The sequence below is a fragment of the Streptococcus sp. CCH8-H5 genome, from assembly GCF_001556505.1.
Taxonomy (GTDB): domain Bacteria; phylum Bacillota; class Bacilli; order Lactobacillales; family Streptococcaceae; genus Streptococcus.
In genome coordinates, this window is record NZ_LSIZ01000064.1 from 1 (window position 1) to 57,671 (window position 57,671).

51 protein-coding genes, 2 pseudogenes and 1 riboswitch (1 of these 54 running past the window's edge) are annotated in these 57,671 nt (G+C 39.0%); of the genes and pseudogenes, 42 read left to right on the forward strand and 11 right to left on the reverse strand.

The window, feature by feature from the left end:
* Positions 1-63: 63 nt before the first annotated feature.
* Positions 64-396 (forward strand): annotated as a pseudogene (gene tnpA / locus AX663_RS04315) (IS200/IS605 family transposase); the annotation flags it as partial.
* Positions 397-442: 46 nt separating this feature from the next.
* On the opposite strand, the gene AX663_RS04320 reads toward tnpA, so the two are convergent.
* Both AX663_RS04320 and AX663_RS04325 read right to left on the reverse strand, forming a co-directional pair.
* Positions 443-1,198, reverse strand: a complete 756-nt coding sequence (locus AX663_RS04320) for an ABC transporter permease (RefSeq protein WP_060972798.1) — start codon at positions 1,196-1,198, stop codon at positions 443-445.
* A gap of 4 nt (positions 1,199-1,202) precedes the next feature.
* Positions 1,203-2,123 (reverse strand): ABC transporter ATP-binding protein, encoded by a 921-nt coding sequence (locus AX663_RS04325; protein ID WP_060972799.1) that lies wholly within the window; start codon positions 2,121-2,123, stop codon positions 1,203-1,205.
* Between the two features lie 248 nt (positions 2,124-2,371).
* On the opposite strand from AX663_RS04325, the gene AX663_RS04330 reads away from it, so the two are divergent.
* The 13 genes from AX663_RS04330 (at position 2,372) to AX663_RS04390 (ending at position 13,017) form a co-directional block, all read left to right on the forward strand.
* Positions 2,372-3,664, forward strand: a complete 1,293-nt coding sequence (locus tag AX663_RS04330) for a PTS sugar transporter subunit IIC (RefSeq protein ID WP_060972800.1) — start codon at positions 2,372-2,374, stop codon at positions 3,662-3,664.
* Complete coding sequence (locus tag AX663_RS04335; protein WP_060972801.1) at positions 3,651-4,514, forward strand: alpha/beta hydrolase; 864 nt, start codon at positions 3,651-3,653, stop codon at positions 4,512-4,514. The genes AX663_RS04330 and AX663_RS04335 overlap by 14 nt, the downstream gene beginning before the upstream one ends.
* 180 nt (positions 4,515-4,694) lie before the next feature.
* A complete protein-coding gene (locus tag AX663_RS04340) occupies positions 4,695-5,144 on the forward strand; it encodes an Rrf2 family transcriptional regulator (RefSeq protein ID WP_060972847.1) in 450 nt (149 codons plus the stop codon).
* Positions 5,145-5,327: 183 nt separating this feature from the next.
* Entirely contained in the window at positions 5,328-6,131 is an 804-nt protein-coding gene (locus AX663_RS04345) for a VOC family protein (protein ID WP_231724207.1), read from the forward strand.
* Between the two features lie 136 nt (positions 6,132-6,267).
* The gene (locus AX663_RS04350) at positions 6,268-6,870 is read left to right on the forward strand and encodes a nitroreductase family protein (protein ID WP_060972802.1); all 603 of its coding nucleotides are present in this window, start codon (positions 6,268-6,270) and stop codon (positions 6,868-6,870) included.
* A 503-nt stretch (positions 6,871-7,373) separates the two neighbouring features.
* A complete protein-coding gene (locus AX663_RS04355) occupies positions 7,374-7,682 on the forward strand; it encodes a hypothetical protein (RefSeq protein WP_060972803.1) in 309 nt (102 codons plus the stop codon).
* Positions 7,683-7,695: 13 nt separating this feature from the next.
* Complete coding sequence (locus AX663_RS04360; protein WP_021143931.1) at positions 7,696-7,905, forward strand: helix-turn-helix transcriptional regulator; 210 nt, start codon at positions 7,696-7,698, stop codon at positions 7,903-7,905.
* Entirely contained in the window at positions 7,902-8,705 is an 804-nt protein-coding gene (locus tag AX663_RS04365; RefSeq protein WP_197414202.1) for a DUF3169 family protein, read from the forward strand. The genes AX663_RS04360 and AX663_RS04365 overlap by 4 nt, the downstream gene beginning before the upstream one ends.
* Positions 8,706-8,970: 265 nt before the next feature.
* Positions 8,971-9,894 (forward strand): aldo/keto reductase, encoded by a 924-nt coding sequence (locus AX663_RS04370; protein ID WP_060972804.1) that lies wholly within the window; start codon positions 8,971-8,973, stop codon positions 9,892-9,894.
* Positions 9,895-10,044: 150 nt separating this feature from the next.
* Positions 10,045-10,620: a TetR/AcrR family transcriptional regulator gene (locus AX663_RS04375; protein WP_060972805.1), complete on the forward strand. Its 576-nt coding sequence runs from the start codon at positions 10,045-10,047 to the stop codon at positions 10,618-10,620.
* Positions 10,617-11,297 carry an ABC transporter ATP-binding protein gene (locus AX663_RS04380; protein ID WP_060972806.1) on the forward strand — a complete coding sequence of 227 codons (681 nt, stop codon included), beginning with the start codon at positions 10,617-10,619 and terminating at the stop codon, positions 11,295-11,297. The genes AX663_RS04375 and AX663_RS04380 overlap by 4 nt, the downstream gene beginning before the upstream one ends.
* Before the next feature lie 3 nt (positions 11,298-11,300).
* The gene (locus AX663_RS04385; protein WP_060972807.1) at positions 11,301-12,446 is read left to right on the forward strand and encodes an FtsX-like permease family protein; all 1,146 of its coding nucleotides are present in this window, start codon (positions 11,301-11,303) and stop codon (positions 12,444-12,446) included.
* Positions 12,447-12,756: 310 nt separating this feature from the next.
* The gene (locus tag AX663_RS04390) at positions 12,757-13,017 is read left to right on the forward strand and encodes a SemiSWEET family transporter (protein WP_008534978.1); all 261 of its coding nucleotides are present in this window, start codon (positions 12,757-12,759) and stop codon (positions 13,015-13,017) included.
* A gap of 107 nt (positions 13,018-13,124) precedes the next feature.
* On the opposite strand, the gene AX663_RS04395 is transcribed toward AX663_RS04390, so the two are convergent.
* On the reverse strand, positions 13,125-13,607 hold the full coding sequence (locus tag AX663_RS04395) for a glutathione peroxidase (protein WP_060972808.1): 483 nt from the start codon (positions 13,605-13,607) through the stop codon (positions 13,125-13,127).
* Between the two features lie 382 nt (positions 13,608-13,989).
* Here AX663_RS04395 and AX663_RS04400 point away from each other — a divergent pair, with 382 nt between their 5' ends.
* From AX663_RS04400 to AX663_RS04420, 5 genes are all read left to right on the forward strand, one after another.
* On the forward strand, positions 13,990-14,988 hold the full coding sequence (locus AX663_RS04400; protein ID WP_060972809.1) for a uroporphyrinogen decarboxylase family protein: 999 nt from the start codon (positions 13,990-13,992) through the stop codon (positions 14,986-14,988).
* 18 nt (positions 14,989-15,006) lie between these two features.
* Positions 15,007-15,873, forward strand: a complete 867-nt coding sequence (locus AX663_RS04405) for a transporter substrate-binding domain-containing protein (protein ID WP_045768570.1) — start codon at positions 15,007-15,009, stop codon at positions 15,871-15,873.
* A 69-nt stretch (positions 15,874-15,942) separates the two neighbouring features.
* On the forward strand, positions 15,943-16,635 hold the full coding sequence (locus tag AX663_RS04410) for an amino acid ABC transporter permease (RefSeq protein WP_013990374.1): 693 nt from the start codon (positions 15,943-15,945) through the stop codon (positions 16,633-16,635).
* Positions 16,636-16,638: 3 nt separating this feature from the next.
* On the forward strand, positions 16,639-17,325 hold the full coding sequence (locus tag AX663_RS04415; RefSeq protein WP_060972810.1) for an amino acid ABC transporter permease: 687 nt from the start codon (positions 16,639-16,641) through the stop codon (positions 17,323-17,325).
* Between the two features lie 11 nt (positions 17,326-17,336).
* On the forward strand, positions 17,337-18,101 hold the full coding sequence (locus AX663_RS04420; RefSeq protein WP_060972811.1) for an amino acid ABC transporter ATP-binding protein: 765 nt from the start codon (positions 17,337-17,339) through the stop codon (positions 18,099-18,101).
* A 171-nt stretch (positions 18,102-18,272) separates the two neighbouring features.
* On the opposite strand, the gene AX663_RS04425 is transcribed toward AX663_RS04420, so the two are convergent.
* On the reverse strand, positions 18,273-21,422 hold the full coding sequence (locus AX663_RS04425) for a KxYKxGKxW signal peptide domain-containing protein (protein ID WP_060972812.1): 3,150 nt from the start codon (positions 21,420-21,422) through the stop codon (positions 18,273-18,275).
* 325 nt (positions 21,423-21,747) lie between these two features.
* On the opposite strand from AX663_RS04425, the gene AX663_RS04430 reads away from it, so the two are divergent.
* The 3 genes and pseudogenes from AX663_RS04430 to AX663_RS04440 all read left to right on the forward strand — a co-directional run bounded on the left by AX663_RS04430 (position 21,748) and on the right by AX663_RS04440 (position 26,410).
* Positions 21,748-23,133, forward strand: a complete 1,386-nt coding sequence (locus AX663_RS04430) for an amino acid permease (RefSeq protein WP_060972813.1) — start codon at positions 21,748-21,750, stop codon at positions 23,131-23,133.
* Between the two features lie 73 nt (positions 23,134-23,206).
* Positions 23,207-23,650 carry an ASCH domain-containing protein gene (locus AX663_RS04435; protein WP_060972814.1) on the forward strand — a complete coding sequence of 148 codons (444 nt, stop codon included), beginning with the start codon at positions 23,207-23,209 and terminating at the stop codon, positions 23,648-23,650.
* Positions 23,651-23,771: 121 nt separating this feature from the next.
* Positions 23,772-26,410 (forward strand): annotated as a pseudogene (locus AX663_RS04440) (carbohydrate-binding domain-containing protein).
* A 71-nt stretch (positions 26,411-26,481) separates the two neighbouring features.
* Here the strand turns inward: AX663_RS04440 and AX663_RS04445 are convergent.
* From AX663_RS04445 to AX663_RS04455, 3 genes are all read right to left on the reverse strand, one after another.
* Entirely contained in the window at positions 26,482-26,676 is a 195-nt protein-coding gene (locus tag AX663_RS04445) for a CsbD family protein (RefSeq protein ID WP_060972815.1), read from the reverse strand.
* A 66-nt stretch (positions 26,677-26,742) separates the two neighbouring features.
* Positions 26,743-27,375 carry a DUF421 domain-containing protein gene (locus AX663_RS04450; protein WP_060972816.1) on the reverse strand — a complete coding sequence of 211 codons (633 nt, stop codon included), beginning with the start codon at positions 27,373-27,375 and terminating at the stop codon, positions 26,743-26,745.
* Positions 27,372-27,824, reverse strand: coding sequence for a DUF3290 family protein (locus tag AX663_RS04455; protein ID WP_060972817.1), 453 nt, complete (start codon positions 27,822-27,824; stop codon positions 27,372-27,374). The genes AX663_RS04450 and AX663_RS04455 overlap by 4 nt, the downstream gene beginning before the upstream one ends.
* 371 nt (positions 27,825-28,195) lie before the next feature.
* On the opposite strand from AX663_RS04455, the gene manA reads away from it, so the two are divergent.
* The 7 genes from manA (at position 28,196) to msrB (ending at position 38,806) form a co-directional block, all read left to right on the forward strand.
* Entirely contained in the window at positions 28,196-29,137 is a 942-nt protein-coding gene (gene manA, locus AX663_RS04460) for a mannose-6-phosphate isomerase, class I (RefSeq protein WP_060972818.1), read from the forward strand.
* 215 nt (positions 29,138-29,352) lie between these two features.
* Positions 29,353-30,681 carry a branched-chain amino acid transport system II carrier protein gene (gene brnQ, locus AX663_RS04465; protein ID WP_060972819.1) on the forward strand — a complete coding sequence of 443 codons (1,329 nt, stop codon included), beginning with the start codon at positions 29,353-29,355 and terminating at the stop codon, positions 30,679-30,681.
* A gap of 164 nt (positions 30,682-30,845) precedes the next feature.
* Positions 30,846-33,320, forward strand: a complete 2,475-nt coding sequence (locus AX663_RS04470; RefSeq protein ID WP_060972820.1) for a dynamin family protein — start codon at positions 30,846-30,848, stop codon at positions 33,318-33,320.
* A gap of 19 nt (positions 33,321-33,339) precedes the next feature.
* The gene (locus tag AX663_RS04475; RefSeq protein ID WP_060972821.1) at positions 33,340-36,729 is read left to right on the forward strand and encodes an ATP-binding protein; all 3,390 of its coding nucleotides are present in this window, start codon (positions 33,340-33,342) and stop codon (positions 36,727-36,729) included.
* Positions 36,729-37,322, forward strand: a complete 594-nt coding sequence (locus AX663_RS04480) for an HNH endonuclease (RefSeq protein ID WP_060972822.1) — start codon at positions 36,729-36,731, stop codon at positions 37,320-37,322. The genes AX663_RS04475 and AX663_RS04480 overlap by 1 nt, the downstream gene beginning before the upstream one ends.
* Positions 37,319-37,696 (forward strand): hypothetical protein, encoded by a 378-nt coding sequence (locus AX663_RS04485; protein WP_060972823.1) that lies wholly within the window; start codon positions 37,319-37,321, stop codon positions 37,694-37,696. The genes AX663_RS04480 and AX663_RS04485 overlap by 4 nt, the downstream gene beginning before the upstream one ends.
* Before the next feature lie 159 nt (positions 37,697-37,855).
* The gene (msrB, locus tag AX663_RS04490; RefSeq protein ID WP_060972824.1) at positions 37,856-38,806 is read left to right on the forward strand and encodes a peptide-methionine (R)-S-oxide reductase MsrB; all 951 of its coding nucleotides are present in this window, start codon (positions 37,856-37,858) and stop codon (positions 38,804-38,806) included.
* 886 nt (positions 38,807-39,692) lie between these two features.
* On the opposite strand, the gene AX663_RS04500 is transcribed toward msrB, so the two are convergent.
* Positions 39,693-41,042, reverse strand: coding sequence for an MATE family efflux transporter (locus tag AX663_RS04500; protein ID WP_060972826.1), 1,350 nt, complete (start codon positions 41,040-41,042; stop codon positions 39,693-39,695).
* Positions 41,043-41,105: 63 nt separating this feature from the next.
* Entirely contained in the window at positions 41,106-41,939 is an 834-nt protein-coding gene (locus AX663_RS04505) for a helix-turn-helix domain-containing protein (protein WP_060972827.1), read from the reverse strand.
* A 129-nt stretch (positions 41,940-42,068) separates the two neighbouring features.
* Here AX663_RS04505 and AX663_RS04510 point away from each other — a divergent pair, with 129 nt between their 5' ends.
* Complete coding sequence (locus AX663_RS04510; RefSeq protein WP_156430761.1) at positions 42,069-43,637, forward strand: ATP-binding cassette domain-containing protein; 1,569 nt, start codon at positions 42,069-42,071, stop codon at positions 43,635-43,637.
* Between the two features lie 121 nt (positions 43,638-43,758).
* On the opposite strand, the gene AX663_RS04515 is transcribed toward AX663_RS04510, so the two are convergent.
* Positions 43,759-45,027, reverse strand: a complete 1,269-nt coding sequence (locus AX663_RS04515) for a nucleobase:cation symporter-2 family protein (RefSeq protein ID WP_060972828.1) — start codon at positions 45,025-45,027, stop codon at positions 43,759-43,761.
* A complete protein-coding gene (locus AX663_RS04520) occupies positions 45,027-45,608 on the reverse strand; it encodes a xanthine phosphoribosyltransferase (protein WP_004182304.1) in 582 nt (193 codons plus the stop codon). The genes AX663_RS04515 and AX663_RS04520 overlap by 1 nt, the downstream gene beginning before the upstream one ends.
* A gap of 147 nt (positions 45,609-45,755) precedes the next feature.
* Positions 45,756-45,851: riboswitch (purine riboswitch) on the reverse strand.
* 205 nt (positions 45,852-46,056) lie between these two features.
* Between AX663_RS04520 and AX663_RS04525 the strand changes: the two genes are divergently transcribed.
* The 12 genes from AX663_RS04525 to AX663_RS04580 all read left to right on the forward strand — a co-directional run.
* Entirely contained in the window at positions 46,057-46,737 is a 681-nt protein-coding gene (locus AX663_RS04525) for a response regulator transcription factor (RefSeq protein WP_060972829.1), read from the forward strand.
* Positions 46,727-47,701, forward strand: a complete 975-nt coding sequence (locus AX663_RS04530; RefSeq protein WP_060972830.1) for a sensor histidine kinase — start codon at positions 46,727-46,729, stop codon at positions 47,699-47,701. The genes AX663_RS04525 and AX663_RS04530 overlap by 11 nt, the downstream gene beginning before the upstream one ends.
* Before the next feature lie 144 nt (positions 47,702-47,845).
* Entirely contained in the window at positions 47,846-48,604 is a 759-nt protein-coding gene (locus AX663_RS04535; RefSeq protein ID WP_060972831.1) for an ABC transporter ATP-binding protein, read from the forward strand.
* A 1-nt stretch (position 48,605) separates the two neighbouring features.
* A complete protein-coding gene (locus tag AX663_RS04540) occupies positions 48,606-50,606 on the forward strand; it encodes an ABC transporter permease (RefSeq protein WP_060972832.1) in 2,001 nt (666 codons plus the stop codon).
* Between the two features lie 84 nt (positions 50,607-50,690).
* On the forward strand, positions 50,691-51,185 hold the full coding sequence (locus tag AX663_RS04545; RefSeq protein WP_002885314.1) for a YkgJ family cysteine cluster protein: 495 nt from the start codon (positions 50,691-50,693) through the stop codon (positions 51,183-51,185).
* 12 nt (positions 51,186-51,197) lie between these two features.
* Positions 51,198-51,863, forward strand: a complete 666-nt coding sequence (locus tag AX663_RS04550) for a hypothetical protein (RefSeq protein WP_060972833.1) — start codon at positions 51,198-51,200, stop codon at positions 51,861-51,863.
* Between the two features lie 136 nt (positions 51,864-51,999).
* On the forward strand, positions 52,000-52,677 hold the full coding sequence (locus AX663_RS04555; RefSeq protein WP_060972834.1) for a hypothetical protein: 678 nt from the start codon (positions 52,000-52,002) through the stop codon (positions 52,675-52,677).
* Positions 52,678-52,747: 70 nt separating this feature from the next.
* Positions 52,748-53,629 (forward strand): ABC transporter ATP-binding protein, encoded by an 882-nt coding sequence (locus tag AX663_RS04560; protein ID WP_037600980.1) that lies wholly within the window; start codon positions 52,748-52,750, stop codon positions 53,627-53,629.
* Positions 53,626-54,363 (forward strand): ABC transporter permease, encoded by a 738-nt coding sequence (locus AX663_RS04565; protein WP_004182313.1) that lies wholly within the window; start codon positions 53,626-53,628, stop codon positions 54,361-54,363. Before AX663_RS04560 ends, AX663_RS04565 begins: the two co-directional genes overlap by 4 nt.
* A 10-nt stretch (positions 54,364-54,373) precedes the next feature.
* Positions 54,374-54,823 carry a cytidine deaminase family protein gene (locus AX663_RS04570; protein WP_004182315.1) on the forward strand — a complete coding sequence of 150 codons (450 nt, stop codon included), beginning with the start codon at positions 54,374-54,376 and terminating at the stop codon, positions 54,821-54,823.
* 142 nt (positions 54,824-54,965) lie between these two features.
* Positions 54,966-55,901 carry a bile acid:sodium symporter family protein gene (locus AX663_RS04575; RefSeq protein WP_013990402.1) on the forward strand — a complete coding sequence of 312 codons (936 nt, stop codon included), beginning with the start codon at positions 54,966-54,968 and terminating at the stop codon, positions 55,899-55,901.
* A 351-nt stretch (positions 55,902-56,252) separates the two neighbouring features.
* Positions 56,253-57,671: the 5' portion of an Hsp70 family protein gene (locus AX663_RS04580; RefSeq protein ID WP_060972835.1), read on the forward strand. It continues 351 nt past the right edge of the window; only the first 1,419 of its 1,770 coding nucleotides appear in the window; the start codon lies at positions 56,253-56,255; the stop codon falls past the right edge of the window.

Here is a 57,671-nt window from a genome sequence, read left to right on the forward strand (position 1 = left end):
CTAAAGTGTTATATTAGATAAGGTTTCCCGACCACTAACTAATATACAAAAGGAGAACCCCTGATGAGACAGGATAATAATAGTTTAGTACATACTACATGGAATTGTAAGTATCATATTGTGTTCGCGCCCAAATATCGATGTCAGATAATTTATGGAAAATACAAAGCAAGTATAGGTCAAATCTTACGATTATTATGTGAAAGAAAAGGTGTTGAAATTCATGAAGCGGAAGCTTGCCCAGATCATATTCACATGTTAGTGAGTATACCACCGAAGCTAAGTATTTCCTCATTTATAGGATATTTAAAGGGCAAAATTAGCTTAATGATATTTGATCGACACGCTAATTTAAAGTATAAATATGGAAATCGCAAAATTTGGTGTCGAGGCTTTTAACCGATTTGTCAGTTCCTCGTCACATGGATAGTTTTGAATGTTCTCATAAATCTTGTTTTTCAAAGGTAATCAAGCCCAAAGCTGTAAATGCTAGGATAAATCCTACTGCCACGATTGCAGTATTTTGAATGATAGTTTTATCTGCAGTCATGCCGTAACTAAAGTTGAGTGTCAAGTATTTCAAAATTTCTATTTTAGGGAAGATTGCTGCTGGTACGGTTAAAGCTACTAAACCAAGGGTGTAAGTCACAAAGGTTGTCACGATAGAATGTGTGAGGTAGAGGGCAACCGTGGTCAGACTTACCCAAGCTAGATTACACAAGAATTGGAGAAGGAAAGTTAAGGCAAAGTTTCTAACAAAGTGATCAGGTACAGTTCCAAGACCGTGGCAAAGAGTACCTAGAACAAAGGCAAGGCCGTAAGACAGGAGGAGTTGTCCTAAAGTGATAGCTACAATGACGGTTGCCTTGGCGAAGAAGAACCCGCTCCGTGAAATGCCAGAGGTGAGATTATTCTTGTACAATTTTTGTGCTAAATCAACACCCAAAATGATAGAGACCACAATTAAAGTGAAGAGGACTGTCATGGAGATACTACTAGAGTAATTAATCAGTGATCCGACACCAGTCCACGAAGAGGCGCTTTTAACGGCTTGTTTTGCCCCAGTTTCTACGCCTACATGCCCTGTGCCTCCCAATAGGACACCAGAAATAATGTTTAGGGCTAGGATAATTTCAGAAATCCAAAATCCTTTAGAACGGAAGAGTCGATAGAAATCGGCGTGAATAGTGTGTAACATGGCTCTACCTCCTTTCTGAATCTACTAGTTGTGTGAAGTAGTTTTCTAAGTCTTGACGTTTGTAGTAAATTTCATCGATGTCAACTTCTTGTTTAACCAGCTCTTTGACAATTGCCTTTATAACATGGGATTTGTCAAAAATATGAATTTCATTGTCGCTGTTAACCACTTTGAAGTGTTGATGGAGTTGGTCTTGGAGAATGCGACTAGCTAGGGCTAATTGGTTAGTTTTAAGAACGATATAGTCTTCGCTGAGATGTTCGAATTCGTCCTTAGTGATTTCACGGATGATGTGACCGTGATCAATAATGCCAAAGCGGGTTGAAACTTGATAGAGTTCAGACAAGATATGGCTAGAGATGAGAACTGTCATACCTTGCTCTTCGCTCAATTTTTTAATCATTTGGCGGAATTCTTTGATAGCAACTGGGTCGAGACCATTAATCGGTTCATCTAAAATAAGTAGGTCTGGTTTTGCAATCAGTGCAATAGCGATACCTAGACGTTGCTTCATACCCAGTGAGAAACTACGAAATTTTTTCTTACCAGTGTGTCCAAGTCCAACTGTATCAAGAATTTCATCAATGACCTTGTCAGGATTTGGAACGTGATGAATCTTGCAGTAGTAACGTAGGTTTTGATGTGCATTGAGATGATTCAGGGCAACTGGTGTTTCAATCACAGAACCAACACGTTTCAGTGCGTGAGTCCACTCTGATTTGGAGGTAGAGTGGAAGAGGGAAACACTGCCTTGGCTAGGGCGGGTGAGTTTAGTGATGACTTTAATCAGTGTTGTCTTACCTGCCCCGTTTCTTCCGATAAGGCCATAGACCTCACCCTTTTCTAAGGTCAGGTTTACATTGTCGAGTGCTAGGTGTTGGCCGTAACGTTTAGTCAGATGTCGGACCTCAAGTACCTTTTTCATGATAAGCCTCCTTTCGCTTATTTGATACCGCTTTCTTTTCATCTTTATTGTAGTATAAAGTCATTAAATAAACATCAAGAAATTCTCAAATATTTCTTAAATTTTTCAAGAAATCATGAAAATGACGGGGATTAAAGTTTGATAGTGTGTGCTTTTACCCACGATTAAGGTAAGGCCTCTCTCTTTGTGCTATAATGAAGAAAAACGTTGAATGTAAAGTTTATTTTGCCTTTTACTAGGAGTCTTTTATGACAAACTATTTGGTCCAGAGGTTTCTCTGGTTTCGTGAGCGAGGCTTCGTCCAAATTACGCAGAAAACCTTGGTTTCGCTCTTTCCCTTTTTCCTATTTTCAGGAATTATTCGGGTGATTTCACTATCTGTCTTTTCGGAGCTTGGTTATATTAACCAATTGTTTTCAGTTTCTGACTGGTTACCGGCCATTAAGATAACTGGGCAGGTGCTCATTAATCTTTCCAACTTTCTTGGTGGCTTAGCCGGACCCTTATCAACCTACTTTGCAGGAAAATACACAGCCGGTCACTATGGTAGAAGTACTGGTACAGCTGGTGTGACATCCCTTTTGGTTAGCTTAATTATAGGATCGCAGGAGCTGTTGCTGTCACCGCTAAACGATGGTGTTTTGACTCGCATCAATTTACCGGCTTCATTCAACATTATGTTGGCTATCTTTGTTGGCTATCTGGTTGGCCAGATTTTTCGCTTTTCAAGAGCTAGTGATGATCAGATTGTGGACAAGGACTATATTTATCAACCAAAGACCGTCCGTCCCATTTTTTTGTCACTCATTTTAGCTATTGGACTTAACATTCTCTTTGTGATTGGAGACCAAGATAATGTTTTTCTTACGATTAGGCAGGTTACCTCTACCTTTACTGTAACTGATAATCACCTGTTCTCAACCTTTATGATGGGACTTTTGAACACTTTTTCTGCTTGGATTGGAAATAGTCAGGCTTTTGCCCTAAATTCAATTGCCGAGGATAGTTTTGCCTTGGAAAATTTGACCTATGCTGTTTCCCATCATACGACGACTGGGCTTCCCCACCTTTACACACTAACGAATCTTTATCATAGTTATGGCCTGGTTGCTGGCATTGGCTCAGGGCTAGCCCTCTTGGTGGCTCTGCTTTTAGCATCAACCAGTTATAAGGATAAGAAGGTGAGTCTTCTAAGTGTCTTTCCTAGTCTCTTTAACAATGGGGCTCCATTTATGGTGGGGATACCAGTCTTGCTTAATTTAGTTTATCTGGTTCCTTTCCTACTGGCACCTATGATCAATATGGGCATTGCTGCGGTGGCCTTGACTATTCATCTTATGCCAGCTGCGGTTTATCCGGTTCCAGATGGTACACCAAGTCTTCTTTTCGCCTTTATCGGAACTGGGGGTAGTTTACGAGCTCTTGCTGTTAGTCTGCTCTGTTTTTCAGTCGACATTGTTGTCTTTATTCCATTTGTGCGTCTGTCTAATAAAGTACAACACGGTCTAAAAGAGGAAGGAGAGAGCATTGAAACTAAATAAAAAAACTAAGTTGGTCTTTATCCTTGTTGCTTTCTTTCTCATTGGGTTAGCCGTCCCATCCTATAGTTGGACTAGGAAAAATGTCAAGGAAATAGAGACTTTCTATAATTCAAAATTATCTCCCATTATCATGATTCCAGGGAGCTCCGCTACGGAAAATAGATTCGACGGCCTAGTACGTAAACTCAATCAAGACCGTCGTGGTGTCAAGCATAGCCTTCTCAAAGTCAAGGTCTGGAACAATGGACGGATTACCTTTGAGGGTAAAATCAAGGATAAGGATAACGAGCCAGTCATTGTTATTGGATTTGAGAATAACAAAGATGGCTATTACAATATCAAGAAACAAACCAAGATGATGAATCAGGCATTTGAAGCCTTGCAGAATAAATACAATTTCAATAATTTTAAAGGGTTGGGGCATTCAAATGGTGGCTTGATTTATACGGCTTTTATTGAAAATTATCTTAGCGACTACGATGTCAAGATAAATTCTTTGATGACTATCGGAACGCCCTATAATTTCACTGAAACCAATATTAAAAATAAATCGGTCATGCTAGCAGATTTTATTGCTGCTAAGGAGAATATTCCGTCTACCCTACATGTCTATTCGGTAGCGGGAACCATCACCTATGATTCGGACGAATTGGTTCCCGATGCTAGTGTGTCCGCTGGGAAATATATCTATCAGAATCAGGCAAAAAGTTATACTGAAATCACTGTTACAGGTGAAGATGCCCAACACTCGGATTTACCAACCAATGATGAAGTAGTGGAACTAATCAAACAACATATCGAAGGACAAGGTGTTCGTAAGAAGCAAAAGACCAATCTAGAACCTCAATAGGCTAGAATACTATGTATTATTAGTCTAGTTAGTTATTATCAAATACAAAAGAATAGAGTCTACGATGGCTCTATTTTTTTAGTGTAAGACTAACTCTATAAGTTGTTGTAACTCCTTGTTTTACAACGTTGGTTTTGTTATAATTGATTTAAAAGAAAAAGATGAATGAGAGGTTCTGATATGCAAATACCAAGTCGCTTTACCATTGCTGTTCATATTTTGACCCTTATAGCACAAAATAAGGGAAATGAAACTAAGCTAACCAGTGATTTAATGGCAGGTAGTGTGGGGGTTAATCCAGTTATTATCCGCAAAACCTTGTCGCAACTGAAGAAAGCAGACTTGATTTCAGTTCAAAGGGGAAGCGGAGGAGCCACATTAGTCAAGGCACCAGAGGAGATTAACCTTTTGCAGGTTTATCGTGCGGTGGATAGCATCGGTCCAAGTGGCAAACTCTTTAGTTTTCATGACAATCCTAATCCAGCGTGTCCAGTAGGACGTAATATCCATGGGATTTTGGATCAGAGCCTAGAAGACGTTCAAATGGCAATGGAAAAGGAACTCGAAAAGAAAACTTTGACTGGTATTTTAAAGGATGCTAAGGCCAACTGGAAAGAAGCTGGAGCTTGATTTTTAGATTTTAAACTATAAGAAATCGAAAGTTTTTCGGTTTCTTTTTTAATTCCCAAGTTGTAATGATTGACGTGACAATATAAAAAGTTATAATGTAATTCATATAATTACAACACAGGAGAAAATCATATGACATACGACTACAATAGTAAGATTTACCTCGCTTAGGCGGTACTCAATGTGAAGGACTTGGCACGTCAGACAGCCTTTTATACACAGGTTATAGGACTTGAAATCCTATCTCAAACTGCAACAGAAGTTGTTTTGGGTGCTGGAAACAAGCCACTAGTTCACTTGATTGAAACCAATCGTGAGGAAGCGGTCAAGTCTAGTTATGGTCTCTACCATATGGCAATTTTGTTGCCATCTCGCGAGGATCTGGCTGATGTTTTCAAACATATTGCTGAGCTAGATTATCCATTTGTCGGTGCAGCTGACCACGGTTATAGTGAAGCCCTTTATTTGGAAGACCTTGAAGGTAATGGTATTGAGCTCTATAGAGACAAGCCTGTTGCTGAATGGGATATTCGTGAGGATGGTCGCATCGTTGGTGTAACAGAAGAACTATCAGCTCAAGAAATTTACGAGATGGGACGCAAGGTTGAGCCATTTGTGATAGCTAAGGATACTCGTATGGGGCATATTCATTTATCGGTCAAAGATAGTCAGCTAGCAACGGCTTTCTATCAGGATGTTTTGGAGCTGGTAGATAAGTTTACCATTTCAAGTGCTAGTTGGATTGCTTCAGGTGATTACCATCACCACTTGGCTGTCAATGAATGGGGTGGCAAAAACTTAGCCAAACGTGAAAAAGGGATGATTGGTCTTGCCTACTACGTCCTTGAAGTAGAAGACAAAGAAGATTTGATTACCATAGCAGAACGTGCTAAGAATCGTGGAGCAGAGGTCAAATGGTTATCTTCTAATGCGTTAATCTTCGAGGATAATGATGGTATTTTGACACGAGTGAGAAAAAAATATTAATAATTAGTGATTTTTAAGTCGTAACTATTGACATTACATTTGAAAGGTCTATAATGGTTATTGTAATCAAAGTTATTACAAATAAACTTAACAATTTTAACAATTAACATTCATCACAAAGAAAGAGGGAATAACTATGACCTACTTTACAGACTTACAAACAAAGCGCCGTTCTATCTACGCATTAGGAAAAGACCTTGAGCTCTCTAACCAAGAATTGATTGAAACCGTTCAAGGGGCTGTTCTTAACACACCGACAGCCTTTAACTCACAAACATCACGTGTGGTGATTTTGCTGGATGAAGAATCAGATGCTTTCTGGAATGAAATCGCTTATTCAGAGCTTGAAAAAGTAACGCCAGCAGAAGCTTTTGAGGCAACAAAAGAACGTTTGGCAGGTTTTGCCCAAGCTAAGGGAACAATCCTCTTCTACGAAGATCAAGATGTAGTGAAAGGCCTTCAAGAGCAATTCCTACTTTACGCTGAAAACTTCCCAATTTGGTCAGAGCAAGGTCATGGAATCGCCCTTTATGCGACATGGTTGGCTTTGGCTGAGAAGAATATCGGTATGAACGTACAACACTACAACCCACTTGTTGATGCTCAATTGGCTGAAAAATATGACATTCCAGCTAACTGGAAACTCCGTGCCCAAGCACCATTTGGTCAAATCGTTGCACCAGCAGGAGATAAAGACATCCAAACAGAAGGTCGTTTCAAAGTTTTTGGCGACAAATAATCACTTTAATTTAGTCAGTCAGCTTGCAAGTAGGCTACATACTGACTGAACAAAATCATAATGATAAGACAAAAAAATTAGCAAGATTGAGAAATCTTGTTATTTTTTTATCTTAAAAATAGTAATACCCAAGGAAAGTTATTTCTTGAATTTTAAAACTTCCCTTAGGTGATAGCAAATGTCAGCGGCCTTCTAAGAAATTCCATGAGTAAAGTTTGAATCCTCGATTTTTAATTTTTAGGCTCGGGCTAAGACAATTTTCCCAATTTCCGAGTATCTGAAACTATTTGGTTTCGGGCGCTTGCGTAACGGCATCTTGCATATCAATTTTTCCAAGTCATTTTTTTGAAGGAGAAGTGCTATAAGATGTTAGAAAAGTTGTGTTATTTATATCATATTTCCAATGATTTTGACAATATCCTTTTTATTTTTGACAAAGATGCTTGTCAAAAATAAAAAGAAGCGTTACAATAGTTTTAGACGAAAGAAGGAGAGGTATTCTTATGGGAGCCATATGGATTCTTTTTATCCCTTTTATAGTTATATTTTATGCAAGCTCAGAAAAGAAGATAAAAGGATTGAACAGACGTATCAGACGATTAGAAAAACAAGTGAAAGGAAATAAAGAAATGTCTAGACTTTTAGAAGAATTGAAAGGCCAAACGGTCACGGTTACAGTAAATGGATTTGGGGCCGAGTATGAGATTATGGATATCGATGAAGATTGGGTCAAATTGAGTCGTGTGAATCATAAACAACAGAGGGAAACCAAATTAGTCCGCATCGAAGATATTCAAGGTATTCAACTATAAGGGGGCGAAAGCCATGATTTTAAAAAATCGACTGAAAGAGCTGAGGGCGCGTGATGGGCTCAACCAATCCGAGCTAGCTAAGCTAGCAGGGGTTTCGCGCCAGTCCATCAGTCTTTTGGAGCGAGGGGAATATACCCCTTCTGTAATTATTGCCATCACCATCGCCCAGGTTTTTAAAGAGCCTGTGGAAAATGTTTTTAGTCTTGTAGAGGAAGAGGAATGATTATGAAAAAGCAACAACAAGAACGATCTCCACGTTACCGTTTTTGGAGAAATGTAGGGATCATTACAGTTTCTGGTTTGATTGGAGGAGTCATCGGAGTTTTGACAGGCATGTTTGGATCAGAAAAGCCACTTGAAATCCAAACCTTCTTTAGTAAAGAAGTACTCTTTTTGGACTCAGCAGTTTTATTTCTGATCCTATTTATACTCACGATGGCCTTGTTGATTCACGCGAGAAAAGTCCATCAAAAAATGCTCCAAATAGATGACGAAGATGAGGCCTATCACTATGACATTCAAAAGAATAAACTGTATGGTTTAGCGACCATTTTTAAAGGCATCATGATCTTGTCATACTTTTTAGTCATCATCTTTTATTGTCAATTGATGTCTATGGATAGACCTGGCACAGGGAACTTGGCTTTTATCTTTGGAGACTTTACCATGCTCTATCTTTTTCTTGCCTTGATTGTCCTATTTTTCCTAGTGGATTCCTTCTATCGAAAGACCTTTCATCAGCTTTATGGAAAACCAATTCCCCGCAATGCCAATGCCAAGGAAGTGCGTAAATTCATGATGAGTATGATGGATGAAGCAGAAAAGCAGATTAGCTACGAGGAAAATTTCGAAGTGGTTGTCAAGTTAAGCAATTATATCTTGCCGAGCCTTCTCCTTGGTCTCTTAATTATTGGAATTGCCTTCCAGACGGATATCCTTTTAGCTTTGATTGTTGTATCCATCATCTATATTTATATCCTTATTTCACAATACAAGATTACCAAACGTTATTATAAAGAGTAAAGGAGTCATCCATGTTAGAAATCTGTAAAAGCTTTTGGAAGTGCTGGAGATCTCTTCTTATTGAAAATTTTATCTTACATTTATTTACATACAATCAGTGGGTATGCTATCGGTCTTGAATCATAGGGATTCTGAGAGACCATCAAACGTGCTCTCAGTTATCGCTAATCAAACAAGCTCTCAGTTACAGCTGAGGTTTTTTTGATTCCCAATTGATTTTTGCAACCCTTTTCACTACAATAGAGATACAGAAAAGGAGGCAGAGATGAAGTATATTGATTTTGCTGAAAATGAGCGTCTGTCCACGATTGTCCTTGGGATGATGCGAATCAGTCAGATGAGTGAAGATGAGGTGGAGGCCTTGGTGGAGGCGGCCTTGTCGATTGGGATCAACACTTTTGATCTGGCAGATATCTATGGCGATGGCCAGTGTGAGGTCTTGCTTGGGAAGGTCCTCAAGCGTCGTCCGGAACTTCGGGACCAGATGTGGATCCAGTCCAAGTGTGGGATTCGCAAAGATGGCTTTACCTATTTTGACTTCTCTAAGGACTATATTTTGGACTCTGTTGATGGCATCCTCGAGCGCCTCCAGATTGAGCGCTTAGATAGTCTCCTCCTTCACCGACCGGATGCTCTCATGGAGCCTGAAGAAGTGGCGGAAGCTTTTGATCACTTGGAGCAAGCGGGCAAGGTCCGTCATTTTGGGGTGTCCAATCAAAATCCTATGATGATGGAATTGCTCAAAACAGCTGTCAAACAACCACTCAAGGTCAACCAGTTGCAGTTGAGTGCCGCCTTTACGCCTAGCTTTGAAGCTGGTTTTCATGTCAACATGGAAGGGCCAAAAGCAGCCGTGCGAGATGGCAGTGTCTTTGAGTATTGTCGCTTAACCGATACGGTGATTCAAGCCTGGTCTGTCCTTCAGCATGGCTATTTCAAAGGGAACTTTGTCGGCAAGGAAGAGTTTGTAGCCCTCAATCAGGTCCTCAATGACTTGGCGAAGAAATACCAAGTCACTCCGACAGCCATTGCCCTAGCTTGGGTCCTCCGTTATCCAGGTAAGATGCAGGCCGTCATCGGAACGACCAAACCCCAGCATGTCCTTGAAGCGGGGAAAGCAGTAACCGTTACCCTAACGCGCAAGGAATGGTACCAAATCTACTTGGCTGCAGGTAATGATTTGCCTTAGAATCTTGTTAGTAGACCAGCTCTCACTTGTATTAGTGGGCTGGTTTTTTTGTTTTATGCTTTATAGATTTTTCTTGACAAGTCTTTCTTTATTATGGTACTATTTTAGGAAACAACTGTTACGCAACAATCGTTGCGCGAAAGGAGTCTTATGCCACCAAAGGTTAAATTTAGTAAAGAGACTATGATTGGGACGGCTTTACAATTGGTGAGAGAAGAGGGCCTGGCTAGTTTGACGGCTCGAGCATTAGCAGAGAAACTGGGAGCCACGCCAAGGGTCATTTTTGGACAATTTGCAAATATGTCTGAGTTACAAGCAGAGGTTATTGTTGCTGCGGAAATGGTCGTGGTGGAGTATATACGAAAGGCTTTAGAAGATGAGAAGCCCTTCCGTTCTGTCGGGGTTGCTTATATCCTGTTCGCCTCAAAAGAGCCCCAACTCTTTCAGTTGCTTTTCCAAAATCCTAGCAAAGATCCGATTCGTCGCTTTCAAGATTTTCTTCCCATGAAGGATCATAGCTACCAATTGGTTCTAGAATCGATTGTCGCAGACTATCCGTTGACGTTAGAGGAGGCTAGTCGCTTGTACCAGCATTTATTTATCTACTCACACGGAATGGCCTCTATGGTTGCTTCTGGCATTTATCAGTTCAGCATGGAAGAAGTGATTGGTTTATTGACAGAAGTTTGTCAATCTCTCATCAAAGAAATGGTAGGAAAGAAATGATTCAACTAGAAAATGTTCACAAAAGTTACGGCCAAACCAAGGTTTTAAAAGGGATTGATTTGCAGATTCAAGACCAAGATGATGTGGTTATCCTGGGACCTTCTGGATCGGGCAAGTCAACTCTCTTAAATGTGTTATCCGGATTAGAAAAGGTAGACGAGGGGCATATCCTCATTCAAGGACAGGATTTGTCTCAACTCACGGATGCTCAATTGACAGCTTTCAGACGTGAGAAGATTGCCTTTATTTTTCAGCAGTATTATTTATTACCGAATCTCACGGTCAGACAGAATGTTAAGATGGGAGCTGATCTGGCAAACAATCATGATTTTTTGCAGATTATCGAGGATTTGGGACTTGGTGATAAGCTGGACAAGTATCCAAGTGAATTGTCTGGTGGGGAACAGCAGAGAGTCTCCATTGCTCGGGCCTTAGCCAAAAAGCCAGAGATTCTTTTCTTAGATGAGCCGACGGGGGCCCTGGATGAAGAAACAGGGCGCAAGATTCTAGACTATATCTGGAAGTTGAAGGAAAAGCTGGGCTTTACCTTCATTATGGTGACGCACAACCAAAATATTGCGGATATGGCCAGAACCATCATTCGCGTCAATAGTGGCAAGATTACCCAAGTTGTGATCAACGATCAGCCTCAGACTGCCTATGAGATTGGATGGTAAGCCATGTTTTCAGTAAAAGATATTCGAAAATTAGTTGTCGTCAGTATCATTGGAGCCTGTGCGGTCTTTGTGGCCAATCTCTTCCTGAATTTTTACCTGGATATCGAGCAGTTGGAGATTTCTAAAACCAATCCCATGATTCAGACTTACTATGATGCCCAGGTCTCGCTTTCCTGGATGGTGGCCATGGTCAGTGGGGTCGTCTTGTCCTTGACGTCGATCCTTCTCATGTGTTTTTATATCAAACAATTTGTCGATGACCACAAGGAACAATTAGGGATTTTAAAGGCTTTGGGCTATAGCAATGGCCAGTTGGCTAAACGATTTTGGGCTTTTGGACTCAGTTTTGGAGTTGGAGCACTTCTTGGCTATTTCGCTTCTTTTCTTATGATGGGTCATTTTTATGACTTTCGCAATGAGAAGGGGATTTTGCCAGACATTACCATTCATTTTCATTGGCAACTCTTAGTTGCTTTGGTGATGCTGCCAACGACTTTCTTTATGGTCCTTGCGATTGGCTATGCTAGAAGACAACTACAAACGCCGGCCCTTCGCTTATTGAAAAAATCTCCAACACCGATTAAGGTCAAAAGGAGAAAGAAGGCCCCCAAGAAAGACAAATCCTTCCTAAAAGAGCTGTCTTCGTCGCTGATTTGGGGGAGAAAATCGATCTTGTTTTTTGTAGTCTTTGGTTCCATGTGTTTCGCGGCCATGGTTCAATTGTCCTTTGGCCTAAGGGACTACACAGATGACATCATCCAAACGATGATGATTATGATTGGTTTGATTCTTTCTTTCTCGATTCTCTTTTTGTCATTGGGAATTGTGGTCTCAGAAAGTCGCGAAACCTTGGCTCTTATGAAGGCTTTTGGCTACACCAATCGTGAATGCCAAAGTCATATTCTCGCTCCCTATCGTTTCTGGGCCTATTTAGGATTTGCCCTTGGGACTGCTTATCAATATGGCATCATGGAAATCTTGATTGGTGTGATCAAAGACACGGTACCTGAAAAGATTGAGCACAACTTTGACTGGAATGTGTGCTTTTGGACCTTGCTCGGTTTTGCGATGGTTTATGAAAGCCTCTTTTATCTATCCAACAGAAAACTCCAAAAACAAACCATCAAAGAAGTGCTCTTAGCTGAATGATTTCGTTACAATCAATCATAAAGAGTCTATTATTCTAAGGATCAAAAGATAATATTATGAAAAATTGACCTCTTAAAGAGGTCTTTTTTCTTATGAAAATGCTACATAAGAGACTAAATTCACTATCACAAGACTGAGACCAATCACAATCTTGTGATAGTTTACATGTTTTTAACATTGCTCCAAAATTCTTGAATTCTCTATTGAAAAAGCGTAAGATAGACACTGTTTTAATTCTAGTGCATTAAAACATGCCTTGTAATATTTTTTAAGATGTACAAGGAAAAAATTTATAAAAGAGGAGTCTCGAATGTCAGATAAACAAATGAAAACCCTTGGTTGGGTAGCAACCTTTATGTCAGTAATGATGTACGTATCTTACGTACCACAAATCATGGACAATCTGTCTGGTCATAAAGGAAACTTTATCCAACCTTTGGTAGCTGCAATCAACTGTAGCCTTTGGGTTTACTATGGTCTCTTTAAAAAAGAACGTGACCTTCCCCTTGCTGCTGCAAATGCGCCAGGTATCGTCTTTGGTTTAATTACAGCATTGACAGCTTTGTTCTAAAATAAAGCGAAATTTCTTTCTATACTATTTTTCTTAACGCAGAAAACGAGAGCAGAACTAGCGACAGTCAGAGATTGTCGTTCTAGTTTCACTCTCGTTTTTTATTTTTAGTTATTAAGAAGAGCTTTGATAGCATCTTCCATTTTTAGTGGATCAGTTTTGGAAGAAAAGCGTTCTACGACTTTACCTTCACGGTTAATCAGAAACTTAGCAAAGTTCCATTCAATTCTAGCCCCAAGGGGTCCGGATTTTTCTTTTTTAAGCCACTCAAAAAGTGGCTCTGCTTCCTTACCATTGACCTTGATTTTGGCAAAACGAGGGAAGGTCGTATGGTAATTGAGGGTGCAAAAGCTATTGATTTCTTCAGCACTACCAGGTGCCTGTCCCATAAACTGATTACAAGGAAAATCAAGAATCTCGAATCCTTGGTCTTTGTATTTGTCATAAAGTTCCTGCAAGCCCTGATATTGTGGCGTCAAACCACATCCTGTTGCTGTATTGACGATTAAGACGACCTTGCCCTTATAGTCCTGGAGAGACACGGGTTGGTCAGCTTGATCTGAAACTGTAAAATCGTATAAGGATGTCATAGAAAATCTCCTTTTATTTGTTTGAGACTATTATAGCAAAGTTAGTCAGAGAAGTGATTCTCCAGGAAGACTAGAGACTAAATTATGTTTGTGATAGTAATTCTCTATCTTGGTGTTAAGAATTACTTATAGCTGATGGTAATAATACTATGTAGGTATATATGCTTAAAAGAAGTAACAATAGGATTTAACGTAATTTAGATTACTATATCATAAATTATATTTATGGCTAGGGATAACATTTCTTTATTTTTCGGATGTGATAATCTCTGATAAGATAATGTCATTCAGTTTTGAAGCAACCAATGATAATAAGAGATTATAGTATTTTAGGTGAATTCATTGAGTTGTTGATTTTAGGATAAAAGAAAAGGAGTTTCGTATGTCAGAAAAAAGAGAGTTAGTTTTGAAAGCATTTCGTGGAGAAAGTGTTGATCGTGTCCCAGTAGGATTTTGGCATCATTTTACTACTGAAGACGAGTGGTTACATGGTTTTGAAAATCCAGAAATTATTGATAAAAATAAAGCTGGTCATAAAAAATTTATTGAAGAAGTCAAACCTGATTTTGTTAAATTGATGAGTGATGGTTTCTTCGCATACCCACAACCTGCTTTTAAAGATTTTAAGTCAATCAGTGATTTGCAAACGATTGAACCTTTAGGTGCAAATCATCCTTGGATTTCTGCACAAGTCGAACTTGTAAAAAGTCTGATTGCTGATTTTCCTGAAGATATTGTTGCAATTTACAATATCTTCGCTCCGGTTACTTATTTAAAATGGTTAGTTGGAAAAGTTTCAGGTGGCGATGATCTTATCGCAGATTACATTGTGGAAAACCGAAAAGCTTTGAAGCATGTTTTAGATGTTATTGGCGAAGACATTGCGAGTCTTAGTCAGAGGGTGATTGAAGAAGCAGGTGCTGATGGTATTTACCTAAGTGTTCAAAGTATTCAAGATGAGCGAGTTAGCGCTGAAATTTATAAAGAAATCATTGCTCCAAGTGAATTAAAGGTTTTAGAAGCAGCTAATGGAGCCAAAGGACATAATATTCTACATATTTGCGGATACGAAGGAGCCCGTAATAACATCGAACTCTTTAAAGATTATCCTGCTCAGGTAGTTAATTGGGCGGTCGGTCCTGAAGGAATTAGTTTGGCAAAAGGTCTTAACATTTTTAGAGGTCGCACAGTTCTTGGAGGATTTGAAAATGGAAAAGACGGTCTTCTATATACTGGAACTAAAAAAGCTATTCAAGAAAAGGTTAGGGAGATTATTGCTGATACTGGAACCCATGGATTAATCATTGGTGCTGATTGCACGATTCCAAGTGATATTAACCATGAGCGTATTGAATGGGTACGTGAAGCAGCAATTTTGTAAGAAAAAGGAGAGATTAATATGAGTAAAAAGACATGGATTATTGGTGGAGCTGTTGTTGTAGCACTTATTGGGGCTACAGTTATTGGACGTAGCTTAACAGGAGATAAAAAAGCAAAATCAGATTCTGGAAAGGTAACAACATTAAAAGTTGCCCATACTCAAAACTATGTTCCTTATGATTTTGTTGATAAGGATGGTAATTCTGATGGCTATGAGGTAGCTGTATTAAAGGAAATTGATAAAAAGCTTCCACAGTACAAATTTGAATATACCGGAACAAGTGATGATGATCTTTTGATTGGTTTAGAGTCAGGTAAATATGACATCGGTACGAAGGGCGCGTGGTACACAGATGAACGTGCTAAAAAGTTTATTATTCCGAAAGATCCAATTGGAGCAAGTATTATTGGATTTACCATTCGTAAGGATGATAAAGATAAATATAAAAATATCTCTGACTTTGCAAAACAAAATGGTCGATTGGTGCCAATCTCACCACAAAATGCTCAGTGGAATGTTATCAAAGACTACAACGATAAGCATAAAGATCAACCAATTGAGTTAACATCTGCGGAATCTTTCCAAGTTTCAGATGCCTATGCATGGGTTTTGGAAAATCGTTATGATGCTTACTTTGATATTAAATTATCTTTTGAAAAGGCTGTAACTGATAAAGATGGTGCGTATCATCAATATGCAGATAAATTGACTTGGTTCCCTTATAAAGGAATTCCAACCTATCCACTCTTCCATCGAGATAGTAAGAACGAAGAGTTTTCAAAAGAATATACTAAGGCTATCAAGGAACTAAAAGAAGACGGTACACTTGAAAAGTTATCTAAAAAATACTTTGGTGAGGATGTCTTCTCATACGTAGACAAATAAGTAAATTGTAACGTTGTAAAAGTATGATGTTTTGATAAGCTTATGAAGTGAGTTTAGTTAGGAGAAAATATGGTCAATTATGACATTTCAAAAGTTTTTGGAGCATTACCTGAAGTCATAAAGGGCTTACCAATGACATTATTGGTTATCATATTAACGACTTTACTTGGGTCGTTATTAGGAGGATTAATTGCTTGGGCAAGCCTTTCCAAGGATAAAGCTTTGGAGAATTTAGCTAAGGGATATGTTTTTATCTTACGCTGTACCCCACCTATTGTGCTATTATTCTTGGTATTTTACGGAGTTCCAGAATTTCTTAATTGGTGGTTGGGATTAGATATTAATGATTGGTCCAAATTGATATTCGTTCTAGTGACCATGGTTCTCCTATTCTCAGCAATGATATCAGAAGTGTTTAAAGCGGCTTATCAAGCAATTCCTAAAGGACAATTAGAAGCTGGGCTTAGTATTGGGCTTACTTCTGAACAAACCTTTGTAAGAATTATTGCCCCTCAAGCATTTAAGGTTGCTTTACCAAATATTACAACAGCTATACTTAATCTTATGCGCGATGCAGCTTTGGCTTATACAATTGGTTTTATTGATGTTATGGGCAAAGGGAATCTTTTGATTAGTCGCCATTTAGGAAATTATTCTTTGGAGACTTATACAGCTGTTGCCCTTGTTTATTGGGGAATAGCGTTAATTCTATCGTTGATTTCTAGGATAACAGAACAACAATTGAGTGTAAAAGAGAGGTAAATAATGAATATTACTTTTATAATAGATACCTTTATCAAGGCTTTATATGGTGTTCCGGTAACTCTGGGAATCATGGTTGTGGCAATTTTATTGAGTTTTCTACCTGCTTTATTTCTCGCTTTAGGGCAGATTTATAAGTTGAGAGGTGTCAAGACTTTTTCAATTGTTTATCTTGCATTTATTCGTGCAACACCTCCAATTCTGTTAATTTTATTTTTTTATAGTTTGTTCCCTAGTTTGTTAAATCAATTTTTTAAAGAAATTGGGAGTCACATAGATGTCTTCAAAGTTAATCCGCTTTACTATGCTTTTATCATCTATAGCTTGATGACGACAGGAAGTTTATCGGAAATCATTCGATCAGCATTACAAACTGTTGATAAAGGTCAACTAGAAGCTGCACAAGCCATAGGTTTAACAACAAGACAAGCTTATCTGAGAATCGTTTTTCCTCAGGCACTTAAGTCTGCTCTTCCCAATTTGTGTAACTTAGTTATCAATATTGTGAAAGGAACGTCACTTGTCTTTGTTATGACGATAAAAGATATTACCGCAATTGCACGAGTTGAAGCAGCATATGGATATCAATATTTTGAATCTTATTTTGTCATCTTCATTTTATATTTAATCATTTGTGGTATCATTCAAGTTCTCTTTAACCTTGGAGAAAGAAAATTGCAATTTACATAGAGGGAGTCACTATGCTAGAAGCTAAACATATATCAAAAACATTTGGAGATCGTCAGGTTCTTGTTGATGTTAATCTACAAGTGAAACAGGGAGATGTGGTTGTCATCTTGGGACCATCAGGTTCAGGAAAAACAACTTTCTTACGTTGCCTTAATCACTTGGAGAAAGCAGATGGAGGTCAATTAACAATTTCCGGTAAGGACTACTCTTTGGATAAGTTATCAAAGAAAGATATTTTAGATATCCGAAAGAAGACAGCTTTTGTATTCCAACACTACAATTTATTTGCAAACAAGACTGCCATCGAGAATATCTTGGAAGGTTTAGTGATTGCTAGGAAAGTTCCTAAAAGTGAAGCGCGACAGATTGCTGAAGAAGCACTTAAAAAAGTTGGTCTTCTGGATTTTAAAGATTACTACCCATCACAACTTTCAGGTGGACAACAACAACGTATTGGTTTAGCCAGGGCTATAGCAGTTAAGCCGGAGGTTATCTTGTTAGATGAACCAACATCGGCACTTGATCCAGAACTAGTTGGGGATGTTCTGGATGTCATGAAACAACTTGCTCATGAAGGAACAACAATGGTAGTTGTGACTCATGAAATGGGGTTTGCACGAGATGTAGCTAATCATGTCGTTTTCATGGATGGTGGTCATGTCATCGAAGAGGGGAGTCCAAAAGACATTTTTTACAGACCAAAAGAAAAACGTACACAACAATTTTTGGCACGTATTCTTTCTGATGCTAGTTATGATTTGGAATATATGATTTGATTCATCATTGATAAGTTATAATTAGAGTATATAATTCTTGTATAAATAAAATAGGCTGAGGTTATTTCTCAGCCTATTTTTAGTTTCCTAAATGTAATGTTAGTTTATATGGTACTTAACTCCCACCAAAAAAACCAAGACTTTCGTCTCGGTTTCAGGTTTCATCTCATCTTAAGACACCACATGTCCATCTTTATCGAAGGTATAGAGTTTACCGTCGATGAGGACAGAGCGGTTAGTGTATCTTTCACCTGTTTTAGGGTCGAAATAGTAGGTGTAATTATCAACTGTGATAAAGCGTCCTAGGACTTGTTTGCCTTCAGCGTCGAAGTAGAGGACCTTGCCATCAACTTCTTGGAAGCCGGTCACTTTCTCACCTTTGTCATTGTAATAGTAGTTATCTCCTTTATCGTAGACGATACGATTGCGGTAGGCAGGTTCACCCTTGCGGTCAGCAACTACGCCATTGTCATCAGCGTTATAGGCTCTATCTCCAATGACAAAACGTCCTGTTTCAAGGTTTCCGCTAGCTCGGAAGTAGTAGTCCTTGCCGTCGATGGTTTGCCAACCTGTCAGAGCAGCTCCGTCATTGCCATAGTAGCGTGTTGGGTAGTATGGAAAACGTGGAGAACCTTCGTAGTTGTATGATTTTGAAAAGGCGTTGCGTGTCATGATACCAGTCAATTGGTCAAATTGGTATGTCTTACCGTTGATTGTAACCTCTATGCCTTTGGCTTGACGGCCATCTTCATAGAAATAGTAACTGACGCCATCAAAGGTCTTCAAACCAGTGACTTTTTGGCCATTTTCATAGAGATAACTTGTACCGTTACGATCCGTCTTCAATTGGTCAAAGTGGATGGCTTTTTCTTTTGTCTCGTCAATACCCTTGGCATCAAAATTAAAGGTTACACCACGATAGGTAAGGGCCTTGTTAGTTGTTGCAATGGCAACGTTTGTGGTCACTTTTTGACCATTTGGTGCTGTGAAGGTCATTGGTGTTGAGTCGAAATGGTAGAGGTGCCCATTCAGAATGTCCCATTCGTCAAAAGTTGACCATTGTGATTGGCGAACACTACTATATTTTGATCCAAGAATCTTGCCATCATATTGATAAGGACCTTCTTTGATTTTACCATCAGCATCTGTGATATAGACGCCTTTAAGTTCATAATCATTTTCACCAGTACGCTTGAATTCAGGATAGAGACCGTTTGTCAAGAGTTTTCCATCTGGACTAAAGAGCTGAGAGTTGACGACTCCTGTGTAGAGACTTCCTTTAAAGGCATCATTATCAGAATAGTCGCTACCATAGTAACGGTTGCCATCAACTTCAAACCAACCTGTCTTGAAGGCACCATCACTTCCTGCGTAGTAGATAGTTTCAGAGAAGACACCGTAATGGTCAGTGGATGTATCATGATAAAAGGCGTTGCGAAGAACAGCACCAGTTTCGCTGTTAGCGAAATACTGGTTATCACCTAGAGTAAAGAAAGCACCTCGGACTTGTTGGCCCTTATCGTTAAAGTAGTAGAGGTCCTTGTTAATAGTTTGGAAACCAGTGACCTTTTTGCCGTTAGCATCATAGTAGTACCATTCTTGATCGCTACCTTGAACAAATTGGTTTCGATTTGAGGTTTGAGCAGTTTTAAGAGTCGCCACACCATTGCTATCAAAGTTATAGACCGTACCGTTTAAGGTAAGTGAGCGATTAACCCACTTGTCACCTGTATTTGGATCGAAGTAGTAGGTTTTGCCGTCAATGGTAACCAGTTGTCCCTTGGCTTGGACACCATATTCGTGGAAATAAAGGTTCTGACCGTTAATGGTTTGGAAACCAGACACGGCTTTACCATCAGATCCGAAGTAGTACCAAGAGTTATCTCTATTAACGAATTGGTTAGTTACTGGATTTCCATTATCTTTATCTAGATAGTAGATATCGTTATCGTAGTAAAGGAAGTCACCTTTGACTTGTTGTCCACTATTATGGAAGTAGTGAAGGTTACCGTCCACCGTTTGAAAACCGTGAAGCGCTTTACCATCTTTACCAAAGTAATACCAATTCCCTTTATCATCAGAAACATAACGATTGGTTACCATAATACCAGTCTTAGGATCAAAGTAATACTGTTGTCCGTTTAGGTTTTGAACGCTTGTCTTATAGTCGGATTGGCTACGGTCTAGGAATTCGGTTTGGAAACCAAATGGGACTGAGAAGCCTTTAGTTGCCTTGTAATTGTCGAAGTAGTACCAGTTACCCGATTTATCTGAGACAAAGACAGAATCAGGTTGATTACCAGTAGCATCAAAGTAGTAAAGATTACCATTCTCGGTAACAAAGTCATCTTTTACCATCTTGCCATCTTTATCGAAGTAGTAGTAACCAAAGTATTTATGGTTTGCATAATCAAGATATTGGCGACCTGTCACACGACGTCCATTGTCTTTATCGAAATAGTAGCTATCACCATTAATAGTAACGTTTTCGTTTTTAGCTTGTCGACCGTCTTCGTGGAAGTAGAGGTTAAATGTATCAATAGTCTGAGCACCAGTGACGGGTTTCCCATCTTTGCCGAGGTAATACCAGTTGTGGTTATTATCTTCGATAAACTGGTTGCGTTTGTTCGTTTCAGGGAGAACTGCTGTCAAACGACCTTGGGCATCAGCATTGTAGGCTTGACCATCGATGTTGATAGAGGTATTGGTTACCTTACGTCCATTGGCTTTGTCATAGTAGAAAGATTGTCCATTTACAGTGATAATCTCACCTTTGGCTTGCTTTCCATCCTCGTGGAAATAAAGGTCGAAATGGTCAACGTTTTGAGCACCTGTTAGATTTTTCCCATCTTTGAGGTAGTACCAGTTGCCTTCAGCATCACTCTTGAATTGACCGCCAGAAACGACAGTAGTTTCAACAGATTCTGGTGCTTGACTGTTTACTTCAGTGACTGTGCTAGCTGTTTCTGAAGTTGAAGTTGCCGTTCTCGTTTCGCCACTAGCCAAATTGTAAGTGCTACTTGCTTGATCTTCTTTAAGGACTGGCTGCTTTTCCGTTGTAACAGTAGCAGTTGTATCAGCTGCATTATTGGTTGCGACTTGATCAGCTTTTGTCGTAGCTACAGTTGTTTCTGTGACGACAAAATCAGGATTTTGGCTGACGCTCTCAGGTGTGCTTGCTGAGGTGACTTGATTCGCAGCTTGTTCGTCGGCAGAGACATCAACTCCAATCAATGAGGCACCAAGTGCCAAACCAGATACGGCAATGGTAACCCATTGTTTTTTCACTTTATGAAGTTTAAAATGAACTTTATTTTCCATAAAAGTTCCCCTTTTCCTTTTTAATGCCCCCATTCTAACATCTTTCATTAGAAGAATCAAACGCATTCATAAGATTTTCATATTTTTTCTAAAAATTGAAAATTCTTTCGAGATAAGGATTTTAGAAACAAAAATGAATGCTAAAGAACCACTTTAGCAAGTTTCTTTTGATAGAGATGTATGTAAAATTAAAAAGCAAGCACTGGGAGTCCCCATTTTTGGCATAGCATTCAACAATAAAAGTATAAAAATACAGAAAGGGGCCCTTTTAGGCCAAGAAATATGGTATAATAGTTCGGTATTTCGCAAAAAATGGAGTATAAAAATGAGTATTTTTCGTAAAAAGGATGTTGGTCTCGCTCAGACTGAGATGAAACGACATCTGACCCTTAGGGATGTAGTCCTTCTGGGAATCGGTGCCATGGTTGGGACAGGAATCTTTACGATTACTGGTACCGCGGCATCGACTCTAGCTGGTCCTGCCCTGATTATTTCGGTCTTGATTTCAGCCGTGTGTGTTGGGATGTCAGCTATTTTCTTTGCTGAGTTTGCCTCACGTTACCCATCGGCTGGTGGTGTTTATGGTTATCTCTATGCTGTCTGGGGGGAGTATCCTGCTTGGATGGGTGGCTGGTTGACCATGATTGTCTTTATGAATGCCGTATCCAGTGTTGCCTCTGGTTGGGGTGCCTACCTCAAGGGGCTACTGGCTAGCTTTGGTCTTAAGTTGCCTCAAGCTATCAGTGGACCTTTCAATCCCAGTCAAGGCACTTACATAGACCTCTTGCCAGTCTTGGTCTTGGTCTTGGTGACGGCTCTTCTTCTCATGAATTCTAAAAAGGCTTTACGTTTGAACTCCCTCTTGGTAGTACTCAAATTTTCAGCCTTAGCGGTCTTTGTCTTAGTGGGTCTCTTCCATTTGAATCCTAGCAACTGGGCAGATTTTGCACCATTTGGCTTTGGACAAATTTATGGAGGAAAGACAGGAATTATGGCAGGTGCTTCCCTCATGTTCTTTGGTTTCCTTGGTTTCGAGTCTATCTCTATGACAGTAGACGAGATTAAAGAGCCGCAAAAGAACGTTCCTCGAGGTATCGTTCTTGCCTTGATTATCGTAGCTTCACTTTATGCCGTGGTTTCGCTGGTCTTGACAGGAGTTGTTCACTATACCAAGTTGAATGTTGATGATGCTGTGGCTTATGCCCTTCGCTATATCGGTATTTCTTGGGCAGCCAACTACGTATCAGTGGTTGCTATTATGACCTTGATTACGGTATGTATCTCAATGGCCTATGCCCTTAGCCGTATGGTTTATAGCCTGGCGCGTGATGGTTTCCTTCCTCAAACCTTCCAAAAGGTTTCAAAGACTAATAAGGTTCCACATCATGCGACGCTTTTGACAGGTGTTTTGTCAGCTATCTCAGCAGGTATCTTCTCTTTGGCCAATATGGCATCCTTGGTTAACATTGCGACCTTGGCTTACTTGGTCCTCTTGGCTATTGCCCTCATTATTCTTCGTAAGGACAAGGGCTTGCCACAGAAGGATGAGTTTAAGGTTCCATTTGTTCCTGTCTTGCCCATTATTTCAATTATCGTCTGCCTCTCCTTTATGAGTCAGTACAGTTGGCAGACATGGTTAACCTTTGGTTTGGCAGTGCTAATTGGGTCAGCGATCTATGCCTTTTACGGTTACAAACATTCTAAGTATTAAGATGAAAATGTTAGGTCTGATGATCTAGCGTTTTTTGATATAATGGAAAGGAAGTAAAAGCAGGAGTAGATTGATGAATTCAGACCAGATGTGGCAAGCTTATAAGATTTTAAATCAGACAATCGGAGATAAGATTGATGCCTGGGCCTTTGGCGTGGAAGCAGATTATTTGGCAGAACTCGTATTGATGGGGCAAAAGACAGCAACCAGTTCAGCTTTTGACTTGTATGCAGTGGCGAATGAACCATTGCCCAAGGAAAATGAACTGAGCGTCATTCTTGATAGTAAGGAGAATGCTATTTGTATTATTGAAACGACGAAAGTTGAGGTCATCCCATTTAAAGAGGTTTCTAAAGACCATGCCTACAAGGAAGGTGAAGGAGACCGTAGGTTAACCTATTGGCGAGAGCTTCATGAGGATCTCTTTAGCAAATGGTTGCATGAGGTTGGACTACATTTTAGTCAGGACAGTCTAGTTGTGTTGGAAGAATTTAGAGTGGTTTATCCTATAGATTGAAAGTTCCCATAGTTTTGGGGATTTTTTTTACTTTAAGGAAAGATTAACCTTTCTTTAAGTCTTGTCTTAGGTTTCTTGTGTTTAATAGAGGCATCTCAAAAGTAAGAAAGAGGTCTAAGATATGACATACAAACATAGCAAACAAACACAAGAACGTTACGCCATTAAAAAATCATCAAAATGGAAAACTGCAGGCTCAGTCCTAGTAGCGAGCTTAATTTTTGGTAGCTCGGTCGTCTTAAATGAAAATAAGGCTGCAGCCGATGAGACTAACACCGAATCAACACTATCAACGGTTACGACGGGTGAAACTACTGCTGATTTGATTGAAGAAAGTGTGCAGACAGAAGATGCGTCAAATACTAGTGAGACAAGTACAGACACTGATACAAGTACTACAACTACGACATCTGACACTAATTCATCAGCAACAAGTTCAACATCCGACGCAACAGAAACATCGTCAAGCAGTGAAATATCTGATCATTCAAGTACTTCCGCAACTCCAGAAGCAAGTTCTTCTGAAACTGCTGAAAGCACAACTAGTGAAACCTCAGCATCTGAAACGAACAATGCAGAAGAAAACACTAGCTCTAATACAAGCTCAAGCACCACTGAAGCCACTGCATCTGAAACAGCTTCAGTGTTAACCAACAGCGCCTCAGATTCAGCTACTGAAACGACAACTGAGTCTGAAGATAGTGATTCAGAAAGCTCAACGACAACGATTACCTTTAATGGGACAACTGTTGTAACGAGTGATAGTAGCACAGTAACAGTTGATGGCCTACCGTTACCATTAATCAATCAGGTTCATATACTTTAACTGGAAATGGTTCAAGTTATACCATTATTGTGGCGGGTAGTGTGACAGATCCGGTGACGATCTACTTGGATGGTGTGACCTTAACGGATTCGTCTATTACTTCCAATTCTTCAGCAGAATTGACTGTTAATGTCCTTTCAGACAGTTCTATTTCTTCGACGTCTGCTAATGCGATTGAAGCCGCTGGTGCCTTAACAATCACGAGTGGTACTGGAAGCACCCTTACCCTTTCAAGTACTGAAAAGCACGCCATCAAGGCTGATAGTGTGACTGTTGATTCAGTAACGCTTGATTTGACGTCAGAGGCTAAAGATGGTATCAATGCGACGACAGCTGTAACTATTAAAAATGCCACAGTCAACATCACAGCAACTGATGACGGTATTCAGGTCGAAGACGAAACAGATGTGAACAGTGGTGATTTGACGATTACCGACTCAACGGTAACCATTAATGCAACTGATAAAGGTATCACGGTTACAGATGAATTGACTGTCGAAGGCAATTCTAAAGTAACAGTTGTAGCAGGTGACGAAGGCCTTGAAGGGCGTTATATCAATTTGACAGGTGGAACCGTTGATATCACTGCTGGTGATGATGGTATTAACGCCACTGAGTGGACGACCAAGGACAGCGCTGATACTTCAAGCTTAACCAATTCGACTTCTGACTTGGAAAATGAAGTGGGCATCAATATTGACGGTGCAACGGTAACTATCTTGGCAGACGGTGATGGTATCGACAGTAACGGCAATGTGACAGTGAAAAGTGGTTCTCTCTACGTCGCTCAGACAAGTGCAGATAATGCTGCTATCGACTACGATGGAACAGGTATTATTTCTGGCGGTACCGTTTGGGCCATAGGTAACCAAGGAATGGCTCAGGCCTTTACAACGGGTTCAAGCCAGTCTTATATCATGGCCAACATCTCTGGTAGTGCTGGAGATACCATCACAGTTACAGATAGTTCTGGAAATGTTGTAGCGACCACAACAGCAACAACTTCATTTGGAAATGTGGTCTTTAGTACCGAGAGTCTAACTTCGGGTGAAACCTATACCATTACGACATCAAGTGGTGCTAGTGTGACTGCAACAGCTACTGAAGAAGGCACAAACAATGGTCCTGGTGCTGGTGGCATAGGCGGCTTCCCAGGCGGTGGCTTTGGCAATAGCTCAATGTCTGATAACTTCGGAGGCTACGGCAGACCAACTAGCTATGGTGGCAGCTCTACAAATACGGGTACCGTCAATACCCCATGGGGCCAATCTGCTTCGACAAGTTCTGAGAATACAACTAGCACAAGTAGTACAAGTTCAACAAGCCAGACGGCTAATACTGGACGTCCAACCCCACCAAACTTTGCTAGTCAAACAAGTAGCTCAAACTCTATAAATATGAGCCCTACGACAAGCAGCAGTGCTAATCAACCAGCTACCAATGCTCCAGCAATGACAGCGACAAACACAGCTTTATCAAATCAAAATACGTCAACATCAAATCCTTCAAGCTTTGAAGGAGCATCGCTTAAATCAAATACCTCTCTCGCTAACCAGCCTACAAAAGAGCAATCGACACAAACAATGACCAATACATCAAGCAGTGCCCAACAACAAGCTCATGAGACTGCTGAGAAATTGAATAAGATTCTTACTCAAAATCAAAGTTCCCAAGCGGAATCAAAAGGTCAGCTAAGAGAAGTTTCCAACCAAAAGGAAGCTACAAAAACAAATGTTCAGACTGATTTTGCTCAAAAACAAAATACCCAAACAAGTTCTAAGGCTAATCAGTCATCTAAAAGTTCACAAAGCAATCAAACAAGTAAATCAAGTCTACCAAATACTGGTGATGTGAGTAGCTTGGGACTAGGCGCATTAGGAGCAGTTATGATGACAACCTCATTTGCACTTAAAGGAAGCAAGCATTCTCGTTAGTAATTTTAGTTTAGAAAACAAATAAAAAAAGAAGTTCTCTTGCCAAATGGCTTGAAAACTTCTTTTTTGTCTTATTTTTTAAAGTTATTTTTAAGGCCTTCAACAGCACCTTCAACGCCTTCTTTAACATCTTCGATACCGTCTTTTGCTTTTGCTACAACTTTTTCAACAGCACCTTCAATTTCAGTCTTTTTGTCGCCAGTCAGTTTACCAGCACCCTCTTTAAGAGCACCTTTAGCTTGATTCAATTTATCTTCGATTCCCATGATAGAACCTCCTTTTTATGATGAGACCATTGTAGACAATATTAAACGGTAATGCAAGTATTTTGTTTAATAAGTGACAACATTAATCTTTCCTTTATCATATTCAGCGATGAAGATATCTGAAATGTTGTCATATCCCATTTTTTGAAGCTCTTCATTTAACCAATCCTCCGTTTTACCAATAGTATCAAGAATTTCTGTTTGAATGACCCCATCAGTAATGATTGGATATTTTGGATTTTCATCGCCAGAACGGACCACAATCAATTGGCCGTTCTGTTCAATAACTGCACGTTTAACCTCTTTGAGTTGAAAAATTCCTTGAGAACGTAATTTTAAAGCGACATCAGAAGCTGAAAGTCCTATAGAGCGACAAGCTTCAGGATCTAGTTGACCCTGTTTGATGATGAGAGTTGGTTTACCGTCAATCAAATGTTTGATGAAGCGAATATTGGTGATGAGCCATTTAAGAAGTAAGATCAAAATAGTCCAAATAATCAGGATAACAAAGTACTGAAGGATGGAAACGGTACTATTATAAATTGTACCACCGATGATTCCACCAAGAACAAAGTTCTGTACTTGGTCAGCAGCTGAGCTAGGTGCTAGGTTTCCTTTACCTGTTAAATTGATAACAAAGACGAGTGAAATAAGCCCCAAAGCTAGTTTAATTGCAACAGCAAGATAAAAAGATGTCATTTTTTAACCTCCACGAGTTCAACATCAGACTTGTAAAGTTTTATTTGTTCTAGCAAGTAGCTGTCAGGTTCTGAACCTGAGATGGCACGATAGTATTTGTTTCCAACTTTGAGGATAGCATCATCTGTAGTAGTAGAAGTATTGACATAAACTTTACTCTTATCAACGTCGAGATTTTTAGACACAATCTCGATAAAGTGAAGAGATGCTCTAAATTGGTCATTGTTTGATTGATTGCTTTGGAAATTACTGATAGCAATTAGAACCACGGCAACTAAGGTTAAAATAGAAATAATAGAGAGTTCACGAAACTTAGTATCATGGCGTTCTTTGAAGGCTTTAAAAGCAAATACACCGGTCACTAAAATAAGTCCTGCAATAATGGCAACCATAACCCAGTTTTGTTGGCTAATCTGACTTAGCACATAGTCATAGGAATAGAATTTCATTGAGAGATTTCCTTTCATAATATCAATAACATTATAGGTTAAAAAGTCTTTAAATTCAATCAATCTATCCGAAAAATGAAGGAATGAGTAGGATTCTTAAAGGAAATTTGCTATTGAAATGACTTGCAGCCATTAAGCCAAAATCTTATGATTTCTTTAAGGACTCTGTTGATATTTTCACAAATTATGCTTATAATTGAGGTAATCAACAATCAGAACTTGCCTAAATTTTTCGAGAATCAGAAGTCTGGTAACTTAAAGAGATTGGTTATTTTATGTAAGACTTCACTGTTAATCTCTAAGAGAGTTAACACCTTTTCTTGAATTCCAAAAAATGTTAAGGCCTCTCGTTCCTAGAAAAAGGAGTAATTATGTCTGAACCATTATTTTTACAATCTGTTATGCAAGAAAAAATCTGGGGTGGCACACATTTGCGTGATGTCTTTGGCTACGACATTCCAAGCGACCATGTCGGAGAGTACTGGGCTATTTCTGCTCACCCAAATGGTGTTTCTACTATTAAGAATGGTCGTTATGCCGGTCAAACTTTAGATGTTCTTTATGCAGAGCACCGTGAGTTGTTCGGCAATCGTCAGGAACCTGTCTTCCCACTTTTGACTAAGATTTTGGATGCCAATGATTGGCTTAGCGTACAGGTCCATCCAGATGATGCTTATGGACTTGAACATGAAGGTGAGCTTGGTAAAACAGAGTGTTGGTATATCATTGCTGCTAAGCCAGGTGCAGAAATTATTTATGGCCACAATGCCAAATCAAAAGAAGAACTGCGTCAGCAAATTGAAAGTAAGGATTGGGAAAATCTTTTGACTAAGGTTCCAGTTAAAGCAGGTGATTTCTTCTATGTGCCAAGTGGTACCATGCATGCTATTGGTGCAGGTATCATGGTTCTTGAAACACAACAATCTAGTGATACGACCTACCGTGTTTATGATTTTGACCGTAAAGATGATCAAGGTAACCTGCGTGAACTCCATCTTGAAAAATCTATCGATGTCCTTAATATCGGTGAGCCAGCCAACAGTCGACCAGTCACAACAAAAATAGATGACCTCAAATCAACGCTCTTAGTAGCAAGTGATTTCTTCGCCGTTTATAAATGGGAAATCTCAGGTAAGGCTGATTTTGAAAAGACTGCTGATTACAGTTTGTTTAGTGTACTTGACGGTCAAGGAAGCCTCTTAGTCGATGATCAAGAATACCCAATTGCAAAAGGCAGCCACTTTATTCTTCCTAGCGATGTTGAAGCATGGCAAATTAAGGGAAACCTTGAACTGATTGTCAGTCACCCATAATCAAAATATCAAACTAGACGAGATGAGAATCTTGTCTAGTTTTTTTGTACAAGGATACAGAAAATTTGCAATTTTAAAAACCTTTGTAAATACGTTTCAATAGCTTGAAGTTCCAAACTAATCATGTCATACTAAATAAGTTGACTAAAATTATAATAAACAAGTTGTGTCTATTTGGGGCATAAAATCTTGTTTGTTTTAGATTGGAGAAACTTATGTTAAAAAAGGGAAGCCTTACAGCTTTATTGTTGTTTGGTATGTTCTTTGGAGCGGGAAATCTGACTTTTCCCCCTCAGTTAGGCTTTGAATCTGGAGGTCATTTTTGGCCAGCCATTGCCGGCTTTGTCCTATCAGGTGTTGGTATTGCCATCCTAACACTAGTTATCGGGACTTTAAATCCTAAGGGTTACATTCATGAGATTTCTCAAAAAATCTCGCCTAAGTTTGCCCTAGTCTATTTGGCAGTACTTTATCTGTCCATTGGTCCTTTCTTTGCCATTCCTAGAACGGCGGCCACCGCCTTTTCAATTGGCTTCTCGCCTTTGATTGGAAGTGGACATACTAGCCTTTGGCTCTTTGTCTTTACCGTAATCTACTTTGCTCTAGCACTTTGGATTGCCATGAATCCATCTAAAATTTTAGATAGTATTGGACGTATATTGACGCCTATCTTTGCCATCATGATTGTTGTCGTTATCGTGGCAGGAGCATTTAAATATGGTGGTCACAATCCTCAGGATGCAAGTCAAGCCTATCAGGCTTCTGCTTTTGGTAAAGGATTCTTGGAAGGCTACAACACCTTGGATGCCTTGGCTTCTGTGGCCTTCAGTGTAGTAGCAGTAGTCACACTCAACCAATTAGGCTTCAAGTCTAAAAAAGAGTATATCTCAACGATTTGGGTCGTTGGTTTCGTAGTGACGCTTCTCTTTGGTGCTCTGTATTTGGGATTAGCCTTTTTGGGGAATCATTTCCCACTCCAAGTGGCGGGATTACCAAAAGATGCCAATATTGGTGCAAGTGTCTTGTCACAAGCCACACAAGCCATCTTTGGACCAGCGGCTCAGATTTTCCTAGCTATCATGGTGACAGTGACTTGCTTCACAACAACCGCAGGACTTATCGTTGCGACTGGGGAATTCTTCCACAAGGCATTTCCGAAAGTATCTTACAAGGCTTACGCCATTATCTTTGCCTTGATTGGGTTTGCGATTGCCAACTTGGGACTTAACAATATCATTGCTTTCTCAGTGCCAGTGCTTTTAATTCTCTACCCAATCACCATCACGATTGTTATGATTGTGATTGCCAACAAGTTCGTGGCCTTGTCTAAACCTGGTATGCAAGTGACAGTTGCAGTAGTCACGCTGATTGCCTTGCTTAGTGTAATTGGAAGCCAGTTTAAACTTGCGGGACTCAATGCCCTCATTAACTTCCTTCCATTATCAGGAGCATCACTGCCATGGTTGATACCAGCCATCTTGTGTATTCTTTTGTCTCTCATCTTACCTGATAAGATTAAGAGCGAAAGCTTCGAAATGGAATAAACATACTAATCCTATCACATAATATGTGATGGGATTTTTTGTGTGGGGTGAAAAATGAGCTAAACATTAGATAAATAAAAATAGTTAGATTTTATAGAAAGCGCATACAGAAAACCGTTTGCTGTGATATAATACACTTGTATTATTAAATAATCGGAGTAATTATGAATAAAATTAAAGTTGTAAGTAATCCTTACGAAAAGACAGTAACTTTTAGCCGTTACGACTTATCTAGTGAAAGTTGGATAACAATAAATAGTGAGAATAACTCAAATAGTAAGTTAGTTTCAGCCGTTTTTCAACGTGGCTTTTTTCCTTTTAAGGTATATGATATTTTAAAAGAAATTGAAAATGAGTATGCTGTTCCAGATGAAAAACTTGAATTAATTTTTGAGGGGCCAAATGATGAGAAGCAACAGTTAGATGAAGCATTAAAAGATGAGCGCTTTTCAAATATTATTTTGTCATCATCAACAAACTATTTAGAGAATGCACGTGATGTTCTACCAGAAATTAATCGTATTTTTAGAAATCTTGAGCCACTGATTATAAAGAATATTGGTGAGAGCAACAAGGAAATTGAAGCACAGTTAAAACGCTTTTCGGATGCTTCGGGAGATACAGTTCCTATCTGTGTGCTCGGAACTTATAGTGCAGGAAAGTCGACCTTTATTAATGCCTTGATTGGACAGGAATTACTTCCAAGTGCTGAGACTCCCGTGACCGCTAAAATCTATAAAATCACGGCTAGTACTTATGAAGATCGTGCTAAAATCTCTTTTATATTTAAAGATGATAGAGTTGTTCTTACTTTCCATGATGATCAAGTGTTTTATGATGGATTAAATGAGACTGATGCATTTGGTAAGGAAATAAATGAAATATTGAATGATTCTTTTGATTCAATCATTTCAAAGCTACATGCAGTTTTAGAAGTAATCAATGATTTTGCTGACGAAGGTGTTGGAGATTTAATCGAAATACTTGTCCCATTTTCAAAAGGTATTTTAGGAGATGTAGGTTCAAAAATTACGATATTCGACACTCCAGGTTCTAATTCATCAACAAATAGTCAACATTCCGAAGTTCTCGCTAATGCCATGGCTGGTATGTCAAATGGATTACCAGTTTTTGTAACTGACAGTAGTTCCTTGGATAGCAAAGACAACAGTAACTTAAAAGAAAAGCTTATTTCAGTAGATGGATTAGATGAACGGTTCACCATGATTGTGGTTAATAAGGCTGAGGCTGCAGATTTAAGTCTGGCTAATTTTAAACGTGATTCGTTTAGAAACAAGATTATGAATCAAGTCGTTCCAAGAGAATTATATGCTCAAGGCATTTATTACGTGTCTTCAATTTTAGGACTTGGATCGAAGTTAAAAGGGCATTTAGAGGGAGGATTCTATTCTGAGCAATTTGATACTTATAGAGAAAAATACTCAAATCCTGAAACGAAATACTATAAGAAGTTGTATGAGTTTGATATTCTTCCAAGACAAATGTCTAATACTGTTCGAGCAACTGCTGAAAAAAGTTCCGACCTTATTTATGCAAATAGTGGTTTATTAACCATTGAGGATTCTATTAAAACCTTTGTCGACCGCTATTCACACTATGACAAGTGTCAACAGGCAAAAGCTTTATTAGATAAGCTATTGTTGAAAACTAATGCAGTCATTGCTGAGAAAAATGAAGATTTGCATAGCAGAGAGGCAGAATTGGAGGCTAATCTTGATGACCAAAAATCTGTCATTGTTGAAAGATTGAAATCCACTTCATTATCCCAAAAAAATGACCTTTTGATCAAGTATCCAAAAGAAATGAAGATTTTCCAAGAGCGTCTAATGAAACAGATTGAAAAAGGGGATGTTCTAAACCGTTATAATGAAATACACAAAGAGATACTCTCATTAAATCCAACTTTAAATTTAACTGAGCATCAACAAATAGATATTAGTAATCTAAAATTAGGCAATATCAGTAATGAGTTTAGTAACTATCTCAGTGTTACACGTGAGAACAAGACAAAGAAAATCACTATAGAGAATCTAGCCTCTGCGCAAACAGTTGATTGTTTTAGAAATCAATTTGTAGAAGAACTTTATTTGTCAAGGGTTGAATTTGAACGTATTTCTAGCAGTTTTTGGGCTAATCATGCTTCTGAAATTAAATCTCAATTTGAGGCTATTATTTCAGGTGATTTGGGACTTGAACCAGAAAAACGTCAAAAGCTTTCTCACTTGATTTTATCTTATGAAGAGATAAATTTTGGTCAATTGAATCTTGAAAAATTTAGTAAAGAAGAACTCAGTTATGTCTTTAGATTGGGTGATTTTACTTTGAGATCAAGTAAAGTTAACGCGTCTGGCCTTAAGAGGACCTTTAATGATTTATTTAAATCAAAGATGACGGAATTTGCTGGAAGTATTTGTTCAGAGCATGAAAAAGCTTTTAAAATGTGGCTATTTAATCTCACAAGTATAATTGTCCAAAATATTATTGAATTTAGTCCAGAACTGAGTGCTTTGAATGCGAAAATTCAGAGAACAAAAAATGAAGTTGCAAGTTTAGAGGAGCAACAACAACAGATTGAAAATTATACTAACCAGATTAAACGTATGATTACTTGGAAATAGTTTTTTGTAGGTGAATCTTATGGGAATTAAAAACATTATTAATAAGGCAGGAGCTAAGGCTGCAGACAAGGTTGCGAAACTTTCAGCTTTGAGCCCAGAGCAACTTAAACAAGTTGAGGAGCAAAGAGAGAAATATCTAGCTGATCAACCTAATATTAGTGATGAGGAATTAACGAATCGCTTATTAGCTTCATGTGGAGTAGAGATTTTCAATTCGTATTTGGAACAGATAAAAGAACTCTATGTTCCTATCGAAAATAAGGTAGAATTTGGTACGGACTTCCAAGAATCATATAATATCAGGTATTTCAATATCACAAAATGGGTTGTAGACAAAAAAGAAAATAGTTTAGAAAAGCTCGTTAATGTTTATGAAGTGCTTTCTAATGAAGACTGTAATATTGCTCTGGTTTTCAATCGAACTGAGACTAATACAGAAGTTTTTCTGGCTGTGGTAAATACTAAGAATGATTCTGATAATGTTAATGTCGAAAATTATCGTAAGCGATTGTTAGAAGCCATTAAGGGTAACTTTCCTGGATCTACAGTTCAAAATGAGAAGGGAATTGGTAGGATTCCTTGTCTAGCAAACTCTAAGCCTTATTCGGTGGCAACGGTGTCAAATTTACCAACTGCCAAATCTGAAAAATTTATTAGCCAAACTATTGAAAAATTGATTGATGGAATCATTCCGTCACAACCATCCGAAAACTATACCTTAATCCTTTTAGCAAGTCCTATTCAGGATATAGAAAATAGAAAGTTGCGTTTGTCTGAGCTATTTTCAGCTTTAGCGCCTTATGAAAAATGGCAAACCAACTATACTTTCACAGCTTCAGATGCAACGACCTCTATGGCTACTTTTGGTGTTAATGTAGGAGCCAGTGCAGGTATTCAACACGGTAAGAATCAGTCAGTTAACCAATCTACTGGTGATACGCAAACCAGCGGTGAATCTCAAACAGATTCGTCTGGACAGACTGAGGGTACAAATACTTCCCATACAGATGGTACAAATAAAGGATCCAGTCATAATGTAAGTGTTCCGGTTGTTGGAGGATATGGTTATACTTGGAATAAAGGAACAAGTACTGCAGACTCTATTGGTCAATCGACTGCAAAAACTGTTAGCCGTGCGCTTGCTAAAACTGCTAGTCGTGCCTTATCTCAAACGGTTGGACAAACCTTGGGCTCTTCCAGTGGTGTTAGCTTAGGTTCTAATATCGGTGCTAATTTTGCGCGTGCCTCAAATGTGACTGCTACTGTTGGTAAGAACGAGGGCATTACCCAGTCCTTTACCAATCATAATATTTCTCACGCTCTTAAGGTCCTTGAAGAACAGATGAAACGTTTCGAAAAAGGAACAGCTATGGGCATGTGGGAGTTTGCTGCCTATGTACTAAGTGAAGACCAGAATATTGCGAATAATGTTGCTCATACATACTTAGCCTTGACCCAAGGAGAAGAGTCATTTATGAGTCAGTCTTCAGTTAATTTATGGAGGGGAGATTTAGGTGAGAGCAGTGGTGATGCAGAGGAGATTGTAGCGTACCTAAGAGAATTACGTCACCCTTTATTTGGATTGAACCCTAATTTGCTATTAGCTGATTCAACCTTTAATGTCTATCCATCTATCGTGACGTCGACAGTACCTCTTACTGGTCAAGAATTGGCCTTTTCATTGAATTTTCCTAGAAAATCTATCCCAGGACTACCGATTTTAGAGTGTGCAGAATTCGGACGAAATATTGCTAAATTTGATGAAGAAGGTGTTACTGATAAGGTGCTTCATTTAGGTGATATTTTCCATATGTATCATAAGGAAGATTTACCTGTTAACCTTAAACAAGACTCTTTAGCTTCGCATGTTTTTGTAACAGGAAGTACGGGATCTGGTAAGAGCAATACAATTTATCAACTCCTCAATGAAGGTAGAAAGAATGGCTTGAAATTCCTTGTTGTTGAACCTGCAAAAGGAGAATATAAGCATGTCTTTGGTAATCACGACGATGTTTCAGTTTATGGAACGAATCCTCAGCTAACACCTTTGTTGAGGTTGAATCCTTTTAGTTTCCCTAAAGAAATTCATATTTTAGAGCATTTAGATAGGTTAGTCGAAATTTTCAATGTATGCTGGCCGATGTATGCGGCAATGCCAGCAGTTTTGAAAAAAGCAGTTGAGCAATCTTATCAGGATTGTGGATGGGACCTCCTTGAATCAACTAACGCTTATGGTAGACTGTATCCAAACTTCAATGATATAGCAGACAATATTAAGAAGATAATTGATTCTAGTGAATATGATGATGAGAATAAAGGAGCCTACAAGGGAGCCTTATTAACTCGAATCGAATCTCTGACAAATGGGATTAATGGCCTTATCTTTTCAAGTGATGAACTCACCAATGATCATCTATTTGATTCAAATGTCATCGTTGACCTCAGTAGAGTTGGTTCCACTGAGACTAAATCTTTGCTAATGGGTATTTTGGTCTTGAAACTGCAAGAGTATCGCATGGCTAACGGGGATATGAATGCCGAATTAAAACACATCACTGTGCTCGAAGAAGCTCATAACCTCCTAAAACGCACATCAACAGAACAAATGGCTGAATCAGCTAATCTCTTAGGTAAAAGTGTGGAGATGTTGGCAAATGCCATTGCTGAAATGCGAACATATGGAGAAGGATTTATTATTGCTGATCAAGCTCCAGGTTTAATGGATTTGTCAGTTATCCGAAATACCAATACTAAGATTATCATGCGATTACCTGATTTTTCAGATCGTGATTTAGTAGGTAAGTCAGCTAATTTAAATGATGACCAAATCATAGAACTCGCCAAATTACCAAAGGGCGTTGCAGCAGTCTATCAAAATGAATGGATTCAACCAGTTTTATGTAAGGTTGAAAAAGTTGAGCATGAGTCTAATACATTTCAGAATACGTTTGTAGGAAGTGCTACGCCTAAAAGTTTCAAAGCCAACAATGTCAAATCGGTTATTTTAGATTATCTTATAACAAATTGGATGACCAAAGGTAAGCATGTAGATTATTCTAGTGTAAGTGAATTGATATTAAATTCAAATATCAGCTCAAAGATTAAAAGGCTTCTTATGGAAGTCAATGATTCTAACGGAGACGTTAATTTGAAGAGTTTGAGAGAACTTGTGTATGAATTGCTAGATGCCAATAGGGCAATCGAGAAATCAAAGGATGAAGACGATATTCATGATTGGGTTGACACTGTTGTACATAACTTCCAACTACCTATCGAATCTTACCCTAAAGAAACGATTAATATCATCTTGGCATTGGTAATTGAAGAACATCAGTTTCGAGATTCCTCTTACGAAAATCTATTTAAACGTTTTGTAGAAGTTCAAACAAAAGAAGGGGGCGTATACTAATGGAAGGAAAAAATCTTGAAGCTGTAAAAAATACTGCCGATAATTTTAAAAGTATTCTCCCAAAGGATAAATTGTCTGGACAAGACATTGAAAATTTTACAAAATCACTTTTTAAAATAAATGACAATAATTTTGAAAAGCAATTTATTCCTAGCACAAATGGTAACTGGACTGGTGAGCCTGGAAATTCGAAATGGATTCCTGATCCAAACTATGTTCCGCAGAATACACAAACGAATCCAGAACAGAAAACGATTAAGGAAATATTTCAACCATATGGTATTGATGGAATTACCTTTAAAAATTTTGAACCAGATTTTACACCTATAGCTAAAGAAAGCTTTAAAATAAAAAACTTTTCAGAAAAAAGGAATAAAAATTTTAAACAAGGTGATTTACAATTAGCTATCAAAATGGGAGTCAGTCCCGAAGAGGCAAAAGCTTATAGAAAAGAACATAGGCTTACCTATCATGAAAGAAGTGACATGAAAACCTTAGATCTGGTACCTATAGATGCCCACGGTGCAATTCCACATAAAGGTGGAATCGCTAAATGTAAAGAATTAAATGAAAAGAAAGGTAATGAATCATGATAGAGTCAAAATTTGGTGAATTAGAATTTGATTTTGGGTATTACACTCAGCTTGAAGTAAATTTGTTTTCACAATCTCAAATTGTTCCTGTAGATTTTTCTGCGTACTATGAAAATGATGGTATTACTGAACAACAAGAATCGGTATATTCTCACTTTCTAGAGGAAAAAGATAAACAGTTAGAAAAACTTCAAGCCCTGTTGATAGCTGAATTTGGTATTGAAAGTAAACAGAGATTTAGTTTAAGTGAATTGTATATCGAGAGAACCGGAGAACTAGCATTCCTATTTGATGATTCTGAAAATCCTGATGAAGGAATTGTTGTCCAATTGTTACCTGATGTATTGATTACCTGTCAATCTGTTTATTTGTAGAGTTATCAAGGTAATAAAGTCATCTATTTGGGTCCTATCACATAATATGTGATGGGATTTTTTGTGTGTCTTTCCAAGTCACCTTAAGTGCGAAATCTTCTTAAAAGCGTTACACTTAAGGCGTGGAGATGAAAGTATCTATTGAAGGGAGTGTTAAAAATGTCAAATCCTAATAATCATACTATTTATCTTGCTGGTGGCTGTTTCTGGGGTGTTGAGGAGTATTTCTCTCGTGTGTCAGGTGTGCTTGATGCGGTTTCAGGTTATGCTAATGGGCGTAGTGAGACGACTCGCTATGAACTTATTGGTCAGACGGGTCATGCTGAGACTGTTCAGGTGACTTATGATGCCAGCCAAGTGTCATTGCGAGAGATTTTGCTACATTACTTCCGTATCATCAACCCTCTAAGCAAAAATAAACAGGGCAATGATGTGGGTAGTCAGTACCGTACGGGTGTTTACTATACCGATGAAAATGACTTGCCAATTATCGAGCAAGTTTTCCAAGAAATGACTGAGCAATACGGTCAGCCTTTGGCAGTTGAATTGTTGCCTCTGAAGCACTTTATTCCTGCAGAGGATTACCATCAAGATTATCTCAAGAAGAATCCTAAGGGCTACTGTCATATCAATGTCCATCAGGCAGCTAGTCCGGTCATTGATGCCAGTGCTTATCACAAGCCAAATCAGGAGGAGCTTAAGGAAAGCTTGAGTCCAGAAGCCTATACTGTAACTCAGGAGAATGGAACGGAACGGGCCTTTACAAGTCCTCTTTGGAATCAATTTGAGCCTGGAATTTACGTTGACGTGGTGACTGGCGAGCCACTCTTTTCATCCAAGGATAAGTTTGATTCAGCCTGTGGCTGGCCGAGTTTCTCTCGCCCCATTAGTCCTGAGGTAGCCAATTACAAAGAAGACCATTCTCACAATATGGAACGCATTGAGGTCCGTAGTCGTGTGGGGGATTCTCATCTTGGCCATGTCTTTCCAGATGGTCCAAGTGACAAGGGTGGTTTACGCTATTGTATCAATGGCGTAGCGACACGATTTGTGCCTAAAGCCGATATGGAAAAAGAAGGTTACGCCTACTTACTTGACCAAGTAGACTGATTATTCACTAGTATTAAGAGTTTTTCTAGCAGAAGCTTATCATAAAATAAGAGGTTGGTACTGCTTGCTACCAGCCTCTTTTACCTGTAAAAGAATTTATTGAAAGCCCTTTAAAGCTAACATAACATGTTACCTAACCGTTCAGGACAAAAAAGTGACCTTTCATTACATTTTTTTACAATTTTATCCAATTTGTTTTACTTCGTATATAGAAAAAATAGTACACTATAATAGTGAGAAATCTGACAAGTGTAAATGTGTCCTTCTCCTTGGCTTTTGCTGGTTTTGGCGTCTGTAAACATTATTGTACTTTGTGTAATAATGAGTCTTCCCAACCTCCCAATATGATTTTATATGTCTTAACTTACCAAAACAAGACTAGCAAGAGAATACTAAGATATTTCCTTAAGAAGTAATGACAGCGCTTGTTAGATTTTGTGATAACATTCAGATAGTCCTAAGGACTATTTTATTGTGCTAAACCTTTTTGACGGAGATTATTATGGAATGGATGAATAAACTAATCATATTAATAGCCATTTGTGTCTTGTGGTTCTGGTCTTTTCTTTTACTTCCTAAAACAGGGGAGAAAGTAGTTTATGTTTATCATTTCCTAGCTCTATGTGGTTTAGCCATGATTTATGTTGCCCTAGTTGATCCAGCTGGTCTCTGTGATACTTTTTTCAATATTAAACATCTATGTTTTCATTAATGAATCCAGTTTGGTAATAGGTCAGGAAAATCTGAATTTAATTAATCACTCATCAAAAGAAGCTTTCTGTGTATTGATAACAGTTTATCTGTTTTCAATATGCAGGAGTTTTTTTTCTATATTATCGAGATTTTGACATAGAAAAAGCAGTCGGAAAAGACTGCTTCAGGTGTTTTACTGTTGTGATTCGTATCGTTTGACGATTCTATTTAAGCGCCACTGGTAACAGAGACCACTGACGATAAGACTGGCAATCAGGCCAATCCAGTAACTATAGGGACCAAGTCCAGTGACTTTTTCAAGCAGGAAGCCAACTGGGAGGGTGATTCCCCAGTAGGTTAGGACACCGAGATAAAAAGGTACCTTGGTATCTTTATAGCCACGCAGAATTCCTTGAAGTGGAGCCGCAAAGACATCTGCCACTTGGAAGAAGAGGCTATAGGTCATGAAAATGGCCGTCATTCTCAAAAAGTCAGGCTCATGCCCATAAAGTTCTGCTAAATCATAGCGCAAGAAGTAGAGGAAAATCAAGGTAAAGATAGAAAAACCTAGGGCTGTCAACCGTCCCAGCTTGCTGTAGCTCTTGACGGCATCCATGCGTCTAGCCCCAAATTCGTAGGAAATAATGATAGCCATGGCACTGGAAATGCTGAGAGGAAAGGCATACATGAGATTTGAGAAATTCATGGCCGCTTGGTGACTAGCAATCACTAGTGACGGATACTTAGACATAACCAAACCAACACCAGAGAAGATGGCGACTTCCGCAAAGACCGTTCCACCAATAGGGAGACCTAGTTTAAGGGCGTCAACCAGAGCTGCTTTATCAAGGGGTTGAATCCTTTCAATGTGGTAGGGCTTAATCTTTTTATGCTTTCTGATAACCGAGATGGAAATAAGAAGAAGGGCCCAGTAAGCCAATGAAGTTCCAAGTCCAGCTCCAGCTCCTCCTAACTCTGGTAAACCAGCAATGCCATAGATGAGGAGGAAATTGAAGAAACCATTGAGAGGTAGGAGCAGAAGCATGAGGTACATGGAAAGGCGCGTGAGGCCAAGTGCATCAAGGAAGGAACGAACCACGCTAAAGAGTAGAAGGGGAATAATCCCAAGACTCAAAAATCGTAGATAACCAAGGGCGACTTTTCTGACCAAAGGCTCCAGACCTAGATGATTCAAAACCAAGGGCGCCCCCAGAAAAACGAGGGCAAAGAGGATAAGTGATAGGCCCAAGGCCATATAAAGAAATTGATAGAAATCAGGTGCCACTCGGTCCTTGCGACCTGCCCCTAGATGGTGTCCGATAATAGGAACCAAGGCAGAGACGATACCTGTTAAGAAGGTGAAAAAAGGACTCCATAAACTCGTTGCCATGGCTACCCCCGCCAAGTGTAGGGTATCGTATTGACCAGTCATGGTAGTGTCCACAAAGGCTGCCGAAAAGTTGGCAAATTGATAAATCAGTATGGGCACAAAAATCTTGAAGAAAACAAGGAATCGCTCACGGAGAGAATGTGTTTCGTGCATTCTGTTTTCCTTTCTAAATTTTTCAAATTATATAATCATTGTACAACTGTTATCCAATAAAGTCTATAATTGACGGAAAGTTTGGGCCCATTCTCTCAAATTTTCGTCATCTCCCATAAAAGCCAAGCAGTGGAGAACTTCTTTATGTAATGAATTTCCCATGTTCTTATCGATAAATTTATAAAGGTATGTAGCTTCTAGTTCTTTAAGGTAGAGTTTTTGTAACATGAAATAGTCTGGTAATTGAATAGTTTTTAGTTCGTTTATATAGTAGTCACTATCTTCTTGATTTCCGTAAAGAATGATTTGGAAAATACAACGACTGATAACATCTAAAGTGACTCGATCTAAATTATTTCTAGGATTTTTATTGAGTATTGATAGGAGTTCCTTGATGTAGATTTTTAGCGCATCTTCTGTGAAGATATCCTTTACCATATCCAGTAAATCAATATCGAGAAGTGTCCAAATATCAATCGAAAAGAAGTAGTTTTGAAGTTCTGTAGCAATATCTTGGTTAACTGACTGGTTTTGAAGTTTTGAAACCTGACAGGTAATACAAAGACTAATCAGATAATCACTATAATTGGTTTCTCCTAAAATGCGAAACTTTTCTGCGACTTGCTCCAGTGCTTCAAAGTCTAGATGATTTGAGGCTTGATTGTATTGATTAGCAAGTTTTATGTAGGTTTCGTCCACAAGATATTCTTGTCCGAAAAATTCATTATATTCGACTTTTAGGTGTTTTAAAAGTTTGAAAAGAGTATCATTTGAGAGTGATGTTTTGTTATTTTCAAAGTCTGAAAGGCTCGCTACAGATCCAGCTACTTGAGCGAGTCTCTGGATAGTGAATTTTCTCTGTTTCCGAATCTGTTTAAATTTTTGACCTAGTTCCATATAATATTTCCTTATCGGATTTCCGAAATTTCAATAGTTGATACTATTAATAAACTAAAATAATAGTATCAAATGGAAGGAGGTAAAAGCAATGATTATTGAAAAAAATAAATCAGTTGCTGTATCACAATGATGGTTAAATTTTTTAAGCTACTTCCTAAAAAGGACATTATACTTTATATCATTTTTGCGCTTCTTTATTCCTGTCAAGGCATTGTTATTCCTGTAATTATCCAGATGGCAGGTCATTTAGATAGTAGTAATAGTCGGGATTTAGTAGTTTTTACATTTTCGAGTCTCTCTCTTTGGGTGGCTGTGTACGCTTTTATGTATATAGAGAATATTCTGCTTCGTTCTATTATTAGAGCGTTTAATGTAAGACTGTCAGAAAATATTTTAAAGAATCATGCTGTCTTTTGTAAAAACATATCGGATTCTGAGCTTTGCTCACTCTTGACACAAGATCTTGGAATTGTAGACCAGGAGTTCCTCCAATCTTTTCTTATCTCGCCAGTGTGGGGCGCCTCTGTCCTAGTATCTGTAATTTATCTGCTCAAACAAAATATTATTGTAGGTAGTCTTTTTACTGTAGGTGCCTTTCTGATGATTTTGCCTCAGTTTATATTTAAGAGAAAGTTAAAAGAGTCAGGAGAATTACTAAGTAGCTCAAAAGAGAAAAATTTAAGAGCTATTACAGACTTTGGTAAAGGGATTGAAACGATTATTTGCAACCAAGCAGAAAAAGAGAATGTAAAGCAAACTCTCATAACCCTTAGTGAGATGGAGACGACACAATTTAAGTATTATACACTTCAGAATTTAGTTATGTTTTGGACAGGACCTCTGAAAGCTGTCGGCTTGATTGGACCATTTGTGATTGGTCTTGTCATGAAACAAAATTCAATTACTACACTTATTGCTATGATGTCTGCTTCAACATATCTTATTAACCCCTTACAACAGATTCTGGAGGCTGTTGCAAGTATTCAATCAAGTCAAGTGATAAAAGATAAATTATTGACATTTGGAAGTGAGTCAGAAATTCCTTCAAAAGGGCTTCACATACATACTTTAGAAGAAATTCAGTTAAAAAACGTCACTAAATCTTATGATAATCAAGAGATTTTTCGAGATGTTACGGTTACTTTTTCATTGTCTCAGCATAATCTTATAGTTGGTGATAGTGGTATCGGAAAAACAACACTTTTTAGGTTAATATCAGGGCAAGATAAGGCATATAGTGGGAAAATCATTTTTAAAAGCATTGATGGAAGGGAGCTGACTCCAAATTTAGATAATATTGCAATTATTCATCAAAATCCCTATGTCTTTCATACAAGTGTGCGACATAATCTAACTCTTTATCAAGATTATTCTGATTCATTGCTCATTTCAACACTAAAAAAAGTTGGACTATGGGAGGCTTGTTGTCACCAATTAGACTATGAATTAACTGGAGATAACTTTTCAGGTGGTCAAATCATAAAACTTGAGATTGCACGTGCTATTTTGAGGAGCAAGCAGGTTTTACTTGCGGATGAGATGATGGCTTCTTTAGATGCAGCAAGTTCAAAAGAAATAAGTAATGTCTTGAAACAGTTGCCTAATAGTATTATTGAAATTGCCCATCATTATAAACTGGAAGATTACGATGCTGTCTATAGAATTGAAAATAAGTCAATCGTAAGAATTAAATAGCAAGAGCTACTTTCAGTAAAAGCAAGACAGAGTAGTTGCTTAGTCTTTTCTTTTGCTTTACAACTTGAAGATTTTAAATTCAAAGAAAACACCTAAGTCAAGTGACTCAGGTGTTCTTGTGTTATTTTTCTTTTTTGTTATGGTTCAAAATGGCATTGAGGACGATGGCAAGCAAGCTTGCAACGACGATACCGTTTGAGAAGAACATTTGGAAAGCATTTGGTAGGCTGTTGAAGAGGTTGCTGCCGTTAAGACCAACCCCTGCAGCGATTGATACCGCAGCAATCAAGAAGTTGTGTTCGTTATTGGCGAAATCAACACGTGCCAGGATTTGCATTCCTTGGATAGAAACAAAACCGAACATGACAAGCATAGCGCCACCAAGGACTGGACTTGGGATGATTTGCGCTAAGGCACCAAACTTAGGAAGGAGTCCAAGAAGAACAAGGAAACCAGCTGCATAGTAGATTGGCAAGCGAGTCTTGATACCTGACAATTTCACAAGACCAACGTTTTGTGAAAAACCAGTGTATGGGAAGGTGTTGAAGAGTCCACCAAGGAGAACAGCCAAACCTTCAGCGCGGTAACCGTTACGAAGGCGAGTGCTATCGAGTGGTTCTTTGGTAATATCAGAGAGGGCCAAGTAAACTCCAGTTGATTCAACCATAGACACTGTAGCTATAATACACATCATGATGATTGATGACAACTCAAACTTAGGAATTCCGAAGTAGAATGGTGTTGGCACGTGGACAATAGGTGCCGCAGCCACTGGTGAGAAGTCAACCAAGCCCATGCTTGCTGCGATGGCAGTACCGACAATCAAACCAATCAAGATTGAGATGGATTTGATAAATCCTTTAGTGAAAATATTAATCAAAAGGATGATGAGAACGGTGATAGCTGCAAGGAAGAGACTTTGACCAGTTGGTTTATCAACGTTGTTCCCCATATTTCCGATAGCCACAGGGATGAGGGTCAAACCAATAGTAGTGATGACAGATCCCGTAACGATAGAAGGGAAGAGATTGGCCACTTTTGAAAAGACGCCAGAAACGAGGATAACATAAATCCCTGAAATGATAAGGGCACCAAACATAGCGCCACTACCGTGTTTCTCACCAATCATAATAAGTGGTGCTACTGACTGGAAGGCAACCCCAAGAACAACTGGAAGACCGATACCGAAGTATTTATTAAGTTGAAGTTGGAGGAAGGTTGCTACACCACACATGAAAATGTCGGTTGAAATCAAATAGGTTAATTCATGAGCTGAATAGCCCAAGGCACCAGCAATCATGATTGGAACCAGGATTGATCCCGAGTACATGGCAAGTAGGTGTTGCAGTCCTAGAACCGCCGCCTGCGAATGTTTCTCTTTATTTTGCATTAGATGTCTGCCTCCTTAAATACGACCTGACCATTTTCAAAACGATCCAAACGAGCAAGTGAAACGACTGGGTAGCCAGCTTCTTCCAGAAGGGCACGACCATCTTGGAAAGATTTCTCAATAACGATACCGACCGCTTCGACGTGTGCGCCAGCTTCTTCGATGATTTGAATCAAGCCTTTGGCAGCTTGGCCGTTAGCTAGGAAGTCATCAACGATGAGAACCTTATCTTCAGGAGTGAGGAACTTGCTTGCGATAGAGACAGTACTAGTCACCTGCTTAGTGAAGGAGTAAACCTCAGCAGTGAGGATCCCTTCATTCATGGTGATATTTTTAGCCTTCTTAGCAAAGATCATAGGGACATCCAAAGCCTCAGCAGCATAGAGGGCTGGAGCAATACCAGATGCCTCGATAGTCACCACCTTGGTGATGCCTGCATCCTTGAACTTTTCAGCAAAGACCTTTCCAATCTCACGCATGAGATCAAAGTCCACTTGGTGAGTAAGGAAAGAGTCAACTTTGAGGATGTTCTCCCCAAGGACATTCCCATCTTTGAGAATGCGGTCTTCCAGTAATTTCATATTACCTCCTATAAAAAATAAAACTAAAGTGTATTTTGATTTTCTCAGATTCCATTGAGACTCTGACAAAGATCAAACCAATCGAATAACAGAAAAAGGCCTGCAAAGCAAGCCTTTAAAATCACAAAAAGACGGTAAAATCTTTTGATGACTTTATGACTTACTTATTGTTAGGTGTTACGGCACCTTGTAGAAACGTCACGCCGATTCGTGACATAAATAAGTAATGTTTTCATTATTCGATGAAGCTGTCGTTGGTTGATGATAAACCAACATCAACTCTATTATAATACTATATTTTCTTTGAAGACTCAAAGGATTTTTCCTATAAAAACGCACTATTTTAAAAGTTGGAAAATTTAATCTAACATTATTGTAAGATTTGTTGAGAAAGGTCGTTTCTTATAGCATTTCTGTTATAATAGTGAGAAATGAAAGAGGTTGAGTTATGCATAAGATTTTATTAGTGGAGGACGACGAGGTTATCCGTCAACAAGTCAAAAAAATGCTAGAACAGTGGGGTTACGAAGTTGTTCTTGTTGAAGATTTCATGGAAGTATTATCTATTTTTGTAAAAGTAGAGCCCCACTTGGTTCTTATGGACATTGGTTTACCTCTATTTAATGGTTACCATTGGTGTCAGGAAATTCGTAAGGTCTCCAAGGTGCCTATTATGTTCTTGTCTTCCAGAGATCAGGCCATGGATATCGTTATGGCAATCAATATGGGTGGGGACGACTTTGTGACTAAACCCTTTGACCAAAATGTTCTCTTGGCAAAAATTCAAGGGCTTTTGCGCCGATCTTATGAGTTTGGAAAGGATCAGAGTCTTTTGGAATATATGGGTGTGATTCTGAACCTTAAGGCTATGGATCTGGTTTATCAGGGAGAAGTCGTTTCTTTGACTAAGAACGAGTTTCAGATTTTACAAGTTCTCTTCGACCATGCTGGAAATATCGTTAGTCGGGAAGACCTCATGAAGGAGCTTTGGAACAGTGACTTCTTTATTGATGATAATACCCTGTCTGTCAATGTGGCACGTTTACGTAAGAAGTTAGAGGCAGTTGATTTGAAGGATTTTATTGAAACCAAGAAAGGTGTCGGTTACGGGTTGCGTCATGATGGATAAGCATCAATTTATCAAATATCAGATTAGGTCTCGTCTACCTTTCTATCTTTTGTTTATTTTTAATGGAATCATCTTGGTTTTGTTTGCCTTTTTATTTGAAGAGGCAGCAGATATTCTTCATTATGCCTTGACCATACTGACATTTGTGGCTATCATCATAGTTATTTGGGACTTGGTTAGCTCTTATCAGTCTTATAACTTAGCCTATCTCTATGAGAAAATGACACCATCAAGTCCTTTAGAGTTTTATCTAGCTCAGGCCTTGGAAAATGCTAAGGAGAGTCAAATGGTTCAGACTGAGGAGGAGCGCAAGCGCTATACAGATTTGATGGACTACTATACCCTTTGGGTGCATCAAATCAAGACGCCAATAGCAGCCAGTCAATTATTGTTAGGGGATGTTACAGATAGTAAAACGAGGGCTCTCTTGGAGCAAGAGGTATTCAAGATTGATTCTTATACCAATTTGGTCTTGCAGTATTTACGTTTAGAGAATTTTCATGATGATTTGCAGTTGAGGCAGGTTACATTAGAAGACTTGGTTAAAGAAGTTGTTAGAAAACATAGTCTTTTCTTTATTCAAAAAGGATTGACTATTAATCTACATGACTTGGATGTTGAGGTCGTTACAGATGAAAAATGGCTCTTGGTTATCGTAGAGCAGGTCTTATCAAATAGTTTGAAGTACACAAAGAGTGGTGGCATTGACATTTACTTCAAAGATAATAGGCTTTATCTTAAAGATTCTGGGATTGGTATCAAGGATAGTGATATTTTACGTGTTTTTGAGCGTGGTTTTTCAGGTTACAATGGCCGCTTGACTCAGCAGTCGTCTGGACTGGGACTCTATCTTTCTAAGAAAATTGCTGATCAGCTTGGACATGATATTAGTATTAGCTCCCAAGTAGGTCAAGGAACCACAGTTTCCATTCATTTTCAAAAGCAGAAGTTGGCTATTGATTAATAACTTACAAAAGTGTAAGAAATAAGGCTAGAAATGAAAGCAAGGGTTATGGTTGAGACCTTGCTTTTTCTATAAAATGGTATCAGAAGTTAAGTAAGAGGTTCCTAAAATCTCTTCCAAATCTATTAAATAAAGGAGCTTATTATGACATTACTAGATGTTCAACATGTTAAAAAAATCTATAAAACACGATTCAAAGGAAATCAGGTTGAAGCCCTTAAAGATATTCATTTTACGGTTGAAAAGGGTGAATATGTTGCAATCATGGGTGAGTCCGGCTCAGGAAAATCAACCCTACTCAACATCCTTGCCATGCTTGATAAACCAACAGCAGGGCGTGTCTATCTGAATGGTATGGACACAGCAACCATCAAAAACAAGGATGCTTCTAGCTTCCGTCGTGAAAGATTAGGGTTTGTTTTCCAAGATTTCAATCTTTTAGATACCCTATCAATTAAAGATAATATCCTGCTACCTTTGGTTCTTTCTCGTCGTCCACTTAAGCAAATGATGACACAAGTAGATGCAATCAGTCGTCAACTGGGAATTCATTCCTTACTGGAGAAGTACCCTTATGAAATTTCAGGTGGGCAAAAACAAAGGGTTGCGGTTGCGCGTGCAATCATCACTCAACCAGAAATCCTCTTAGCAGATGAGCCAACAGGTGCTCTGGATTCCAAATCTTCAGCGGCACTCTTAGATGTCTTTGATGCTATCAATACCAGCGGTCAGACCATTCTCATGGTAACTCACTCGACAGCGGCCGCCAGTCGAGCGAAGCGTGTTTTGTTTATCAAGGATGGTATTCTTTATAATCAAATCTTCAAAGGGGATAAGTCTGAACATCAAATGTTCCAAGAAATTTCCGATACACTAACTGCAATGGCAAGTGAGGTGAACTAATATGTTTCGTCTAACCAATAGACTGGCTTTGTCCAATCTCATAAAAAATCGTAAGCTTTATTATCCTTTTGCTTTGGCAACTATTCTGGCTATTGCCATTACCTATATTTTTACGTCTTTAACGCTTAATCCACATCTGGATGACTTAACTGGGGCAGATGCTATCAAGATGGTTTTGGGGATGGGACTTGGAATTGTCGCCCTATCCTCTGGAATTATTGTTCTTTATGCCAATAGCTTTGTTATGAAAAATCGTTCAAGGGAGCTTGGTCTCTATAGTGTGCTAGGCTTAGAGAAGCGTCACCTCTTTAGTATGATTCTAAAAGAAACAGTGATTATGAGTTTTGTGACTTTGCTTCTAGGTATAGGTGTGGGGGCACTTTTCGATAAACTCATTTATGCTTTTCTTCAAAGGCTTATCGGTGAAAGTACTGGTTTAGTTTCGACCTTTCAAGTAATGACAATTCCTATTGTTCTTGTCATCTTTGCTTGTATTTTTGGTTTGTTGGTTTTGGTAAATGGTTTCCGATTGCTACGGCTTAATCCTTTACAATTAACTAAAGATGGCCTTAAGGGTGAAAAAAAAGGACGTTTCCTAGTTATTCAAACCCTTTTGGGACTTGGTGCTATGGGGTATGGTTACTATCTTGCTCTCTCTGTTCAGAATCCAGTAACGGCTATTATGAGTTTTTTCCTAGCTGTTCTACTGGTCATTCTAGGGACTTACCTTCTCTTTAATGCCGGGACAACAGTTGTTCTGCAACTCTTGAAAAAGAAGAAGAGCTACTATTACAAGCCCAATAATATGATTTCCATTTCCAACCTTGTCTTTCGGATGAAGAAAAATGCAGTTGGGCTGGCGACTATTGCTATCCTCTCAAGTATGGTTTTGGTGACGCTTGTAGGAGCTGCTAGTATCTATGCTGGGAAAAAAGACTATCTAGTGAGTGCTGCTCCACATGATTATTCAGTTTCGGGCAATAAAGTTGACCTTACAAGCACTAAAAAGCTTATGGATGATTTCTTAATCAAAACAGGTGAGCAAGCAAATGAAGAAGTAGCTGTCTCTTATCTTTTGTTTGGTATAAAAAATCAAGAAACTAATAAGTTAACCGTTTTTACTAAAAATGAAAGAAAAGTTGTTCCAAAATCAATTGTTCTGGTCTTCTCTCAAGAAACCTTTAAGCAATTGACAGGGAAAGAACTCAATCTCAGTTCTAATCAAATTGCCTTATACACTAAGAATAAAACATTGAAGACGCAAAAGAGTCTGTCAATAGATGGTAAGAACTACCAGATTCATAGGCAAATTGGTGACTTTATCAATAAAAAAGTACCAAATATCTATAAGATTATTGTGTCAGATTATAGCTACCTTGTTGTTCCTGATATGGATGATTTTCAAGAAAGTATCAAAGGAACAGCAACCACCCAAGCTACCTATGTTGGTGTTAATGTCAAAGACCCTTCACATGATGCCAAGAAAAATTCAGATTTGTTAGACAAAATCACGGATAAAGAAACACAACAGTTAGCTGGACAAACTACTGGCCTCCCTAAGTCTTACTTCACTGCAAATAGCCGATATGATGCAGAAGGCATGGTAAATGGCTTTGTTGGTGGAACCTTCTTTATCGGCATCTTCCTATCCATCATCTTCATGCTTGGCACAGTTCTCGTGATTTACTATAAACAGATTTCCGAGGGTTATGAGGATCGTGAGCGCTTTGTTATTCTTCAAAAGATTGGCTTGGACGACCTCCAAGTCAAGCAAACCATTGGAAAGCAAGTCCTTACTGTCTTCTTCCTCCCCTTGATTTTTGCCTTTATTCACTTGGCCTTTGCCTATCATATGATCAGTTTGATTGTGCGTATCATTGGAGTTCTTAATCCAAGTCTTATGTTAGTGGTTACTATCATTGTTTGTGGCGTATTCTTCCTAGCTTATATCTTGGTTTTTGCCCTAACGTCTCGTTCCTATCGTCGAATCGTATCGATGTAATTGACATAGAGTCTAGTTCATGCTAGGCTCTATTTCTTTTATGCTATAATAGATGACAGAATTATAAATCATCGGAGAAAACACATGTCACAGACTATTGATGTCAAACGTTATGAGGAATTGGCACGTCAAAAGCAAGGGGAGCACCGAAAGTTTCTAGCACAACTCAAGAAGAAGGCCCCTAAAAATTTAGATAAGATTGTTCAGCAGGTACACAATGAAGTCTTTCAAGAAATTGATTGTACCCAGTGTGCTAATTGTTGTAAGACGCTTGGTCCCGACTTCACAGAGCAGGACATTACTCGCATTGCCAAGCATTTTCGAATGAAATTACCTGCCTTTGAGGAGATGTACCTTCAGGTAGATGAGGATGGCGACAAGGTCTTCAAGTCTATGCCTTGTCCCTTCTTAGGGCCTGATAATCTCTGTGATATTTATGATGTCCGTCCTAAGGCCTGCGCAGCCTTTCCTCACACGGATCGTAAGAAAATCTATCAGATCAATCATCTGACTATCAAAAATACGCTTTTCTGTCCAGCAGCCTACCTTTTTGTGGAAAAACTCAAGGATAGGATTTAGAAAGGAACTGTTATGAAACGATTTAATGCAGGTGTTTTCACCCTACTTATCATTGCTGCCTATTTTATTGCAACAGCTTTTATTCCAGATTTGTATTTGGCTTTTAATTATAAGTTGATTTTGGCCTTGCTTTTTGTGCTTTTGAGCTGGCAATCTAAGGGGAAATTTCTCTTTTTCTTGGGGATGGCTTTTCTATCGACCTATATCCATGACCTCTTTAGATTGGACTATTCGGAATGGACACTCTTTGTAGGAATTCTTATCTTGGGGATTGCAGTGGACCGTTTGAGCAAGCCAAGTTATAAGAAAAAATTCTCTTACAAGGTGTCTAAAGAACATGAGCGAGAAATTTTTGCTAAGACTCTTTTTTCAGAGTCTGTGCAGGTGGTGACTTCTCAAAACCTCGAAACTGTCTATGCCAATGCTGATTTTGGGCGTTTGACCTTGGATTTGCGTCAGGCTCAGTTTATGACGGACCGACCTCAGATTGTGGTTCAGGCAAATTTTTCTCAGGTTATCATTCGAGTGCCCAAGGATTGGCAAGTGGATACCCACGGACTTCATACTAGCCTAGCAGGAGTGAAAGGCTATGATGGTCTAGGAGAGCGAGAATTATCAAGCGCTACAGTAGCTCTAACAGGCTCGGTATCCTTTGGACAAGTAACTATCAAACATTGAAAATAATGAAAGAGCGAAAGCTCTTTTTTTCTTGCAAATCCTTCTTGTATAACATTGAATGCGTTTACAAATAGTGCTATACTGGTAGTGGAAATAATTAGAAAATTGCAATCATTTACTAGAAAGGAGTTTTCTTATGGAACGATTTAATCTTCGGTCCTTCTTGTTGTTTTTACTAGCAGCTTGTTTTATCGCTAGTGCCTTTATTCCAGATTTTTGGATCATGGTCAACTATAATCTGGTCTTCTTCGTGGCCTTCTTTTGTTTTGGTATCTTGAATAGACGACCTCTCCTTATTTTTCTTGGTTTGGCCTTCTTATCACCCTATGTTCATGACTTGTTAGACCTCGATTTTGCACAGTGGAATCTCTTTAGCGGTATCTTTCTAATAGGTTTGGCTTTAGAGTTGCTATATGGCCGTAGTCAAAAGAAAGGTCTCACTAAAGACTATAAGGTCAATAAGAACGACCAAGAAGGACCACATATTTCTGTTAAGACATATATGGCTGAGGATAGGTATCGCATCTATTCTCAAGAAGTCGAAACGGTTGATATGAATATGGCTTTCGGTGAGCTGTGGCTGGATTTGAGTCAAGCCAGCTTTGCATCAAGTCAGGTAGCAGTTCATCTTGATGCTAAGTTTGGTGAAGTTCATATTCGACTTCCTCATGGTTGTGTCATGGACACCACTGGAATCTCACATCCCCTATCATCTGTAAGGGTGGATCGTTTTGAATCTGATTTAGAGCAAGTTGAAACGAGACTTCATCTGAGCGGAAGTCTCTTCTGTACGGAGTTGGAAGTGGAGTATTAAGGGAGTCCAATGATATCAGCTCTATTGTCAATTAGCATGGTTCCTATACAAAAGAAAGGAAATCACAGGTATGAGCGAAACGATTATTCAAGTCACATCCCTTGGAAAACGCATCAAGGGAAAGACCATTTTAGAGGATATTAGTTTTGAGATAAATCAGGGAGATTGTGTTGCCTTGATTGGACCTAATGGGGCGGGTAAGACTGTCTTGATGTCTTGTATTCTTGGTGATAAAAAGCCCAGCAGTGGTCAGGTCCTCATTGATGGAAAGGCAGGTAAGGCCAAAAATAAAATCGCGGTTCTCCTCCAGGAAAATACCATTCCAAATAGTTTAAAAGTGGAAGAGCTGATTGCCTTCTTCCAATCTATTTCTGATAATCCCTTGACCAATCAAGAGGTTCAGGAACTCCTGCAATTTAAGGAAGACCAGTACCAGCAGTTTGCGGACAAACTCTCAGGTGGTCAAAGACGTCTTCTGGCTTTTGTCCTTTGTTTGATTGATAAACCTAAAATCCTCTTTTTAGACGAACCGACAGCGGGTATGGATACCTCCACTCGTCAGCGTTTCTGGGAGATTGTTAATGATTTGAAAAAATCAGGTGTGACCATTCTCTATTCCTCTCACTATATTGAAGAAGTGGAACACACGGCTGACCGTATCTTAGTCCTCCATCAAGGGAAACTTATCAGAGATACTACGCCATACGCTATGCGACATGAAGAGAAAGAGAAACAAGTCACTCTTCCAAGTAGCTTTGTTAGCATTGTTCATGGACTGCCAGATATCTATGAAATCACTGAAAAGAGGGATGTCATCAGCTTCATGACCAAAGATATCGAAAAGGTATGGCAAAGTCTTGAAAATTCGGGCTGTGGAATTTCTGATATTGAAATTCAAAATAAAACACTCTTGGATAGCCTATTTGATTCAACAAGGGAGGACAAGGCATGAAAGCATTACTAAAAATTGAATGGATTAAAACGTGGCGAAGTTGGCCAGTCTTTATCATGGGAATCGGGATACCTGTCGGATTTTTCCTCCTTTTTTCTAGTATCTTCTCAGCACCTACTCCAGAAGCTCAAAAAGAGTTTTTGCTGTCTTATATGCTGACCATGACTGGCTTCTCCATGTCTAGTTTTGGTTTGTTTACCTTTCCCTATATGTTGCAAGAGGACCGAATTGAACACTGGTTGACCTATATCGAGCACTCAAAGGTTAGTATTGCAGCTTATTATCTTTCTAAAATCTTTCGTGTGCTTCTAAACTTTATGGTTGCCATCATTGTGACCTTTTGTGTAGGTGCCTTTTTCCGAGATGTAGAGATGCCATTCTTTAGATGGGTAGGGTCAGGTGCTCTCTTACTTTTGTCCGGTCTGCTCTTTCTAGCTTTTGGTTTACTTATCGCTCAGATTAAATCTCAACAATTCATGTCTCTTGTGGCAAATATTATTTACCTTGTCTTGCCTATAGTGAGTGGTTCATGGGTTCCTATTTCCATGTTCCCTAAGTGGGTTCAGAGCATCTCTGAGTGGACACCTGTCTATCATGTCAATGAATTGGTCGTTAATTTTGCTATCAATGGGAAATTTTCATGGAAATCACTCCTGTTTATTGTAGCTTATACTGCAGTAGCAACAGGGCTTGCACTCTTTATCAAGTCTCAAAGGGAAAGTGATCGAGGTTAAAGGAGAAATAATGGATATCTGGCAGAAAATGTATGAAAAGGCTCAAGCCTTGTATCAGCCACAGGAAGTCTCAGACTTTGTCTATGCTAGACACGTTGTGGCTGCCGTTGAGGCTGGAGATGGGCAAATTTTCACGGGCTTTTGTATGGAAGGAACGTGTGGTGTTTTCCATCTATGTGCCGAAAGAGCTGCCCTTTTCAATATGTATCAAGAAACTGGTCAAACTAAGGTCAAGCGTATTATCGCCTTTCGTGACCAGCCACCTCATGGTGGACCATCTGGCATGCCTTGTGGGGCTTGTCGAGAATTTCTAATGGAACTCCATCCTGACAATCGTAACTTGGAGTTTATGGTTGACTACGACACACGTCAAACCATTACTTTGGGCGAATTATTGCCACTATGGTGGGGCGAAGAACGGACTCAACAGTTTGAAGAGAAGTTAGAAGATAAGTCTTAAGGTTTATAAAATCAATAATCCTCGCATCTTAAGTGTGAGGGTTTATTTTTTTTGAAATTAATTTCAGAAAATTCGAAATTTACCTTGGAATTCAAAATGAAAGTGCTATACTATTCTGTGAAAATAGAAAGAAGGTTTCATTATGGAGTCACTTGTATCTTTTAGTAAATGGCTCAGCAAATGGTTTACTGTAGCTGTTATCCTCTGGGCGGCCTTTAACTATGCCCTTCCCGCAACTAGTAGTTGGGTCATTCCCAATACGGCTTATCTGCTTGGTTTGATTCTCTTTGGTATGGGGCTTACCTTGACAACTGAAGATTTTAAACGTATTGCTAAGCGTCCAATTCCAGTTGTTCTCGGGACTGTAGCCCACTATGTCATCATGCCTGGTTTGGCTTGGTTGCTTTGTATGATTTTCCATCTGAAAGGTGCGACAGCAGCAGGGGTTATCCTTGTTGGCTCTTGTCCAAGTGGGACTTCATCGAGTGTCATGGCCTTCCTTTCAGGTGGGGATGTTGCCTTGGATGTCTCTATTGAAACCCTCTCAACTCTTTTGGCACCACTCATGATTCCAACCCTCTTGTCATTCTTGGCTGGTCAGTACGTGAGTGTCCCTGCCCAAAGCCTCTTCCTAAGTACCTTGCGTATCGTGGTTGTCCCTATTATCTTGGGTGTGCTCGTTCACTCAATCTTTGGTAAGAAAATCGATGCCATCATCAAGATTATGCCTTTGATTTCACAAGCTGCCATCCTCTTGATTGTTGGAGCAGTTGTTTCTGCCAACCATGCCAATATTTTCACAGCAGCGACAGCCCTTGTTATCCCAGTTGTTATGCTTCATAACCTTTGTGGTTATGCCCTTGGTTTTGGATTTTCAAAAATCCTTGGTTTGGAAGAACCACAACAAAAAGCCATTACTTTCGAAGTGGGGATGCAAGACTCAAGTCTTGGAGCAACCCTTGCCATGAAATATTTCGTGCCACAAGCTGCCATCCCATCAACTATCTTCAGTATTTGGCACAATATCTCAGGTTCTATCCTTTCATCATGGTGGAAGAACCATTCAAAAAATAATTAAAAAGATAAATGAAAAGCTGACCTTGGGTTGGCTTTTATTTTTTAATAAAGAATCTTTTTCGAGACTTTCCTTAGGTAATGACGGACGTCAGCGAACTTCAAAGAAGTTCCATACCTAAGCTTAGAGTATAAGGTCTCGAAACTTCCGAACCCCTGAAGTTTAAGTTCTTCAGGGGTTTTTATCACAGCGGAAAGTCTCAGTTATACTCACTTCGTTCTCAAAGAGAATCATCTGTCATTCTTTGCTGACTTTCTTAGTTCATGGAACATTTGAAATTGTTTATTTACTTCTTGAAAAGGAAGTTTTTGACTATGTTATAATGGAAGGACAAAAGCAGTTTAGGAGAATGTTATGGCAACAATTGGTATTGATTTGGGAACGACGAATAGTCTAGCGGTTACCTATCGTGAGGGTGAGGTTGAGCTGATTCCAAATGGCTTTGGCGAATATTTGACGCCTAGCGTGGTCCATGTGTCTGATGATGTTTTGACGGTTGGAAAAATTGCGAAGGAACGCTTAGTGACTGACCCTGAGAATACGGCCCAACTCTTTAAACGTTCAATGGGAACCAATGAAATATTTTACCTTGATGGGGAAGCTTTCTCGGCAACGGATTTGTCAACTTTGGTGGTTAAACAATTAGTAGCAGATGCGGAGAGTTACTTAGGTGAAAAGGTAGATGAGATACTTATTAGTGTGCCAGCTTATTTTAACGAGAACCAACGATCTGCGACTAAGGCTATTGGACAACGATTGGGCATTAAGGTAGAACGTTTGATTAACGAGCCTTCTGCGGCAGCTATTTCTTGTCATAAGATTGGTATGGACGAGTCTTTCATCGTTTTCGACTTTGGAGGAGGAACGCTTGATGTTTCTGTGGTTGATTGCTTTGATAATGTGATTTCAATTGTTTCCATTGCAGGTGATAACTTCTTGGGTGGTAGTGACTTTGATAAGGCTATTGCTGAAGACTTTTGCCAGTCGCAAGGGATTGATTTGGAGAAATTAGATAGGAAGCAAAAATCTAGTCTCCTCTTATCCGCAGAACGATGCAAACTCAAGCTGCAAAAGGAAAAAGTGGCTGCGGTATCCTTGACCTATGATAACCAATATTACATGAAACAATACAATCAGGCAGAGCTTAAGACCATCATTCAACCGGTTCTTGACCGTGTTAAGAAAGTTATTGGTAGGGCGGTGAGTGATAGTGGTTACAAGGCACATGAACTGGATGCCTTTATCTTGGTCGGTGGGTCTAGCATGATGCCTTTGGTTCAATCTTATATCACGAATCTGCTCAATCTTCCTATTAAGCGTCTGAAGGATATGGATGAGTTGGTTGCACGTGGTTTGGGGACTTACTTGGCAGTCAAGGAGCGTCAAGAGAAGGTCAAAGATTTGGTGATTACAGATATTTGTCCCTTCTCATTGGGAATCAGTGCCTATGACTCTGACTTTGATAAAAATATCTTTTCAAAGGTCATTAATAAGCTATCTGTCCTTCCAACCTCTGCAAGCAAATATTATTATGCCAGTCGGGGACAGAAACAATGTCGTTTTATGATTTATCAGGGAGAATCGCTCGATCCTGAGGCAAATCTCTTTTTGGATGAGTTTATTATCGATGTTCCTGGGACTGCGACTAAGACAGAGTTTTTTGAGACCACCTTTACTTACGATATTAATTCCATGCTCTATATAGAGGTTAAACTGGGGTCAACAGGCGAGACTAAAACGTATCGTATCGGTAGTCAAAGTAAAATCGAAGAA

Excerpts from the sequence above, each read along its gene's own strand:
- AX663_RS04535 (WP_060972831.1), top strand. The coding sequence starts at position 47,846 with ATGACATTACTAGATGTTCAACATGTTAAAAAAATCTATAAAACACGA.
- AX663_RS04395 (WP_060972808.1), bottom strand. The coding sequence starts at position 13,607 with ATGACATCCTTATACGATTTTACAGTTTCAGATCAAGCTGACCAACCC.
- AX663_RS04565 (WP_004182313.1), top strand. The coding sequence starts at position 53,626 with ATGAAAGCATTACTAAAAATTGAATGGATTAAAACGTGGCGAAGTTGG.
- AX663_RS04555 (WP_060972834.1), top strand. The coding sequence starts at position 52,000 with ATGGAACGATTTAATCTTCGGTCCTTCTTGTTGTTTTTACTAGCAGCT.
- AX663_RS04510 (WP_156430761.1), top strand. The coding sequence starts at position 42,069 with ATGATGGTTAAATTTTTTAAGCTACTTCCTAAAAAGGACATTATACTT.
- AX663_RS04355 (WP_060972803.1), top strand. The coding sequence starts at position 7,374 with ATGGGAGCCATATGGATTCTTTTTATCCCTTTTATAGTTATATTTTAT.
- AX663_RS04485 (WP_060972823.1), top strand. The coding sequence starts at position 37,319 with ATGATAGAGTCAAAATTTGGTGAATTAGAATTTGATTTTGGGTATTAC.
- AX663_RS04340 (WP_060972847.1), top strand. The coding sequence starts at position 4,695 with ATGCAAATACCAAGTCGCTTTACCATTGCTGTTCATATTTTGACCCTT.
- AX663_RS04475 (WP_060972821.1), top strand. The coding sequence starts at position 33,340 with ATGGGAATTAAAAACATTATTAATAAGGCAGGAGCTAAGGCTGCAGAC.
- AX663_RS04375 (WP_060972805.1), top strand. The coding sequence starts at position 10,045 with ATGCCACCAAAGGTTAAATTTAGTAAAGAGACTATGATTGGGACGGCT.
- AX663_RS04480 (WP_060972822.1), top strand. The coding sequence starts at position 36,729 with ATGGAAGGAAAAAATCTTGAAGCTGTAAAAAATACTGCCGATAATTTT.
- AX663_RS04505 (WP_060972827.1), bottom strand. The coding sequence starts at position 41,939 with ATGGAACTAGGTCAAAAATTTAAACAGATTCGGAAACAGAGAAAATTC.
- AX663_RS04350 (WP_060972802.1), top strand. The coding sequence starts at position 6,268 with ATGACCTACTTTACAGACTTACAAACAAAGCGCCGTTCTATCTACGCA.
- AX663_RS04575 (WP_013990402.1), top strand. The coding sequence starts at position 54,966 with ATGGAGTCACTTGTATCTTTTAGTAAATGGCTCAGCAAATGGTTTACT.
- AX663_RS04435 (WP_060972814.1), top strand. The coding sequence starts at position 23,207 with ATGAATTCAGACCAGATGTGGCAAGCTTATAAGATTTTAAATCAGACA.
- AX663_RS04520 (WP_004182304.1), bottom strand. The coding sequence starts at position 45,608 with ATGAAATTACTGGAAGACCGCATTCTCAAAGATGGGAATGTCCTTGGG.
- AX663_RS04320 (WP_060972798.1), bottom strand. The coding sequence starts at position 1,198 with ATGTTACACACTATTCACGCCGATTTCTATCGACTCTTCCGTTCTAAA.
- AX663_RS04470 (WP_060972820.1), top strand. The coding sequence starts at position 30,846 with ATGAATAAAATTAAAGTTGTAAGTAATCCTTACGAAAAGACAGTAACT.
- AX663_RS04385 (WP_060972807.1), top strand. The coding sequence starts at position 11,301 with ATGTTTTCAGTAAAAGATATTCGAAAATTAGTTGTCGTCAGTATCATT.
- AX663_RS04455 (WP_060972817.1), bottom strand. The coding sequence starts at position 27,824 with ATGAAATTCTATTCCTATGACTATGTGCTAAGTCAGATTAGCCAACAA.
- AX663_RS04445 (WP_060972815.1), bottom strand. The coding sequence starts at position 26,676 with ATGGGAATCGAAGATAAATTGAATCAAGCTAAAGGTGCTCTTAAAGAG.
- AX663_RS04400 (WP_060972809.1), top strand. The coding sequence starts at position 13,990 with ATGTCAGAAAAAAGAGAGTTAGTTTTGAAAGCATTTCGTGGAGAAAGT.
- AX663_RS04560 (WP_037600980.1), top strand. The coding sequence starts at position 52,748 with ATGAGCGAAACGATTATTCAAGTCACATCCCTTGGAAAACGCATCAAG.
- AX663_RS04570 (WP_004182315.1), top strand. The coding sequence starts at position 54,374 with ATGGATATCTGGCAGAAAATGTATGAAAAGGCTCAAGCCTTGTATCAG.
- AX663_RS04380 (WP_060972806.1), top strand. The coding sequence starts at position 10,617 with ATGATTCAACTAGAAAATGTTCACAAAAGTTACGGCCAAACCAAGGTT.
- AX663_RS04365 (WP_197414202.1), top strand. The coding sequence starts at position 7,902 with ATGATTATGAAAAAGCAACAACAAGAACGATCTCCACGTTACCGTTTT.
- AX663_RS04360 (WP_021143931.1), top strand. The coding sequence starts at position 7,696 with ATGATTTTAAAAAATCGACTGAAAGAGCTGAGGGCGCGTGATGGGCTC.
- AX663_RS04530 (WP_060972830.1), top strand. The coding sequence starts at position 46,727 with ATGATGGATAAGCATCAATTTATCAAATATCAGATTAGGTCTCGTCTA.
- AX663_RS04330 (WP_060972800.1), top strand. The coding sequence starts at position 2,372 with ATGACAAACTATTTGGTCCAGAGGTTTCTCTGGTTTCGTGAGCGAGGC.
- brnQ (WP_060972819.1), top strand. The coding sequence starts at position 29,353 with ATGTTAAAAAAGGGAAGCCTTACAGCTTTATTGTTGTTTGGTATGTTC.
- AX663_RS04415 (WP_060972810.1), top strand. The coding sequence starts at position 16,639 with ATGAATATTACTTTTATAATAGATACCTTTATCAAGGCTTTATATGGT.
- manA (WP_060972818.1), top strand. The coding sequence starts at position 28,196 with ATGTCTGAACCATTATTTTTACAATCTGTTATGCAAGAAAAAATCTGG.
- AX663_RS04325 (WP_060972799.1), bottom strand. The coding sequence starts at position 2,123 with ATGAAAAAGGTACTTGAGGTCCGACATCTGACTAAACGTTACGGCCAA.
- AX663_RS04430 (WP_060972813.1), top strand. The coding sequence starts at position 21,748 with ATGAGTATTTTTCGTAAAAAGGATGTTGGTCTCGCTCAGACTGAGATG.
- msrB (WP_060972824.1), top strand. The coding sequence starts at position 37,856 with ATGTCAAATCCTAATAATCATACTATTTATCTTGCTGGTGGCTGTTTC.
- AX663_RS04545 (WP_002885314.1), top strand. The coding sequence starts at position 50,691 with ATGTCACAGACTATTGATGTCAAACGTTATGAGGAATTGGCACGTCAA.
- AX663_RS04450 (WP_060972816.1), bottom strand. The coding sequence starts at position 27,375 with ATGACATCTTTTTATCTTGCTGTTGCAATTAAACTAGCTTTGGGGCTT.
- AX663_RS04410 (WP_013990374.1), top strand. The coding sequence starts at position 15,943 with ATGGTCAATTATGACATTTCAAAAGTTTTTGGAGCATTACCTGAAGTC.
- AX663_RS04525 (WP_060972829.1), top strand. The coding sequence starts at position 46,057 with ATGCATAAGATTTTATTAGTGGAGGACGACGAGGTTATCCGTCAACAA.
- AX663_RS04515 (WP_060972828.1), bottom strand. The coding sequence starts at position 45,027 with ATGCAAAATAAAGAGAAACATTCGCAGGCGGCGGTTCTAGGACTGCAA.
- AX663_RS04390 (WP_008534978.1), top strand. The coding sequence starts at position 12,757 with ATGTCAGATAAACAAATGAAAACCCTTGGTTGGGTAGCAACCTTTATG.
- AX663_RS04500 (WP_060972826.1), bottom strand. The coding sequence starts at position 41,042 with ATGCACGAAACACATTCTCTCCGTGAGCGATTCCTTGTTTTCTTCAAG.
- AX663_RS04405 (WP_045768570.1), top strand. The coding sequence starts at position 15,007 with ATGAGTAAAAAGACATGGATTATTGGTGGAGCTGTTGTTGTAGCACTT.
- AX663_RS04370 (WP_060972804.1), top strand. The coding sequence starts at position 8,971 with ATGAAGTATATTGATTTTGCTGAAAATGAGCGTCTGTCCACGATTGTC.
- AX663_RS04420 (WP_060972811.1), top strand. The coding sequence starts at position 17,337 with ATGCTAGAAGCTAAACATATATCAAAAACATTTGGAGATCGTCAGGTT.
- AX663_RS04425 (WP_060972812.1), bottom strand. The coding sequence starts at position 21,422 with ATGGAAAATAAAGTTCATTTTAAACTTCATAAAGTGAAAAAACAATGG.
- AX663_RS04550 (WP_060972833.1), top strand. The coding sequence starts at position 51,198 with ATGAAACGATTTAATGCAGGTGTTTTCACCCTACTTATCATTGCTGCC.
- AX663_RS04540 (WP_060972832.1), top strand. The coding sequence starts at position 48,606 with ATGTTTCGTCTAACCAATAGACTGGCTTTGTCCAATCTCATAAAAAAT.